The organism is Collimonas rhizosphaerae, assembly GCF_038896935.1.
In the GTDB taxonomy this organism is placed as follows: domain Bacteria; phylum Pseudomonadota; class Gammaproteobacteria; order Burkholderiales; family Burkholderiaceae_D; genus Collimonas; species Collimonas rhizosphaerae.
In genome coordinates this window covers 57,672-114,373 of sequence record NZ_JBANDC010000015.1, presented here as the reverse complement: position 1 = coordinate 114,373, position 56,702 = coordinate 57,672, and the positions used below count along the sequence as shown (strand labels likewise).

The following is a 56,702-nucleotide window of genomic DNA, read 5'->3' as shown; positions in this document are numbered from 1 at the left end:
CTGGCGCTGGAATTCCATGTGCAGTTCGAGAAAACCGCCGGTGGCGGCAAGGCGGCCGGCGGCAAGCCGAAAGCAGCAAAGGGTGCAAAGAAGGCCAGGAAATAACGCTGGCGGCCGGCTCGCGCAAGGCCGCGAGCCGGCTGGCGGTCAAGGCCGGTAGCCGTCGTTCAGGGTTTTGAGGAAGGCGATCACGTCCTTGATTTCGTTATCCGTCAGCGCCGGCTTGTCGCCCGGCTTGCGGTCAAACGGCGCTTCGACGTTGACGTTGCCATGGTATCCCTCAGGCAGGTCGTCATACTTGCGCACCTTGCCGTCTTTTCCGCGCGGATACCATTTCTCTGGCTGGGTGTCGCGCTGCACGTAGAATTTCATCACCTGCTCCAGGCTGCTGAAGGCGCCGTTGTGGAAAAACACCTGGCGCGTGGCGACATTGCGCAAGGACGGCGTTTTGAACATGCCGCAATACTCGGTCTTGTCCTTGAGGTCGGTGCGGTCCGGGCCGCACAAACCCATGTCGTAATATTTCGGATCGGCGTTGGCCGGGATGTTCTTGTTGCGCGGCACGCCGATGGCGATCAGGCCGTAGTCGGTAAATTGCGGGAAGGCGCCGCTGGCCGTGATTGCGCTGATGTGGCAGGAGGCGCAGTTGCCTTTCGACGCATCGTTGAACAGGCGCAGGCCGTTCAGCTCCTGCTTGCTGAGCTGGACCTGCTGGCGCAGGAAGGCGTCGTACTTGCTGTTGTAGGGATAGAATTCGGTCGGGCTTTCCTGGAATACTTCCAGCGCCATCAGCGCCCATTTGAAGGCTTGCTCCTGGTTGTCGAAAATATCCTCGCCGAAGGTGGCGCGGAACTGCGCCGCGTAGCTGGCTTTTTTCAGTTTTTCCACCACTTCGGCCGCATTCGCATTGCCCATTTCGTGCGCCGACAGCAGCGGGATCCGCGCCTGGTCGTGGGTCGACGGCGCGCGGCCGTCCCAGTTGTGGCCGCCGGTGGGGCCGGCGTCGATGCTGTCGTCGCCATCGTCGTCGAAGAAATGTTCGGTGAAGGCCGGCACGTTCTGTATGTAGCGCAGCGAAGGCACGGCGCGCGTGCCCAGCGTTTTCATTTCCTTGCCGCCCAGCTGCACCGCCAGGTTGTTGGGCGGGCCGAATGCATGGTCGGGGCTGTGGCAGGTAGCGCAAGACATCTTGCCGGACGCCGACAGCGAAGGATCGGAAAACATGGTGCGGCCGAGCGCGGTCATGGCGGCTACCGAGGGCTGCTTTTTCAGCGTCGGCGCATAGGTCGCGCCGACGTAGGCCGGTGCAGCGGGCTTGGCTGTTTCGGCGTCCGCGTGCTGCTGGCCGCAGCCGTTCAGGAGAAGCACGGCGACGCCGCTCAGGAATGCAATGACCGCTGGTTTCATAGGAATGTTTGACAAGCCTTGGGGACGAGCGGAGCGCCGCGTCGAATGGGAGGCAAGCCTAGCAGCGTTGTGTGACAGAACGATGACACATCCACATCCTGAAAATAAATGGCGGCCGCTGCGGCATTTCACACAGCTGAAATATTCGGGGCATACGATTGCGCTTTTTATCGCCCGGGGAGGGTTTATGAAGCGGACCATGCAATGGCTGCCGGTAACGGTGGCAACGGTGACACTATCGGCGGGCCTGAGCGCCTGCGGCGGCGGCAGCTCGATCGGCGAGGCCACTGGTTCAGTGACCAGCGGCCAGGTCACCGGCAGCTATTATGAAAACGCCAAAGTCTGCTTCGAAGACAAGGTAAAGAAAGCGACGTGCGACGCCGCGTCGCCGGTAGCCAGGACTGCTCCCGACGGTTCATTTTCCCTCAAGGGCCAGGGCGCGGTAGTGGCCACCGTCGATACCGACGCCATCCGCCACGAAGCGCTGGGCGACAAAGGCAGCGCCGTCACGCAGAAACTGGTGTTCCGTGCGCCGCTCGGCCGCAGCGCTTTCATCAGCGCCATCTCGACCGAACTGACAGCCGCCATGGATGCCAACGGCGGCGATTTCGCCGACGCCAGCAAGAAGCTGGCCGCCAAGATCGGCACTGCCGAAGCCAACCTGCTGGCCGACATCAACAAGCTGGGCGGCAATGACCTGGCCAAGCTGAAAGCGGAAGCAGCGGCCGTCAACGCTGCCATCGCGGCGGCCATCGCCCAAGGCGGCACGGTTGACCTGGGCCAGGCCCTGGCCGGCGCGCTGGCGATGAACAACATCCAGAACGTGGTGGTGATCTTTGCCGAGAACCGCGGCTTCGACAACCTGTACGGCCTGTTCCCCGGCGCCAACGGCATTCCCGGCGTCAATCCGACCTCGACTTCCAGTTATGTACCGCAAAAGGATTTCGACGGCAGCACCCTGCCGGTCCTGCCGCCGACCTGGGGCGGCATGACCCTGGCCGGCCAGAGCACCGTCATCACCCAGGCGCAATCGGCCAACCTGCCGAACAAGCCGTTCCAGATCGATGACGCCAACAGCCCGATCTATATGTCGTCGTCCGTGATCACGCGCGACCTGGTGCATCGTTTCTTCAATAACCAGATGCAGATCAACGGCGGCAAGAATGACAAGTTCGCCGCGTACTCCGATGCCGGCGGCCTCAGCATGGGCTATTACGACGGCAGCAAGATGAAGCTGTGGAATATCGCCAAGCAATACACGCTGGCCGACAATTTCTTCATGGGCGCTTTCGGCGGCTCCTTCCTGACCCACCAATACCTGATCTGCGCCTGCGCCCCGACTTACCCGAACGCCGACGCCGCCACGTCACCTGCCAAGGGCAACATCTCGGCCGTCACGCTCGACGCCAGCGGCAACCTGGTCGGCCTGACTCCGGGCACCGGCAATCCGACTTCAGTATTGAACGGCGCCCCGGTCTACCTGAAGGACAGCACTATCACGCCGAAAGACGCTTCCGGCATGTTCTACGCGGTCAACACCATGCAGCCGCCGTACCAGCCTAGCGGCAACAACGCCGCCGCCGTGGCAGTGTACGCCGACCCAAGCAAGGCTACTACCCTGCCGGTCCAGACCCAGGCCAACATCGGCGACGAGCTGACCAGCAAGGGCGTCGACTGGGCCTGGTATGCAGGCGCCTGGAACGCCGCATTGGCAGATGCGCCGAACGCCACCCGCAGCGTGATCTACGGCGGCAAGGTCCAGTTCCAGCCGCACCACCAGCCGTTCAACTACTATAGCCGCTTCGATCCGGCTACCGCCGCCGGCGCTGCCGAACGCGCCGCCCACCTGAAGGATTTCGACGCTTCGTTCCTGCAGGACGCCGCAGCCGGCAAACTGCCTGCGGTCGCGTTCTATAAACCGCAAGGTAATTTGAACCAGCATGCCGGTTACGCCAACGTGGCTGACGGCGACGCCCATGTCGCCGACGTCATCACCAAGCTGCAGGCCAGCCCGCAGTGGAAGAACATGCTGATCGTGGTGACTTACGATGAAAACGGCGGCTTCTGGGATCACGTGGCGCCGCCAAAGGGCGACCGCTGGGGTCCGGGCACACGCCTGCCGACTCTCCTGGTGTCGCCGTATGCGAAGAAAGGTTTCGTCGACCACACCCAGTACGACACCGCTTCCATCCTGCGCTTCATCACCAATCGTTATGCGTTGCCGGTGCTGCCTGGCCTCACCGCCCGCGACAAGGCGCTGGTGGCGAGCGGCGCCAAGCCGATGGGCGACCTGACCGGCGCATTGACGCCGGTGCCGCAAGAGTAATCCGCGCAAGCTCGGCGGGGAAAAAGATAAAGCCGGCTGCCTTGGAAAAGGCAGCCGGCTTTTTTTCATCACTGCCAGGAACCCATGGGCGCCAGCGCCGGCGACAGTTCCGCTTCGCTCCAGCGCAGCGGCAGCGAGGCTTCGACCCGTATCGCCTGCTCCACGCGGAAGCGCAGCAAACGTTCGGCGCCCTTGAATGCCGCCACTTCGGGGCCATCCCAGACCAGCTCGGCGCTGGCCGCCAGGTAGAGCACGTCGCCGCTGGCGAAATCGATGAACAGCAAGCCGGCGCGCGGATGCTCGACCAGGTTGCCGATGGTGTTGAAGAAAGAATTGCCGACGAAATCGGGCACCGTCAGCGTCTTTTCATCGTCGATGCGGACGAAGCCGGGTTTGCCGCCGCGATGCGACACGTCAACCCCGTACTGGCGGTTGCTTGCATCGGCAGGTTTGCCCATGAAGGCCGTGGCGATGAAAAAAGTGTCCGCGCCGGCGACCAGGTCTTGCATCGCGGCGTCCAGCCGGGTTGCCCTGTGCACTACGGGCGCCGCGGCGTCGTCGCCTTCGACCAGGGTGGGACGGCGCGCCTGGATATATTTCGGGCAGTTGCCGAAGCTCTGGTCTACCTTCAGCGTCCATCCTGCCGCGCCGATTTTCTCGACCTTGCCGTTCATGCGGTTGCGGCGGCGGGTATGCGGTTCGATGCCGAGCAAGCCGATGGCTGCGTTGTCGGCCAGCGTCTGCCGCAGCGGATCGGCTGCCAGCACATGCGGATGTATCTCCAGGTGCTCGGCGTCCGGCGAAGTCACGAAACCGGGCGCGCCGGTGACGATCGACGCCCACGGCTGCTGTTCGCGGTCGATGCTGCCGACGATCATGAACGGCAGCTGCTGGAAAAACTCGCGGTGCTGGTCGGGCATGAAGCTGCGCAGCAGCTGGCCGCGGCTCGCCATCTTTTCAAGCATGCCGGCGCGCTGCTGCGCCGTGCGTTCGCCGCGATGGAAAGGCGTGCTGTCCGGACCGGTTGCGGCGATTTCAGGATGGGACATTCTTGGCTCCTTGGCAGGGCGCTCCAATCGATTGATGACCGGGGCGCGGTTTCAGGCCGCCAGCGCCGGTGGCGTGGCTTGCATGGCGACAAAACCGGGCAAGGCTTCAACCCGTCCCAGCCATGCCCGGATCTGCGGGTAGTCGTCCAGCGCCACGCCGCCCTCCGGCGCATGCGCGATGTAGCTGTACGCCGCCACATCGGCAATCGTCACCTGGGCGCCGGCCAGGAACGGGCGGCTGGCCAGGTGCGGCTCCAGCAGGGTGAACAGTCGTGTGGCGGTGGCGCAGGCCGCGCCAAGGTCGAGCGGCATGCCGAACAAGGTCGCCAGGCGGGCGCTGGCCGGGCCGCGGAAAATCTCGCCCGCGGCCAGCGACAGGAAGCGCTGCACGGTTGCCGCTCCCAAAGGATCGCGCGGCAGCCAGCCGGCGTCGCCGTATTTGCTTGCCAGGTAGACCAGGATCGCGTTCGAGTCAGCCAGCGTGACTTCGCCGTCTTCAATCACCGGCACCTGGCCAAACGGATTTTTCGCCAGGAACTCAGGCTTTTTCTGTTCGCCGGCGCCGAGGTTGACGTCGATCATTTCAAACGGCAGGTCCAGCAGGGACAGAAACAGCTGGACGCGATGGGCATGGCCGGACAAGGGGGCGCGGTAAAGACGGATCGGTTGGGCTGGGCGGACGGTTGGCATGGATTATCTCCTGGAAGGCTGGAATAAAAGCACCGCAAGCGATGCCTGGCGAAAACTGCATGATCATGTACCGAACAATCGGTACAATACAAAAGCAAAACCAGGCTGTCAAGTTAAAGCGGGAAATCAAAAATGCCTTACTTGGCCGGCTGAGGGCCAAGCAGGATGGCGGGGAAATTTTCTATCATGCGCAAAAAGGGGCCGTTGCTGTCCAGGGCGCGAGACACGATCAGCGATCCCTGAATCGCCACCACGGCATTCTCCGCGCGTACGGCGGCTTCCACCTTATCCACGCCAGCTTCTTCGGCTACCCCGGCCAGCAAGGCCATCAGGGCCCGCATGCGCCCGCCCAGGTGCTGCTGGAACAGCGACCCGGCTTCGCCGATGGTGAATACGTCCATCAGGCAGGGCGCCATGCCATTGGCGTAATACTCGGTCAGCTTGCCGGCGAAGCGCTGCAGGCGGATGGCGGATGCCTCGCGGCTGTCCAGGGTGGACAGCACATGCTGGGTAAACCAGGCGCCGACCGCTGCCATGGCTGCGCTCGCCATGTCTTCCTTGCCGTTTGGAAAATAATGGTAAAGGCTCGACCGTCCCAGGCCGGTGGCCTCAGACAGGCGCGACAGGCTGCTGCCTTCATAACCATAGCGGCGGAAAGCAGCCAGGATGCGATCGACGACCTGGTCGCGGGAGAGAGTAGCTGCTGGCATGATATTTAGACCTGGTGAGTGTACCGAATGTTCGTTGTTATCAATGTAGTGGTGAAATACCAAAACAGCAAGGGTATCCATGCAAAATCCGCGCATGCCGGTTCCAGGCAGCTAACGGCTGCAGAATAATGGTTGCCTAGCTAACCATATCGTTCTAGAATAAAGCCATGTTTGACCACTGCCTTTATTTCAACACTACCGCCCTGGCGCGCATCGTCGAGCGTGAGTGGAATGCGGCCTACCAGCCATTCGACCTGACTGCGCCGCAGGGTTTTGTCCTGCGCGCAGTGCTGCGGCACCCTGGCCTGCTTAACAGCGAACTGGCCGATATCTTCGGCATAGCCAGGCCGACGGCGACGCGCTTGCTGGACGCGCTGCTAGCGAAGCAGCTCATCGAGCGCCGTCCGTCCGCCGCCGACGGCCGCGAATGGAATATCTTCCCGACCGCCGCGGCGCTGGCGCTGGATGGCCCGATCAACGCCGTCAGTGCGGAGGTGGCCCAGCGTTTGCGCGGACAGGTAGGTGGCGACCGCTTCGACGATTCGATCAGCGCCTTGCGCGGGGTCAGGGAAAGCATCGGCTGATTGCCGGTTCGTACACAAGACAGAAGGCAGGCGCGCATGCCTGCCTAAATTTTTATCCAATTGGTTGTTTAGCTAACTTCTTTTGCGAGGGAATCGCCATGCCATCCATGACAGGGGATATGCAAAAAAACGCAGGGGGCCGCATCGCGCTGATGGTGTTTGCCGTTGCCGCCGCGGCGTTCGGCGTCATCTTGTATTTCGGCGCCGACCTAAGCTTGCTGGACAGCCAGGACGCTTGCCTGGCAGCGCATGCGGCGGACCATGGCATCACCGCGCAGCAGCTACGCAGCGACGCCAGCCGCCAGCCGGAACTGGTGGCGGCGCTTTCATCCTGTTCCGGCATGGCGCCTTGAATTGCTGCAGGCCGGCTTATTCGGCCAGCTGCGACACGGCACGGGAAGCCGGTGCCTGGCGGTTCAGGTATTGGGTTTGATGATACCCATCATGACCGCTCTGCTGATAGCGTGGCGGGTACTATAGACGCCCAGTTTCATCGCCACATTCTTCATGTGGAAATACACGGTGCGCTGCGATATGCCCAGGATCAGTCCGATTTCGCTGCTGGTCTTGCCGTCGGCGCTCCAGCGCAGGCATTCCAGTTCGCGCGCCGATAAAATCGGTTCCTGGTTCGGAGCAACCTTGCGCCACAAGCGCTCCGCCGCTTCCTGCAGGTATACGCCAAGCAGCAGGGCGTCGGCCTGGGCTGCGACAGGCAGCGCGGCCGGGCGCGCCGCGTTGCTGTAGAAATCGAGGCGGCTCACCGCGTGCTTGCTGTGCAGCGCCAGGCTCATGCCTTGCGTGACGCCCCTGGCTTTCAACAATGGATAAACCTGTCCGCCATGCAGCAGGCACAACTGGTCGACTTGCCAGTTCAGCGGCAGGCAAGAGCGCGCGAGATGCTGCCGGACCGGATCGGTCTTGTCGTCGGCCGGCTGGCTGAACTGCTGCAGCAACGGGTTTGGCAGGCTGCCGAACAGCTGCACCTGCGATGTGCCGTTGACGCTGGCAATCTCCATCTGCAACATGAAATCGCAAACGCCGAGCTGCGCCAGCAGGCGCTGCATGCATGTGCGCAGCTGCTCCCAGTCAGGGGCTTGCACCACCTGCAGCAGGTCGGGCGCGGATAATCGAGGAGCGGTTTCGCTTTGCAGCATGTGATTTTCAGGATCCTATGATTTTATGTCGGCGGACTGGTCGCGTAAAAAATCCGCCAATGAATAAAAAGGTTCACGTAAATAATGGCTGGGGAAATCAAACAGCGCCCAGTAGTAGTCCTGGGCACCGAAACAAATTTGTGCCGGCAAGCAATATGATAGCCAATCGTGGCGCAACGCGTCGGTATACATGCCGCCGCTGTCGGAAAAGAACGGCACCAGCCGCAATTCGCGCAAACCGGTCAGCAATTCCAGCGGCGCACCATAGTCCTGCGCCACCTCCAGCTGCGACATCAGGCTGGCCTCGGTTTCCACCACCATCAGGGTCGCCTTGCCGTGCATGTCGAAGAACAGGATGCCGGTCGGGTTGGGAAACAGGTAATACTCGACGAAGCCATGCCGCTTGCACAGCTGCTCGACCAGCGTTTCCAGGGCCGGGTCGGACAGGAAGGTGAAGGAATGGCGCGACAGCAGGTCTTTCAGCGTCAGCGACTGGGCGTGGAAAAATTCCTTTTGCAGGCTGCGGATCTCCAGTTCCAGGCGGTCCAGCGCGTCGTGGTCGCTCTTCTTGATGAAACGGTCGATCAGGCCGCGGTTGAAGGCGTCGATGGCGATCTTTTCGTCGGCCTGGCCGGTAAACAGGATCTTTTTGCAAGGCAGGTCTTGCACCGCCTGGCAAAACGCCAGGCCATTCATTTGCGGCATGGCGTAGTCGATCACCAGCACCGACGGCAGCAGGAAACGCCGGCGGTTCATCGATTGCCGGTAAATCTGCTCGATATCGACCGCCACCGTGCGCCGCTCGAACGAGAATGCCTGTTCGTCGTAGTTGACCCGGATCGACTGGCTCTTGCTGGGCGAATGGCGGTAAGCGTCGCGCAGCCAGTCGAGGGCGGCCTGGGTATCGTGGAACACTTTGCGCGCCATGTGCGGCGGCAGCTGGAAAGCCAGGCTGTCCAGGAAGCTCTGGCTATCATCGATGAGGATAGTCAGGGTCGGATGTTGATAAACAGGTAACGAAATATTCATGTCGGGCAATGCAGGCCAAGGAAAGAGGCAAAGCGCCTGATATGGAAAGACAGTTAATTTAACAGAGAGCGGACATCTGCTGCTTTTTGTTGCACCATGGGTGGAAAATCCAATACAAAAATGGTGTAGCCCAGCGGCCGCGAAACCACGCGTATGCGGGCTCCCCAGGCTTCCAGCACATCTTTGCAGAACGCCAGCCCGATGCCGGTGCCGCTGGATTCGGGATAAGCGTAAAAGCGTTCGAAAATCTGCGATGCGCGCCCGGCTTCAATGCCGCAGCCGGTATCGATGAACAACAGCCGTGGCCGGGCGCGGGCGCCGTCCACCACGATCCGGACGCGGCCCTTGCCGACGCGCTGGATCGAGGTCAGCGCATTGCGCAGCAAATTGATCAGGACCATCGAGCACAGCTCGACCTGTCCCAGCAAACGAAAATCGGAGCGCACCGTGACGGCCACCAGATCGCGCTGTTCCTGGTTGACGAACGGATAGCGTTGCATCATCAGTTCGACCACGGCCGCCATCGACACGATGTCCTTCGGGATCAGGTTTTCCCTGCCGGTCGAGGCGCTCAGCAGGAACAGGTCAATCACGTTGTTCATGTGCCGCACTTCGAGTTCGATCCGGGCCAGCGCTTTTTCCATCGGCAGCTGGCTTGGCGTCGCCTGCACGGCGTTTTCCTGCAGCAGGCGGCTCAGGCCGCGTGCATTGGCGTTGATGCTGCGCAAAGGCGTGCGCAGTTCGTGCGACACCGTCGCCAGCGCGGTCGCCATGCCCGCCAGTTTCTCCTGCGCCAGCACCTTTCTGCCGACCTTGGCGAGCGACACCGTAAAGACAGCGAACAGCTGAATCGGCACTTGTTCCAGCATCTGGACGCTGAGCGGCATGAGACTGCCGTGGATCGTTGCATAAACGGCATAAGCCAGTGCGCTTCCTATGACATAGGACAGGAAGGCTAAGGTGGTGTCGAAATGGAACAGAATGATTAGCGCTATCAGCAGTGACTGGCCCCAGATCGAGGAGCCATCGTTCATCAGAAACATGAAAGTGAAGAAAAATGGCGCTACATAAGTCAATCCGATAAAAAAATAGACGGTCAGCCATTTTTTTGGAATCAGGTGCCGGAGGAAGATAGCGGGCAGGCAAATCACTACACCCACAATCCGCAAGGCGAGATTTTCATAAGGTTGCGGAAACCAGTACGCCCACACGACGTAGTACAGCGGCATGCCGACGATGGCGACCCATGCCAGCACCATGAAACGTTCGATGGAGTTGTTGTATTGCCCATAAAAGTGGGACCACCATGTACTTGTGGCGTTGCGCCAGGCCGGCCAGCGCTGGCTTATCCGGCTCCGAATGCTTGTGTGCTCAATCATGGGAGGTGAAATATTAGCCTATTATAAATTGCTGCGCTGCACTTAGTTGATGGGCCGGCTGATTACCGCGCTTTCACAACCATTTGCTCAGCTCGGCTCCAGATTCCAGGCAGGCGAGCGCTGGCTACTCTGTCTGGCATGTCAACAGAGTAGTGTCTTGGGAGAAAATTATGCCACTAACTACAAGCTACCATGCTGATTTAACTTCGGCAGCGGAGCAACGGCTGCCTGCGTTCGTATCAGCTCGGATGGACGAGCATTATATTGATCGCATCGAAAGACTGCTGGGCGGCGAACACCTGCATAAATGGTGCGCGCCCGGTCCGGATGCAATTTACCTGTCCAGCAACGACTACCTATGCATCGCGGCGGAGCCGGCCCTGATTGAAGCCCAGGTATCGCGCCTGAAGCAGGGCGACGTTAATTTGTTGATGTCACAGGTGTTTTTACAGGAGGGCAGTCCTCAGCACCGTCTCGAGCAACGGCTGGCTCGCTTCATGGAATCGGAAGATGGCCTTGTCACGCAATCCGGCTGGAGTGGCAATGTCGGATTGATGCAAAGCATTGCCGGCCCAAGCGTGCCGGTGTATCTGGATATGCAAGCCCATGCATCGCTGTGGGAAGGCGTGCATTCCGGGCAGGCGCGTCCGGTGCCGTTTCTGCACAACGAGATCGAGCATTTACGGCGCCAGGTGCTTAAGCATGGCGCGGGGGTGATTGTGGTCGACGCCGTCTACAGCACCTCGGGCAGCGTCTGTCCTTTGCCGGAAGTGCTGGCCATTGCCGAAGACAGCGGCAGCATTCTGGTGGTGGATGAGTCGCACTCGCTCGGCACGCATGGACCGGGAGGCGCCGGTCTGGTAGTGCAAATGGGCTTGTCCGAACGCGTGCATTTCCGTACTGCGTCGTTGGCCAAGGCGTTTGGCGGGCGGGCCGGATTCATTACCTGTTCCAGCAAGTTCAAAGGCTATTTCCTGTCGGCTTCACGCCCCGCCATTTTCAGTTCCTGCTTGCTGGGACATGAACTTGCCTGGTTCGATGCAGCGCTCGATTTCATTCGCAGCGCCGACGATCGCCGTCTTGTCTTGCACCGCAATGCGCGCCGCATACGCGATGGCTTGAGCGACCTGGGCTACAACGTCAGCGACGGCACCGAACAAATCATCGCGCTGGAAGCCGGCACAGAGCCGATGACACTGGTGTTGCGCAAAGCGCTGGAAGAGGAAGGCATTTTCGGCGCGGTTTTTTGCGCCCCGGCGACACCCAAGAACCGTTCTCTGGTCAGGCTGACGCTCAACTCCGGCCTGACCGAAGTGGAAATCCAGCAGATCTTGCAAGCCTGTGCGGCGATTCGTGAAAAAGTCCGGCTGGCTGACTGGTCATCCAGCCGGCGCATGGCCGCCTCCGTCCGCCGGCCCCGTTGACGGATATTCCGAAGACTATGGCCTATGGTCTTCGGGATGTCTCAGCCATGTTTCAACACCAGGCGCCGCGCCGTGTTTCGGCTCCGGCTGCGCCTTGCCGGAACAGTCGGGCCGCCCCAGGCTGAGGTTGCGGAAAAAGGCCGCGTATTTCACGCCATTCGATTTGCCGGCCTGCGTCATTTTTGCGCCCGCACCAGCAAATTGATTTTTGCCGCGGCGGCCAGCAGCATGGGCAGGCAGTGTTCCAGCAGGTGCGCCGGCGTCGGGTTGTTTACCTGGCCGCTGAGGTTGATGGCGGCGACCACCCGGCCGTTGCGGTCGAACACCGGCGCGGCCAGCGACACCAGCCCCGGCTCCAGTTCTTCGTTGACCATGCACCAGCCCTGGATCCGCACCTGCCGGATGATTTCCAGCAGGCGCTGCGGGTCGACTATCGTTTGCGGCGTATGCGCCGGCAGCGCAGCGGCAGCCAGGCGCTGGCTCAGGACCTCATCCGGCAAACCGGCCAGCAGCACGCGTCCCAGCGAAGTCGAGTAGGCCGGCAGCCGGCTGCCCACGCCCAGGTTGATCGACATGATCTTGTGCGCCGGGACCCGCAGCACGTACACAATCTCGTCGCCGTCCAGCACGGCGGCGGAGCACGACTGGCGCAGGCTTTGCACCAGGTCTTCCATCACCGGCTGGGCCTGGGTCCATACCGGCAGCGACGACAGGTAGGCAAAGCCCAGTTCGAGTACCTTGGGCGTCAGCCGGAACAGGCGGCCATCCATCTCGACATACCCCAGGTGCAGCAAGGTCAGCAAGATGCGGCGCGCGCCGGCGCGGGTCAGCCCGGCGGCAGCCGCGACTTCGGTCAGCGTCTGCGCCGGCGACCGGGCGCCGAAGCTGCGCAGCACGGCGAGTCCGCGCGCGAACGATTGCACGTAGCTGTCGCCTGGCTTTGGATCATGGGCGCCGCCATCTTCGCTGCTTGCAATCGCAGCCGGAGTGGAGAGTAGGGATGGTTTCGACATGGCGTTTGCTTTCAATCAGTTGCCGCTCAAGGGCGGCAGGTACAGACATCGCTGTGCAAAGCAGGGCCTGGGCAAACGCCCAGGCGCAACAAATCAGCAGTTGACATCGGCCTGCCTGCTGACTATCCTTTTCAAATAAGTTCTTTATACGAATATTTGTTCATTATAAGAACTTTAGTATATTTTTCAACCGAAATGTTCGTAAAGACCATGATTAATAAAATTATTCCTTCTGTCGAACTGGCGCTCGCGAATATTCATGACGGCGCCACGGTCATGATCGGCGGTTTCGGCGGCGCCGGACAGCCGGCAGAGCTGATCGACGCCTTGATCGCCCAAGGCGTGCGCGACCTGGTGATCGTCAACAACAACGCCGGCAACGGCGAAACCGGCCTGGCGGCGCTGCTGAAGGCGCGGCGGGTGCGCAAGATCATCTGCTCCTTCCCGCGCCAGGCCGATTCGCAGGTCTTCGACGGCCTGTACCGGGCCGGCGAACTGGAGCTGGAACTGGTCCCGCAGGGCAACCTGGCGGAACGGATCCGCGCTGCCGGCGCCGGCATCGGCGCTTTCTTCACGCCCACCGGTTACGGCACGGAGCTGGCCAAAGGCAAGGAAACCCGCGAAATCAACGGCAAGATGTATGTGCTGGAACATCCGATCCATGCCGATTTCGCCTTGGTCAAGGCCGAGCGCGGCGACCGCTGGGGCAACCTGGCTTATCGCAAGACCGCGCGCAATTTCGGTCCCGTCATGGCCAGCGCCGCCAAGGTGACGATCGCCTCGGTGCATGAAATCGTGGAACTGGGCAGCCTCGATCCCGAAAGCGTGGTCACACCCGGGCTGTACGTCCAGCGGGTGGTGCAGGTGCCGCGCAGCGCTACCGGCCCGGCGGGTTTCAAAGCAGCATAAAAGGACAGGACATGACAAATAAATGGAACAGAGAACAAATGGCGGCGCGGGTGGCGCAGGACATACCTGACGGCGCCGTGGTGAACCTGGGCATCGGCCTGCCGACGCTGGTGGCCAACCACTTGCCGAGCGACCGCGAAGTCATCTTGCACAGCGAGAACGGCGTGATCGGCATGGGCCCGGCGCCGGCCGCCGGCGAGGAAGACTACGACCTGATCAACGCCGGCAAGCAGGCAGTGACGCTGCTGCCGGGCGGCTGTTATTTCCACCATGCCGACAGCTTCGCCATGATGCGCGGCGGCCACCTGGATGTCTGCGTGCTGGGCGCGTTCCAGGTGTCGGCCAGCGGCGACCTGGCCAACTGGCATACCGGCGCCGCGGATGCGATCCCGGCCGTGGGCGGCGCCATGGACCTGGCGATAGGCGCCAAAAAAACCTATGTGATGATGGAGCACCTGACCAAATCGGGCGCAAGCAAGCTGGTCGCGGCCTGCACTTATCCGCTCACCGGCATCGGCTGCGTCAGCCGGATCTACACCGACCTGGCGGTGATCGACCTCGACCCGGACGGCGCCAGGGTCATCGCCATGGTCGACGGCCTGCAGTTAGAGGAGCTGCAGAAGCTGACCGCGGTGCCGCTCGTCATGGCTTGCTGATTAACTGATCCTGGAGAACCCCATGTCCCACGCTTTCATTTGCGATGCCCAGCGCACGCCCTTCGGCCGTTATGGCGGCGCATTGGCCAGCGTCCGCGCCGACGACCTCGGCGCAATGCCTATCCGCGCCCTGATGGCGCGCAATCCGCAGGTCGACTGGCAGGCGGTGGCCGACGTCATCTACGGCTGCGCCAACCAGGCCGGCGAAGACAACCGCAACGTGGCGCGCATGTCGGCCTTGCTGGCCGGCTTGCCGCTGGAAGTGCCGGGGGCGACGCTGAACCGCTTGTGCGGATCGGGCCTGGATGCGCTGGGTACGGCGGCGCGCGCCATCAAGAGCGGCGAGGCGGGCCTGATGATCGCCGGCGGCGTCGAGAGCATGAGCCGGGCGCCGTTCGTGATGGCGAAGGCCGAAAGCGCATTTTCGCGCAGCGCCAGGATCGAAGACACCACCATCGGCTGGCGCTTCGTCAACGCCCTGATGAAACAGCAGTACGGCGTCGACTCGATGCCGGAGACCGCTGAAAATGTCGCCGCCGAATACGGCATCAGCCGCGCCGACCAGGACAAGATGGCGCTCGCCAGCCAGGCCAAAACAGTGGCGGCGCAAAACGCCGGTTATTTCGACAGCGAAATCACGCCGGTTGCGGTCCCGCAAAAAAAGGGCGAAGCCGTCATCGTCGATAAAGATGAGCATCCGCGCGCCACCAGCCTGGAAGCGCTGGCCAAGCTGAAAGCCGTGGTCAGGCCGGACGGCACTGTGACGGCGGGCAATGCCTCCGGCGTCAACGACGGCGCCTGCGCACTGCTGCTGGCCGACGAAGCCAATGCCGCCAGGCATGGCCTCACGCCCAGGGCCAGGATAGTCGCCATGGCGACCGCCGGCGTCCCGCCGCGCATCATGGGCATGGGCCCGGCGCCGGCGACGCGCAAGGTGTTGGCGATGACTGGCCTGGCGCTGGCGCAGTTCGACGTGATCGAGCTCAATGAAGCGTTCGCGGCCCAGGGACTGGCGGTGCTGCGCCAGCTCGGTTTGGCGGACGACGATCCGCGCGTCAATCCGAATGGCGGTGCAATTGCACTTGGTCATCCTCTTGGGGCTTCCGGCGCGCGTCTGGCGGCTACCGCAGTCAACCAGCTGCAGCGCATCCAGGGCCGTTACGCGCTATGCACGATGTGCATCGGCGTCGGCCAGGGCATTGCGGTGGTGCTGGAACGGGTCTGACCGCGGACGGAACGAAAAACGCTTGCGGCGCGTGGTATAAAACAAGGATCTGCCTTAAATATACTGACTGCCCATGAGCTATCTTTGCGATGCCTCCCGCACGACACTGATCGTCGTCGACCTGCAGGAAAAACTGATGCCGGTGATCGGCGACGCCGCGCAGGTCTTGCAACGCGCAGTGCTGCTGGCGCAGGCCGCCAGGCTGCTGGAGATTCCCGTGATCGGCACGGCGCAGCAGCCCTTGCGGCTGGGGCCCACCGTTGCGCCTGTCCATGCGTTGCTGGACCGAACCGTAGAAAAAACCAGCTTCGATGCCTGCATCCAGCCGAATTTCATGGCGGCGCTGAGCAATGGTCGCGACGAGCTGGTGGTGCTGGGCTGCGAGGCGCATGTCTGCGTGCTGCAGACGGTGCTGGGTTTGCTGCACCGGCAGCGCCGGGTAAAACTGGTGAGCGACGCGATCGGTTCGCGCCGCGCCAGCGACAAGCAGGCGGCCATCGAGCGCGCCCGCGCCGCCGGCGCCGACATCGTCAGCAGCGAAATGCTGATGTTCGAATGGATGGGCAACAGCGACCATCCGAAATTCCGCGAAATACTCAAGCTGATCAAGTAAGCCGGCGGGTTGTCGCCCGGCGCGATGTGCTGTCCAGGAAAAACAAGGGCGTTTGCCGTCCCTGGATTAAGCCATTCCTTATGTATTTTTCAATCGAAATGATCAAAAATGTATCGGGCAATTTGATAAACATCATCAAGGCACGATATGGACGATTTGGACGATATGGATCTTCGAGAAAAGCATTGGCAAAAACTGAAACCGTTGTTATTGGGAGGTGACGCCGATCCCGGCGCCACCGGCCGCGACAACCGCTTGTTCCTGCGAGCCATTTTCTGGGTGGTGGATAACGGTTCCAAGTGGTCGGCGCTGCCGCCGGAATTCGGCCGCTGGCAGACCGCTTACGTGCGTTTCATGCGCTGGAACCAGGCAGGTATCTGGCGGCGTCTGGCAGACGAGCTGGCCGATGACCGGGACCTGCACGGCATGCTGAGCAGGGTTGTGGCGTTTGGCGATACTTATACCCGGCGCGCAACGCAGAGGCTGAAAAATAAAAGCAGCCGGGAAGCATACCTCTCGATGCTGGGAAAAACGACCGAGCCCAGGCTGCATGCTTCAAGCGAGGAAATCATGTTGGAGAATATCGGCTCCAGCTGGATCTGGCTGCTGACCCGTAAATAAGCCGGAGCCGCCTGTGCAGGAGCTGGGGGGGGGCGGCGCGGCGGATCAGCGGTTGCGCGAGAACTTGGCAGTCAGCTGGTTCAGTTTTTCCGCATGCTGGCGCGCTGCCTTTTCGGCGGCTTCCTGTGCCGCTTCGGCGGCGCGCTGGGCCTTGCGCTGTTCAGCGTTTTTCTTGAAACGTTCGCGCAGCGTCTCGGTTGCATGGGAGCGATGGACTTCGGTCACTTCGTCCGTGCTGTTGCCTTCGAGGTCGAACCTGTGCGTCGCCTTTTCCATGCCCTTGAGATAACGCAGCGAATTGGTATGCATGCCGAGCGCTATGCGCAAAGTCTTGCGGTTGAGTTCCGGCGACAGCGCGATGAGCTGCTTGTCGATACCGATCGCAAGCGGCTGGTAATCGCGGAATACCGCGAATTTTTCCTGGAATTCCTTGAGCAGGACGCGCGCGGTTTGGACAGGGTTCGGAGTGGTGACGACAGCAGGTGTATTCATTGACAACAAAAGCAGTGTGTTTTTAGATCGGTCAGGATATCACGGAGAAGCCGCCAAACTCTTGCCGCCGCTATGTTTTGCGGCCTGGAGCGCGATTTTTTCCGTGGCTTGTTGTTCTGCGGAGAACCGCGAAGTTGCGAATCTACATCACAACCAGTCTACTGTGCATTGATCCCGCGACATACTGTCAATATTGCGAGGCGTCACTCTAACGCGGCCAGCGCCAGCAATCTTTGCGCGCAGGTCTTGACGGCGTCGCGCAGTTCCGGCGGATGGCGGATCTCGAATGCGAACGGCAGCCGGGCCAGTTGCCGGGCAAACCAGTCGAGGTCGTCCGACTGGTTGTGGACCAGCACGCCGTCTCCCGCCTGTTCGAAGATGCCGATGGCATCGGACAAATGATCGCGCGCCGACTTGAGATCGGTCTTCAGCAATACCTCTATCGCAAACGCGCGCGGCATGGTGGCTACCGAAAACGCCAGGTGCGCCAGGGCGTCGAAATCGGCGGGACGGATAAAACGCTGTTCCAGCAACTGCACCTGCCCGATGCGATCCAGCCGGAATGAGCGCAGGTCCTTGCGCAGGTGGCACATGCCGGCCACATACCAGCGGCCGCCGCGATACACCAGGCCATAGGCGTCGAAATCGCGCTCGCTGTCGCCGCCTATGGCGCTGCGGTAGTGCAGGTGCACCCGCTGCCTGTTTTGCGCCGCCGTGCTCAGCGCAACCAGGGCGGCGTTGTCGGCCGGCGAGACAGCTTGCGACAGGTCGAGCCTAACCGTTTCATCGACGGCGCTGACCCGGCGCTTCAGGTTGGCCGGCATGATCCGCTCCAGCTTGGCCTGGGCGCTCGCCACGGCCGGCGCCGCCTCGGCCAGGCCCAGGCTGCGCGCCGCCAGCAAGCCGATCGACAAGGCCAGCGCTTCGTCGTCGGTGAACATCATGGGCGGCAGCTTGAAGCCGGCGACCAGCGCATAACCGCCGTGGCGTCCGCGGTCGGTGGTGATCGGGATGCCCATTTCCTCCAGGGTCACGATATAGCGGCGCAGCGTGCGGCCGTCGACCTCCAGGCGCGCAGCCATCTCGGCCCCGCTCATCCGGCCATGGGTTTGCAGCAGTTCCAGCACTGCCAGCACGCGTGTGGTTGGGTGGTACATGCTTTACAGGATATTTTATATATAGGGCTAATTATGTCCTATATAGACATTATCTTCGATTCCAGCAACAAAAAATCCAAGCCAACCAAATGCTGGAGGACCGCCATGTATCGATTCATCGCCGGAGTTTTTCTGCTGTCGGCAATGCTCGGCGCGCCGCCTGCGCTAGGTTGCCCGATTCCTTCAACCAGCCAGCGGCCAGCCATGCAAAACATCAGCCATCCCAGCGATTTCCAGGTGATCGAATTCCGCCGCTACCAGGTCAAGAGCGGCGGCCGGTCCAGCTTCATCGCCTATTTCGAAAGTTTTTTCCCGGAAGCCTTCCAGCAACTCGGCGCGCTGGCGCTTGGCCAGTTTTCCGAACGCGCAAACCAGGATGGCTTTACCTGGCTGCGCGGCTTCAAGAGCATGGATGAGCGCGCCATCGTCAACAGCGCGTTCTACTACGGACCGGTATGGAAAGAGCATCGGACCAGGCTGAACGATCTGATCGTCGACAGCGACAACGTGCTGCTGCTGCGGCCGCTGCGCCGGGACAGCGGCGTCAGCGTGCTGCCGGCGGTTGACCCGGTGCGCGAAACAAGCGGCGCACAGGGCGTGGTGGTGGCGCAAATCTTTGCGCTCAAGGCGAATGATGTCGAGCTGTTTGCGCGCCAGGCCGCGTCGGCCTTCGATGCTTACCAGGCGGCCGGCATGCGCCAGGCCGGGCTGCTGGTGACGCTCGACGCGAAAAACAATTTCCCGCAGCTGCCGGTCAGGACCGACGGCCTCTACCTGGTATGGCTGGGGATCGCCAGGGACGACCGGCAGCTGGAAATCGATTTTTATCCGCTGGCCGACCGCGCTGCCAGGCAGCTGGCGGGCGACGGTTTGCTCAGGTCGGCGCCGGAGCTGGTGATCCTTGATCCGACCAGGCGCTCGCGCCTGCGCTGGCTGGCGGAATAAGCGCGCCGCCGCGGATCCTTCGTGCAATTTTTTTACCTTCAGGAGACCTCAACATGAACCAATCCGTCAATCTCTGGCTGTACTTCATGATCGTATTCGGCGTCATCATCCTGCCGGGGCTGGATATGGCTTTCGTGCTGGCCAGCGCCCTGGTCGGCGGCCGCCGTTCGGGCCTGGCGGCGGTGGCCGGGATTGTCGCCGGCGGCATTTGCCACATGACCATGGGCGCCCTCGGCCTGGCGGTGGTGCTCAAGCTATGGCCTAGCCTGTTCAACCTGGTGCTGCTGGCCGGCGCCGCATACATCGCCTGGATCGGCTGGTCGCTGTTGCGCAGCAAGAGCGGCTTCCACTTTGCGTCGGCGTCGCCGCAGCAGGCGGCCAAGGCGCCCGCGACCACTTTTTACCAAGGCATGCTGACCAGCCTGCTCAATCCGAAAGCCTATGTCTTCATGCTGGCGATATTTCCGCAGTTCCTGAAAATCGACGCCGGACCGATCTGGAGCCAGGCGCTGGTGCTGTGGATCATCACCGCGCTTACCCAGGCCGGCGTGTACGGTTTCATTGCCATCCTGTCCAGCCGCACCCGCAACTGGTTCGACGCCAATCCGCGCGGCAGCCTGGTCGCGGCGCAGGCGGTCGGCGCATTGCTGATTGCCGCCGGGATATTTACCGGGATCGAGGGATGGCAGGCGATATAGCCGGCGCACGGCCGCTGCACCGAAATAGAGTGCAGTGCACCATCTTCAGGCAAAAACCCCTGCGCTGCGCGCTGCAACGGCGCGGCGGGCAAAAGTCCTCTCCCCTGGAAAATAAAAAACTCCTTTTAAATCAATAGATTAAGTTGGTGGCACGGCGTTTGCTCTGGATCAGGCCATAGGATCAACGAAGATCCGACCTTTTCTAACGCAGGTCCAATGACGGATCTGTTGGACAACGGCGTCCTCTTGGCCCGACCACTCTATGGTTGGGACGAGAGGACGCCTTTTTGTTTTTAAAGAGACAAAAAATGGCAAACAAAGCGACCAGCATCCAACTCTTCAGCCTGCGCACGCCTCAGATGCGCGCCTTTCACCTGACCTGGATGGCATTCTTCGTCTGTTTCTTCGCATGGTTCGCCTGCGCGCCGCTGATGCCGCTGATCAAGGGACAGCTCGGACTGAGCATGGCGCAAATCGCCAATATCAATATCGCCGCAGTAGCAGTGACGATACTGGTGCGCTTGCTGGTCGGTCCGCTGTGCGACCGCTACGGCCCGCGCAAGACTTACACCGGGTTGCTGCTGATAGGCGCGCTGCCGGTGTTCGGCGTGGCCATGGTGCAGAGTTATGAGAGTTTCCTGTTCTTCCGCCTGTGCATCGGCGCGGTCGGCGCCAGTTTTGTCATCACGCAATATCACACCTCGGTCATGTTTGCCTCCAACGTGGTCGGCACCGCCAACGCCGCCTCGGCCGGCTGGGGCAATGCCGGCGGCGGCGCGGCGCAAGCCTTGATGCCGTTGCTGGTGGCGGCGTTGCTGATGCTGGGTGTCAGCGAAACCATGGGCTGGCGCCTGGCGTTGCTGGTGCCGGGCGCGTTCATGCTGATCATGGCGGCGCTGTACTGGCGCTATACGCAGGATTGCCCGCAGGGCAATTACGCAGATCTGCGCGCCCGCGGCGTGGCGATAGAGGGTGGGAAAAAGGGCGGCTGGGCCAGCTTTCGCGCCGCCAGCGCCAACTACCGGGTGTGGCTGCTGTTCGTTACCTACGGCGCTTGTTTCGGCGTCGAGATTTTCATTCACAACATCGCCGCCATTTATTACGTCGACCACTTCGGCTTGTCGCTGAAGGGAGCGGGCATGGCCGCCGCCAGCTTTGGTTTGCTGGCCCTGTTTGCCCGCGCGCTGGGCGGCTGGCTGTCCGACCGCGCAGCGTTGCGCGGCAACCTGGACAGCCGCGCCGTCTTGCTGTTCGTGCTGATGTTGGGGGAGGGCTTGGGTTTGCTGTGGTTTGCCCACGCCGGCAGCGTGGCGCTGGCGGTGGTGGCGATGCTGACGTTTGGCCTGTTCACCCACATGGCCTGCGGCGCGACTTATGCGCTGGTGCCGTTCATCGACCGCAAGGCGCTGGGCGGCGTGGCCGGCATCATCGGCGCCGGCGGCAATGTCGGCGCGGTGGCCGCCGGTTTCCTGATGAAGGGGCTGGGCGATACCCAGCAAACGCTGACCATGCTCGGCGCGCTGGTGACGATTTCGGCGCTGTGCGCCATCGCCGTGCGCTTCAGCCCGGAACACAAGGCGCAGGAACAGGAATTGCACGATCTCGCACTAGCCACCCGAAATGCATAAAGGAAGCACCATGAAAATCATCGTCATCGGTCACGGCATGGTCGGCCACAAATTCCTGGAATGCCTGGTCGACGCCGGCGCGCCGGATATCGAGGTCACGGTATTGTGCGAAGAGCCGCGTCCTGCATACGACCGGGTCCACCTGTCGGCGTTCTTTTCCGGCAAATCGGCGCAAGACCTATCGCTGGTGGCGCCCGGATTTTTCGAGCGCACCAGGATCGACTTGAAGCTGAACGCCAAGGCGCAGCAGATCGACAGCGCCGCCAAGACCGTCACGTTCAACCTGGACGGCGTCAGCCACACGCTGCCTTACGACAAGCTGGTGATCGCTACCGGCTCCTATCCGTTTGTGCCGACCCTGGCCGGCAACCAGCGCAAGGATTGTTTTGTCTATCGCACCATCGAAGACCTGGAAGCGATGCTGGAATGCGGCAAGCGCTCGCGCAGCGGCGTCGTGATCGGCGGCGGCCTGCTGGGGCTGGAATGCGCCAAGGCCTTGCGCGACATGCAGCTGGAAACCCATGTGGTCGAATTCGCGCCGCGCCTGATGGCGGTGCAGGTGGATGAAAGCGGCGGCCGCATCCTGCGCCAGAAAATCGAAGAGCTGGGCGTCACTGCGCATACCCAGAAGAACACGCTGGAAATCGTCGACGGCAAAAGCGGCACGCACCGCATGAATTTCGACGACGGCACCCATCTCGACACCGACATGATCGTGTTTTCGGCCGGCATCCGGCCGCGCGACGAACTGGCGCGCGACAGCGGACTGAAGGTCGGCGAGCGCGGCGGCATCGTGATCGACAACAGCTGCCGCAGCTCCGATCCGGACATCTACGCCATCGGCGAATGCGCGCTGTGGAACGGCCGCATATTCGGCCTGGTGGCGCCGGGCTACGACATGGCGCGCATCGCTGCCAAGCACATGCTGGCGGCAGGCGGCAGCACCGCGGTGCCTGAATTCAACGGCGCCGACATGAGCACCAAGCTCAAGCTGATGGGCGTCGATGTCGCCAGCATCGGCGATCCGCACGGCAAGGAAGCGGGCAGCCGTTCTTATCAATTCACCGACGAACGCAAGCAGATCTACAAGAAGATCGTGGTGTCGGAATGCGGCAAATACCTGCTGGGCGGCGTCATGGTGGGCGACGCCAGCGAATACGGCACGCTGCTGCAGATGATGCTCAACCGCATCGAGTTGCCGGCCTCGCCGGAATTCCTGATCCTGCCGCAGGCCGACGGCCAGGCCAGGGTGGGGCTCGGGGTCGATGCCTTGCCGGACACGGCGCAGATCTGCTCCTGCAACAATGTATCGAAAGGCGACCTGTGCGCAGCCGTGGGCGGCGGCGCCACCAGCATCGGCGCGCTGAAGAGCTGCACCAAGGCCGGCACATCCTGCGGCGGCTGCGTGGCGCTGGTGACGCAGATCATGAAGGCCGAGATGAAGAAACAGGGCATGGCGGTCAACAACCATGTCTGCGAACATTTTCCGTATTCGCGCCAGGAGCTGTTCCACCTGATAAAGGTAGGCCAGATCAAGACCTTCGGCGCCTTGCTGGAACAGCACGGTAAAGGCCTGGGCTGCGATATCTGCAAGCCGGTCGCGGCCAGCATCCTGGCTTCCTGCTGGAACGACTTCGTGCTGAAAAAAGAACACGCCAACCTGCAGGATTCCAACGATTATTTCCTCGGCAATATCCAGAAAGACGGCACTTATTCGGTGGTGCCGCGCATGGCCGGCGGCGAGGTCACGCCTGACGGTTTGATCGCGGTCGGCCAGGTCGCCAAGAAATACGGCTTGTACACCAAGATCACCGGCGGCCAGCGGGTCGACCTGTTCGGCGCCCGTGTCGAACAGCTGCCGCTGATCTGGGAAGAGTTGATCGCGGCCGGTTTCGAATCCGGCCACGCCTACGGCAAATCGCTGCGCACCGTCAAATCCTGCGTCGGCTCGACCTGGTGCCGCTACGGCGTGGATGACAGCGTCGGCCTGGCGATTGCGCTGGAGAACCGCTACAAGGGTTTGCGCGCGCCGCACAAGATCAAGTTCGGCGTCTCCGGCTGCACCCGCGAATGCGCCGAGGCGCAGGGCAAGGATGTCGGCATCATCGCCACCGAAAAAGGCTGGAACCTGTATGTGTGCGGCAACGGCGGCATGAAGCCGCGCCATGCGGAGCTGCTGGCCTCGGACCTGGACCGGGCGACCTTGATCCAGACCATAGACCGCTTCCTGATGTTCTACATCCGCACCGCCGACCGCCTGCAGCGCACCAGCGTCTGGCGCGACAACCTGGAAGGCGGGCTCGACTACCTGAAGCAGGTGGTGGTGCAGGACAAGCTGAACATCGCAGCCGAACTGGAAGCCGACATGCAGCACGTGGTCGACACCTACGAATGCGAATGGAAAAAAGCCGTGACCGACGCCGAAACGCGCAAGCGCTTCCAGCATTTCGTCAACAGCGACCAGGCCGACAGCAATGTGGTGTTCGTGGAAGAGCGCGGCCAGATCCGCCCGGCCACGGTGACCGAGCGCAAGCGCATCAGCATTCCGGTCGTCGTCGAAACCGTTTAAAGGAAACCAGATGCACAATGACCGCCAAAGCAAGCAATGGACCGCCGTCTGCCGGCTGGACCAGATCGTGCCGAATACCGGCGTCTGCGCGCTGGTCAACGGCGAGCAGATTGCCGTGTTCCATGTCCTCGACGGCGAGCAGCGCGTGTTCGCCATCGGCAACTACGATCCCAACGCCGAAGCGGCGGTGCTGTCGCGCGGCCTGGTCGGCAGCCTGGGAGAACGCATCGTGGTCGCTTCGCCCATCTACAAGCATCATTTCGACCTGCAAACCGGCGAATGCCTGGAAGCGCCGGAACACTCGGTGAGCGCCTATCCGGCCCGCATCGGCGACGGCCAGGTCTGGATCGCGGCATGACAGCCGGCGCGCCATCGGTAAGCAAGAAACCGGCGCTGGCGGTGATCGGCAACGGCATGGCCGGCATGCGCACGGTCGAAGAGCTGCTCAAGCTGGCGCCGGACCTGTACGACATCACCGTGTTCGGCGCCGAGCCGCACGGCAATTACAACCGCATCCTGCTGTCGCCGCTGCTGGCGGGCGACAAGAGCATGGATGACATCATGCTCAACACGCCAGAGTGGTACCGGCAGCACGGCATCACGCTGCATGCCGGCGATCCGGTGACGGGCATAGACCGCCAGCGCCGCATCGTCCGTTCGCGCGCAGGCGTCGAACTGCGTTACGACCGCTTGCTGCTGGCGACCGGCTCCAAGCCTTTCATCATCCCGGTGCCGGGACACCAGTTGCCGGGCGTGATCGCTTTCCGCGATATCCAGGATGTCGAAACCATGCTGGCGGCGGCGCGCGATCACCGGCACGCGGTGGTGATCGGCGGCGGCCTGCTCGGGCTGGAAGCGGCCAACGGCCTGCTGCGGCAAGGCATGGATGTGACGGTGGTGCATGTCATGGACAGCCTGATGGAAAGGCAGCTGGACAAGTCGGCGGCGATCCTGCTGAAGAAAGCGCTGGAACAGAAGGGCCTGCGTTTTTTACTGAACGCTCAGACCGCTGAAATCGTCGGCGCCGGACAGGTTACCGCCGTACGCTTCAAGGACGGCACGGAAATCCCGGCCGACCTGGTGGTGATGACCGTCGGCGTCCGCCCCAATATCGAACTGGCGCAGCAGGCCGGGCTGCATTGCGAACGCGCAATCGTGGTCGACGATACTTTGCAGACCTACGATCCGCGCATCTATGCGGTAGGCGAATGCGTGCAGCACCGCATGGCCACTTTCGGGCTGGTGGCGCCGATCTGGGACCAGGCGCGCGTGTGCGGCGCCCACCTCGCCGGCGCCGGCCACCGGCGCTATGTGCAGCAAGCCACCGCCACCAAGCTCAAGGTCACCGGCGTCGACCTGTATTCCGCCGGCGACTTCATCGGCGGCGAAGGCAGCGAAGACCTGGTGCTGCGCGATCCGCGCCGCGGCGTCTACAAGCGGCTGGTGATCAACGGTCCGCATATCGTCGGCGCGGTGCTGTACGGCGACGTCAAGGACGGTCCCTGGTATTTCGAGATGATCCAGCGCCGCACCGATATTTCGGCGCTGCGCAGCCAGTTGCTGTTCGGCCAGGCGCTGTGCGCCCAGGCTGCCTGAACGGAGCGCCGATGAACCAGGTCCCGACTTTTCCCCTGCTTGCCGCCGGCCAGCTGGCCGCCAGGCAGCACGGCACGCTGACCACCTGCCCATACTGCGGCGTCGGCTGCGGCGTGCGCGCCACCGTGGGCGGCGATGGCCAGGTCGACATCGCCGGCGATGAAAGCCATGCCTCGAATGCGGGCCGGCTGTGCGTCAAAGGTTCGGCGCTGGGCGAGACGGTCGACCTGGAAGGGCGTTTGCTGCATCCGCAGATGCTGGTCGAGAACGATGGCCGGCAGTCCATGCAGCGCGTATCCTGGGATGCAGCGCTGGACAAGGTCGCGCACGGGTTCCGTTCGATCGTGGAGCAGCACGGGCCGGACGCTGTCGCTCTGTATGTCTCCGGCCAGTTGCTGACGGAAGACTATTACATCGCCAACAAGCTGATGAAGGGCTACATCGGCAGCGCCAATATCGATACCAATTCGCGCTTGTGCATGTCGTCCGCGGTAGCCGGCCACAAGCGCGCGTTCGGCGCCGACCTGGTGCCGGTCTGTTATGAGGACCTGGAGCTGGCTGACCTGGTGGTGCTGGTCGGCTCCAACACTGCCTGGTGCCATCCGATCCTGTTCCAGCGTATCGCCAGGATCAAGGAAACGCGGCCGCAGATGAAGCTGGTGGTGATCGATCCGCGCCGCACCGCGACGTGCGAGCTGGCCGACCTGCACCTGCCGCTCAAGGCCGGCAGCGATGTCTGGCTGTTCAACGGCCTGCTCAGTTTCCTGGCGCGCCACGATGCCGCCGACGCCGGTTTCGTCGAAGCGCACACCAACGGCCTGGCCGCCGCGCTGGAAGCGGCCGAAGCCGATTGCGCCGACCTCGCCGCGGTGGCAAAAAGCTGCAAGCTCGATCCGCAAGACTTGCTGACTTTCTACGAATGGTTCGCGGCGAATGAAAAAGTGGTCACCGCCTTTTCGCAAGGCGTCAACCAATCGTCGTCCGGCACCGACAAGGTCAACAGCATCATCAATTGCCATTTGCTGACCGGACGCATCGGCAAGGAAGGCATGGGACCGTTCTCGATCACCGGCCAGCCGAACGCCATGGGCGGCCGCGAAGTCGGCGGCCTGGCGAACATGCTGGCGGCGCACATGGAGCTTGACAATCCCCGGCATCGGCAGACCGTGCAGGATTTCTGGCAGGCGCCGCGCATGGCGGAGCGGCCGGGGCTGAAGGCAGTCGACCTGTTCCAGGCAATCGAGGCCGGCCGCGTCAAGGCGGTGTGGATCATCGCCACCAACCCGGTGGTCAGCCTGCCGGATGCCGACCAGGTGCAGCGTGCGCTCGCCAAGTGCGAGCTGGTGGTGGTGTCCGACATCATCGAAAAAACCGACACCAATGCCTTTGCCCATGTCTTGCTGCCGGCCATGGGCTGGGGCGAGAAGGATGGCACGGTCACCAGTTCGGAACGCCGCATCTCGCGCCAGCGCGCTTTCCTGCCGGCGCCGGGCGAGGCGCGCGCCGATTGGCAGATCCTGTGCCAGGTGGCGCAGCGCATGGGCTACGCAGGTTTCGATTTCAGCGCGGCGCACCAGGTGTTCGACGAGCACGCGCGCCTCAGCGCTTTCCGCAACGGCGACGCTTTCGGCCTGCGCCGGATGTTCAACCTGGCCGGCCTGAGCGGCCTCGGCCAGGCTGCCTTCGATGCTTTGCAGCCGGTGCAATGGCCGATCGTCACTACAGCCTCCGGCGAAAAACAGGGTACGGCGCGGCTGTTCGCCGACGGCCGGTTTGCCCATGCCGACGGCAAGGCGCGCTTTGTCGCCACCGTGCCAAGGGCGCCGCGCCACGCCACCGACAGCGAATATCCGCTGAGCCTGAATACCGGCCGCGTGCGCGACCAGTGGCACACCATGACACGCACCGGCAAGTCGCCCAAGCTGGCCGACCACGTGCCGGAATCTTTTGTCGACATGCATCCGCAGGACGCTTTGCTGTATGGCGTGCGCGAAGGCATGCTGGCGCGCGTGGCCAGCCGCTGGGGGTCGATGGTGGCGCGGGTGCAGCATGGCGGCGGCATCGCGCGCGGCAGCATTTTTGTGCCCATCCACTGGAACGGGCAATCGGCTTCGGATGCGCGGGTGGGCGCGCTGGTCAATCCGGTGGTCGATCCGGTTTCGGGTGAACCGGAATTCAAGCACACGCCGGTGCTGGTCGAAGAATTTCGCGTGGCCTGGTACGGTTTTGTGCTGAGCCGCAGGCTGCCGATGCTCGACGACGTCACCCACTGGACAAGGATCCAGGGCCGGCGCTTCAACCGTTACGAGCTGGCCGGCCGCAGCCCGATCGCCGATCACGGCGCCTGGGCCGCCGGCTTGCTGGATGTCGACGTTGCCGACGCCGACTGGCTGGAATACCAGGATGCCAGCGCCGGCATCTATCGCGCCGTGCACGTGGTGGACGACCGCATCGACGCCTGCGTGTTCCTGTCGCCGCGGCCCGACCTGCCGTCGCGCGCCTGGCTGGCCAGCCTGTTCGCCAAGGACCGGCTGGAAGACGCCGACAGGGTCGGCCTGCTGCTGGGCCAGCCGATAGCGAAGGGCGCCGATACCGGCCCTACCGTATGCTCGTGTTTTGGCGTCGGCCGCAACACCATCTGCACGGCGGTTCGCGCAGAGGGGATGAACACTGTAGCGCAGGTGACCGCTTGCCTGAAGGCGGGCAGCAATTGCGGATCCTGCGTCCCCGAGATCAAGAAACTGCTGACCGAAATCCTGGCGGAAGAAACCGCATAAACGGATCGGCCTGCTCGACTGCGTTACCATCATCTCTGCCTTGACCAGAGATGATGGAGCCGAGACATGTCTTTTTATTTAGCTGTAATGCCGCAGCGCCGTGTGCGCCTGGCGCTCGTGGCGCTAGCCGCCAGCCTCGCTTTTGCCGCGCCGTCGCGCGCCGATGCGCCAGCCGGCCGCCATGCCGCCGTCACCGCATATCCGGCGCCGCCGTCCGAGCTGTATCCGCAACTGTTTGCCGCGGTGCAGCTGGGCCATGTTTTCAGCGACGGCAAGACCTTTGCCGACGCCTTGCCGAAAGGTCGGCCAGCTGTCATCGAGGCGGAATACAAGCGTGCAAGGAACCAGCCTGGTTTTACCTTGGCGGATTTTGTCCGCCAGCATTTTGACCTGCCGAAAGACAATGCGGACGCCTACACCAGCGACCGCAGCCAGTCGCTGCAGCAGCATATAGCCGGCCTGTGGCCGCACCTGACCCAGCAGCCGGCGCCGGCCGGCGCGGCCTCTTCGCTGCTGCCTTTGCCGCAGCCTTATGTGGTGCCGGGCGGACGCTTCCGCGAAGTGTATTACTGGGATTCCTACTTCACCATGCTGGGCCTGCTGCAGAACGGCAAGCCGCAGCTGATGCGAGCGATGGTCGACAATTTTTCCAGCCTGATCGACCGCTACGGCCACATCCCGAACGGCAACCGCAGTTATTACCTGAGCCGCTCGCAGCCGCCGTTCTACTACAAGATGGTCGGCCTGCTGTCGAGCGGCGACGAAGCCGGCGCCTATGCGCGCTACCTGCCGCAGCTGCGGCGCGAGTACGGCTTCTGGATGGATGGCGAACACGATCTCAAGCCTGGCGCGGCATACCGGCGGGTAGTGGCGCTGGCCGACGGCAGCCTGCTGAACCGCTACTACGATGACCGCGCAGCGCCGCGCGACGAATCGTATGCCGAGGACGTCAAGCTGGCCCGGCAAAGCGGCCGCCAGGCTGCCGAGGTTTACCGCGATGTGCGCGCCGGCGCCGAAAGCGGCTGGGATTTCAGCAGCCGCTGGTTCGCCGACGGCAAGACGCTTGCCGCCATCGAGACTACCGCCATCCTGCCGGTCGACCTCAACAGTTTGCTGTATGGCCTGGAAAACGCGATCCGCCTTGGCTGCGAACGGGTCCGAGACCTTGCTTGCAGCAGCGATTTCAGGCAGCGCGCCGAACGCCGGCGCAGCGCGGTGCAAAAGTACCTGTGGGATGAATCGGCCGGCTACTACGTCGACTACCAGTGGGTCAAACGGCAGCCGACCGCGCGCCCCGGCGCCGCCACGCTCTATCCCCTGTTCACCGGCATCGCCGAGCCGGCGCAAGCCGCGCGTGTAGCGCGCTGGACCGGCAAGGAGCTGCTCAAGCCGTATGGCATTGTCGCCACGCCGGTCGACAGCGGCCAGCAGTGGGATGCCCCCAACGGCTGGGCGCCGCTGCAATGGATTGCGGTGGACGGCTTGAACCGTTACGGCATGCACGCCCTGGCGCGCGATATCGCTGCGCGCTGGATGGGCAAGGTGCAGCAGGTTTATGCCGGCAGCGGCAAGCTGGTGGAAAAATACGACGTGACCGCCAGCGGCGCCGCGGCCGGCGGCGGCGAATACGCTTTGCAGGATGGCTTCGGCTGGACCAACGGCGTGGCGATGCAGCTGATGGCGCTGTATCCCGAGTTGCAGCGTCCGTGACCGGGAGCCTGCTGCCGGCAGCTCCTAATGCGCCGGCGCAGGCTTGCCCTTGCGCTCGGCCAGCAGCCAGATGGCCAGGCCGGCCGCGCTTAATCCGGCGCCTGTCATCGACACGCCGAACCAGCCGGCGTAGCCGTACATCGAGGTCGACAGCACCGAACCGCAGGCGCCGCCGATGAAGTAGCAAGTCATGTAGCCGGCGGTCAGGCGGTTCCTCGATTCGGGATGCAGGTGATTGATCACGCTCAGGTTGGTGACGTGGATAGCCTGCACCATCAGGTCCAGCAGCAGGATGCCGACGATCAGGCCGGTCAGCGAGCTCTTGGCGAACACCAGCGGCAGCCACGACAGCAACAGCAGCGCCAGGCCGATGGAAGTCGAACGGCCGGCATGGCCGCGGTCCGCCAGCCGCCCGGCGTGCGAGGCAGCCATGGCGCCGGAGGCGCCGACCAGGCCGAACAGGCCGATGGTGCCGTCGGAATAATGGAAAGGCTCAGCCGCCAGCAAAAAGGAAATCGAGGTCCACAGCACGCTGAACACGGCGAAGATGATCGCACCCAGCAGGGCGCGGATGCGCAGCACCGGCTCCGCTACGAACAAGGTCAGGATCGACGCCAGCAAACGCGGATAGCTCAAGCTTTGCGATTGATGGTGGCGCGGCAGGGCGCGTCCCAGCGCGATCGCCGTCACGATCATCAGCGCCGCGCCGAACCAGTACACGGTCTGCCAGCCGCCCAGCGCCGACAGGTAGCCGGCCACGGTGCGCGCCAGCAGGATGCCCAGCAGCAGGCCGGTCATCACATGGCCGACCACCTTGCCGCGTTCCTGCGGCGCCGCCAGGGTCGCGGCAAACGGCACCAGCACCTGCGACACCACGGAAAACAATCCGGTCAGCGCGGTCCCAAGCAGGACGAACGCCATGCTCTGCGCGGTGGCGGTGATCAGCAGCCCGCAGGCGGACAGCAGGGTCATGATGACGATCAGTTTCTTCCGTTCCAGGATGTCGGCCAGCGGCACCAGCAGCATCAGGCCCAGCGCATAACCGAGCTGGGCCACGGTCACGATCAGGCCGGCGCTGCCGTTGGAAATGCCGAAGCGGGCGGCAATGGTATGCAGCAGCGGCTGCGCGTAATAGTTGCTGGCCACCGCGACGCCGGTAGCGACCGACATCATGATCACCAGGCCGGGGCTGAGTGTGCCGGGTTGTGCTTGTTCCATCTTGCAATGCCTTTGAAAATGCCAGGCGACACTTTATCCCTTATCGCTGTGCTGCGCTTTGCCACCCCGTAAACCGGCCGCCAGCGGGCCGGCGGAATATTGCGTAGAGTATTGGCTTGTCCGCAGCCAGCGCCTGCCGCAGCCTTCCATCCATCGACCCAGGAGCCTTACCATGAGCCAAGCCAGCGAAGCCCGTCCGCCGTTCCCGCCCTTCACCCGCGAGACCGCGATACAGAAGGTGAGGATGGCGGAGGACGGCTGGAACAGCCGCGATCCGCAGCGTGTGTCGCTGGCGTATACCGTCGACACTATCTGGCGCAACCGCCATGAATTCCCGCAGGGACGGGAGCAGGTCGTGCAATTCCTGACCCGCAAATGGGAGCGCGAGCTGGATTACCGCCTGATCAAGGAGTTGTGGGCTTTCGACGGCAACCGGATCGCCGTGCGTTTCGCCTACGAGTCCCACGATGCGGCCGGCAACTGGTTCCGCTCCTACGGCAACGAGAATTGGGAGTTCGATGAACATGGCCTGATGCACCGGCGTTATGCCAGCATCAACGACCTGCCGATCAAGGAATCGGAGCGCAAATACCACTGGCCGCTGGGGCGCCGTCCCGACGATCATCCGGGACTGAGCGAGCTCGGCCTGTAAGCCGTAACGGCGGCGCTTAGTGGCTTAGTGCGAGCGCCGGTATTCGTTGTAGATCAGCGAAAAAACCACCGGCACCCGGTTGGCGTTGCCGAAATTGACCGGATCGTCGGTGCGCGGATAGGCGACCGGGTAGGCGCGCAGCATATTGATCTGCGCCAGCTCGACATCTTCCAGTTGCGCCAGCGCTGCAATGGCTTCGTTTTCGATCTGATGCATCAATGACCAGGTCAGCAGCGCGTCGGCATTGCGATGGCGCGTCACGATGGCTGCGATAGCGGCTTTCAATCTGGCAGTCATGGCGTCAAGCTCCGGTCTTCTGACAACGATCATCACATCTCTCCACGCAAATTATACTGTATGTATGTACAGTATAATTCAAGCGGCGGAAATACCCAATCGATACCCGGCCGCTGCCGGCCAACTATCGCAGCGTCGCGTTGAGAATCAGCGCGGCGCTATACAATAGCGTTCTCTTCGTTAGCCAGGATGCTAGTTGCCATGACCGCCATCAACCCGCTGTTGCAAGACTGGAATACCCCATACGGACTGCCGCCTTTCGACCTGGTAAAGGCGGAACATTTCGTCCCCGCGTTTGCAGCCGCGCTGCCCGCGCACCTGGCCGAGATCGACGCCATTGCCGCCGAATCCGCGGCGCCGACGTTCGCCAATACGCTGGCCGCCTTCGACGCTTCGGGCCGCCTGAACAGCCGCATCAGCCTGCTGTTCGAAAACCTGACCGCGAGCGAAACTTCGCCTGCCCTGCAAGCGGTGGAAGTCGAACTGGCGCCGCGCCTGGCCGCGCACAGGAATGCGATCTACCTGCATGCCGGCCTGTTCGCGCGCATCGCCGCACTGTACGCGCGCCGCGCCGAACTTGACCTGGATCCTGAACAGCTGCGCCTGCTGGAGCGCGTGCACCTGGATTTCGTGCGCGCCGGCGCCAACCTGCCGCCGGCGTCGCGGGCGCGCTACAGCGCATTGACTGAACGGCTGGCCGCCTTGAGCACCGCGTTCACGCAAAACGTGCTGGCCGACGAATCCGGTTTTTCGCTGGCGCTGGAAGACGAAGCCGCGCTGGCCGGCCTGCCTGAATTCTTGCGCGCTTCGGCCCAGGAGGCGGCGCAGCAGCGCGGCTTGCCGGCCGGCAGCCATGTGATCACGCTGTCGCCCTCGCTGGCCGAACCGTTCCTGACATTCTCGGACCGGCGCGACCTGCGCGAAGCGGTCTGGCGCGGCCGGGTCGCGCGCGGCGCCCATGACGGCGTCCACGACAACCGGCCGGTGGCCGCCGAAATCATGGCGCTGCGCCAGGAACAGGCGCAGCTGCACGGTTATCCGACCTATGCCGACTACCAGCTGGTCGACCGCATGGCCGGCAAGCCGGAAGCCGTGTCAGCCTTGCTCGGCAAGGTATGGGAGCCAGCCAAGAAGAAAGCCGAGGACGACCGCGCGGCGCTGACCGAGATGGCGCGCAGCCTGGGCCAGCCGACGCCGATCGCGGCCTGGGACTGGCGTTACCTGGCCGAGAAAGTGCGGCAGGCGCGCTACGATCTCGACGACGCCGAACTGAAGCCGTACTTCGCGCTGGAAAACATGATCGGCGCCATGTTCGACTGCGCCCAGCGCCTGTTCGGCCTCAGCTTTGTCGAGCAGCACGGGGTCGCGCTGCATCACGCCGACGCCCGCCTGTGGGAAGTGCGCAACCGCGACAATGCGCTGATCGGCTTGTTCATCGGCGACAACTATGCGCGCGCCAGCAAGCGCAGCGGCGCCTGGATGCACATCTTCCGCAGCCAGTCCGGCCACAACGGCGGCACGCTGCCGGTGGTCATCAACAACAATAATTTCGCCAAGGCGGATGTCACGCTGCTGAGTTTCGACGACGTCCGCACCTTGTTCCACGAATTCGGCCATGGCTTGCACGGCTTGCTGTCGCAAGTGAAATACGAGCGCTTGGCCGGCACCCAGGTGCTGCAGGATTACGTCGAATTGCCGTCGCAGATTTTCGAGAACTGGGCTGAGGAAGAAGTGGTGCTGCAGCGCCATGCCCGCCATTACCAGAGCGGCGCGGCGATGCCTCCGGCCTTGCTGGAAAAGCTGAAGCGCGCGCGCCAGTTCGACCAGGCCTGGTCCACCATCATGTACGCCGGCCCGGCCCTGATCGACATGGCGCTGCACTCGCTGCCGAACGGCAGCAAGGTCGACATCGCTGCCTTCGAAGCCCAGCAGTGCGCGCTGCTGGGAGTGCCGCAGGATATCGGCCAGCGCCATTACCTGTCGCACTTCCAGCATCTGTTCAGCGGCCCGGATTACGCGGCGGGTTATTACGTGTACATGTGGGCCGAAGTGCTGGATGCCGACGCCTACGACGCCTTCATCGAAGCCGGCGATCCGTTCGAGCAGAAAATCGCCGAGCGCCTGCGGCGCTACATCTACAGCTCCGGCAACAAGCAGGATCCGGCGCTGGCGTTCCGCGCCTTCCGCAGCCGCGATCCGAAGGTGGAGCCGATGCTGGCGAAACGCGGTTTGATTGCATAGGCAGCGCTGCCCTGGTCGCCGTCCGGCGACCAGGGCGTATATTTCATTTTTTCCCGGCAAACGGCGATACCAGGACGGCAGCGCCCGCGGCCGTGGCGTTGCCTGAAGCATCGTTGAGAACCTTGGCAAGGCGCACGCCGGCCTGGCTCGGCTGGACGCGTGGCCGGCTGTATGAATTTGGCTCATGCAAACTTGAGAGTTTGTCGCTTGACGCCGCCGGTGCGAATCGAGACACTCGGCAAGAAGCGCTGCCTCGCCCCTGGCAGCCGCATTTCCTGATGCCGACCATGACCCAACGCCAGAAACTCGTCCTGCCGGGCGGCCACCACAAGCTGTTATTGCATTCCTGCTGCGCGCCCTGCTCGGGCGAAGTGATGGAAGCCCTGCTCGCCAGCGAGATCGATTTCTCGATCTATTTCTACAATCCGAATATCCACCCGCAACGCGAATACGCGTTGCGCAAGGATGAAAACATCCGCTTCGCCGAGCAGCACGGCATACCGTTCATCGATGCCGACTACGACCTCGACAACTGGTTCGCTCGCGCCCAGGGCATGGAAGACGAACCGGAGCGCGGCAAGCGCTGCACCATGTGTTTCGACATGCGCTTTGAGCGCAGCGCGCTGTACGCCTACGAACACGGCTTCCCGGTGATCAGCAGCTCGCTCGGGATTTCGCGCTGGAAGGACATGGCGCAGATCAACGGTTGCGGCGCGCGCGCGGCGGCGCATTATCCCGGCATCACCTATTGGGACTACAACTGGCGCAAGCAGGGCGGATCGGCGCGCATGATCGAAATCTCCAAGCGCGAGAATTTCTACCAGCAGGAATATTGCGGCTGCGTCTACTCGCTGCGCGACACCAACCGCTGGCGCAAGGAACAGGGGCGTGAGCGGATCAAGATCTGCGAGAAGTTTTACGGCCAAGAGGAAAAACAATGAACGCCAACGCAAGGAAGGTCGTCGCACCGTGGCTGGCAGCAACGGCGGATCAGGAAAACCAGCCTGGTTCCATGACCCCGGCTGACCGCCTGGCCAGCATGGAAAAACTGCTGGCTGCGTTCATGCAGACGCTGGACCGGAACGAAGACGCCGGCACGCCGCACCTGATGGGCCAGCATCGCGGCTGCCCATGCTGCAGCGAACGCGGAGAATGAACCCGGGATGCCGGTTCAGGACCCGCTGAACCAGTTGTAGCCCTGGTCTTCCCAATAACCGCCCGGGTTGTCATTGGTGACGAAGATGGCGGCGATATGCTTGGGATTCTTGAAACCCAGCTTGGTCGGCACCCGCAGTTTCAGCGGATAGCCGTATTCCGTCGGCAGCGGCTCCTGGCCGAAATCCAGCGCCAGGATGGTCTGCGGATGCAAGGCGGTGGCCATGTCGATGCTGGAGTAATAGCGGTCGGCGCATTTGAAGCCGACATACTTCGCCGTCGTATCGGCGCCGATGTGGGCGAGGAAGGTGCGGAACGGCACGCCGCTCCACTGGCCGATGGCGCTCCAGCCTTCGATGCAGATATGGCGCGTGATCTGCGACGCTTGCGGCAGGGCGCGCAGCTGCGCCAGGTTCCAGCTGCGCTTGTCGCGCACCAGGCCGGAAACTTCCAGCTTGTAGGTATCGCCATCGATTTCCGGCGCCGAATCGGCGTCGTAGAATGCGTTGAACGGGAACGGCTTGGTGATCATGCTGGCCGGATAAGTCGGCGCCAGGTGGCTGGGGCGGAACAGCATGGCTTGCACCCGGTCGTTCCAGCGCGACATCGCCCACAATACCTTGTCGACCTGGTCGCCATCCTGCAGGTTGCAGCCGGACAGCAGCGACAGCGCCCCCAGCGACAGGCCCGAACGCAGGAACAGGCGGCGCTGCAGCTGCACCAGCTCGGGCTGCAGTTCGCTATTCTTCGGCAGGTTCTTTTTCTTGTCGCTCATGCCTGCTGCTCCTGTTTCGAGGTCTTGTCATGTGCGTGGCGCGGCGCCCGCCCGGTCAGCATCGGCAGCAGGGTGCTCGGCACGATCAGCACCAGCGCCAGGTGCACCATGACGAACGCCACGATGCCGGCCATCGCGATAAAGTGCACGCGGCGCGCGGTATCGTAGCCGCCGAGCAGGCTGGCCAGGCCGTCCAGCTGCACCGGCTTCCAGATCGACAGGCCGGACGCCACCACCAGCACGCCGAGCAGCAGCACGACGATGTACATCAGGCGCTGCACGGCGTTGTAGATGCCAGGCTGGTGCGCCAGCCTGAAAGCCAGCGCATCCTTGGCATCGCGCAGCAGGTCGCGCGGCCGCAGCGGCAGGAAATGGCGGCGGAAATGGCCGGCCAGGAAACCGTAGCCGACATAGATCAAGCCGTTCGCCACCAGCAGCCACATCGCCGCCAGGTGCCAGGCAATCGCGCCGCCGAGCCAGCCGCCGAGCGTGGCCCAGCGCGGGAAATCGAAGCCGAACAGCGGCGAGGCGTTGTAGATTGCCCAGCCGCTCATCACCATGCAGACGATGGCGAAGGCGTTGATCCAGTGGACCACGCGCACCAGCAACGGATGGATGATGCGCGCGCGGGCGCGAGGTTGGTCAGCAGTCGCCATGGAAATACCTTGTCAAGAATCGCCGCGGACAGCCAGTGTGGTATTTCGCACATACCGGCCGTCCGCAAACGGCATTACATCGGCGGCACTACGCCATCGACGCCAACCGTGGCGCGGCCGACAACATCGCTGCCGTCGGCAGCCTTGCTGACAAAAAACACGCCGTGCGCGCCAGCCACCAGCAGGCTGCGGTCACCCTTGTTGAGGCTGACGATAGGGACGTCAGGCGGCACCACGATCTTCTTTTCGCCATCCGGGTACTTGACCGTGATGGTGCGGCCGCTGGTCACCACCACATCGCCGACGGTGCCGTTGGTCATGCTGCTCTTCTTGCCCAGGTCCCAGGCGTAATGGCCTTCGCCGACCTTCATCCCGGCCGGGAATACATGCACTTCCAGCGCTTTCAGGCTGCCGTCGGGCAGCGGCACGGCGGCGCTGCCGATGAAGCTGTCGGATTTGATATCGGTGATCGCCGCATGGCTGACCGAGAACAGCATCAGGTCCGGCGCCAGTTTCAAGGTCTGTTTCTTGCCGGCCTTGGTGCTGACTTCGAGGCTGTCGGGATTGACCTTGTCGATGGTGGCGCGCACCCGCACCACCGGCGCAGCGGTTTGGGCGGCGGCGATGCCGCCGTAGGCCAGGAAAGCGGATGCCGCCAATACAGGAACAAGCCGGCGCAGAAGTTGTGTGGTTTTCATGAAAACGGTCTCGGTGGTTGCTGGGAATCCCAGTCTAGGACCGCTGCAGTGTCTTATCGGTGACATATGAATGACAATATTGTCATTATTCGCGGCGGGCGAATTGATAGAATGGAGCGTGTTTCCATCACAGGTTAAAACCCAGGCCCAGCATGTCCATCCTCGTCATCGAAGACGATCCCAAGACCGGCGCTTACCTCAAGAAAGGCTTGCGCGAATCCGGCTATGCGGTCGACCTGGTCCGCAACGGCAGCGACGGCCTGCACATGGCGCTGGAAAACAGCTACGAGCTGGTGGTGCTGGACGTCATGCTGCCCGGCACCGACGGCTGGAAAATCATGGGCGCCTTGCGCGCCAAGCGCGATTTGCCGGTGATCTTCCTGACCGCGCGCGACCACGTCAACGACCGCATCCGCGGCCTTGAACTGGGCGCCGACGATTACCTGGTCAAGCCGTTTTCGTTTACCGAACTGCTGCTGCGCATCCGCACCCTGTTGCGGCGCGGCGTGGTGCGCGAGTCGCATGAGCTGGATTTTTTCCAGGTCGCCGACCTCCAGCTCGACCTGCTGCGGCGCAAGGTCACGCGCCAGGGCATCGACATCGTGCTGACCAACAAGGAATTCCTGCTGCTGCACTTGCTGGTCAAGCGCAAGGGCGAGCCGCTGTCGCGCACCGTCATCGCGTCAGAGGTATGGGACATGAATTTCGACAGCGACACCAATGTGGTCGATGTCGCCATCAAGCGCCTGCGCGCCAAGATCGACAATCCCTTCGAGCATAAACTGATACACACGGTACGCAGCATCGGCTACATGTTTGCGGAAGATCCATGAACGCCTGGCGCAGGCAGTCGCTGACGGCGCGCGTGACTTTCCTGTTCGCGCTGATCGCCTACGCGATCGTCAGCATCCTCGGCATGTACCTGTATTCGTCGACCCGGCAGGCGCTGGAAACCCGCGCCGACTATTCCCTGATCGGCAAGGTCGAGCATTTCCGCCACCTGCTGCATGACCTGTACAACGTCAAGCAGATGGAAGACCGGCCGACCCTGTTTGAAACCATGCTGGGCAGCGAACAGGATGTGCTGATGTTCGCTTATCCGGGCCAGGCGCCGTTCGTACGCGTCAATCCCGACAACATGACGCCGCCGCCAATGACGCCGCAAAGCCTGGGCCAGCCGCTGACGCTGGCGCAGCTGCACGCGGGCGTGCGCGCCGACGGCGTGCGGGTGCGCTGGGTATCGGCGCTGGCCGACGTCGGCGGCGACGGCACCGTGGTCATGATTACCGGCGCCCATGTGATGACCCAGGAGTCGCATATCCTGGCGCGCTATTACTGGCAAGTGATGGCAGCGGCGGCGGTGTCGGTGCTGCTGGCGGCGCTGCTGGGGTTCCTGGTGCTCAAGCGCGGTTTCCTGCCGCTGACGGCGATGGCCGGCCGCGCCGCCGAAGTCAGCCCGACCAATATCGCGATACGCCTGCGGGAAGAAGACGCGCCGCAGGAACTGCGGCGGCTGGCGGCGTCATTCAATGCAATGCTGGACCGGCTGGCCGACGGCTACGAACATCTGTCGCAGTTTTCCGCCGACCTGGCGCACGAGATACGCACGCCGATCGGGGCATTGATGGGGCAGACCCAGGTCACCCTCGGACAGGCGCGCAGCGCCGCCGAATACCAGCAGGTGCTGGAATCGAACCTCGAGGAGCTGGAGCGCCTGAGCCGGATCGTTGAAAACATCCTGTTCCTGGCGCATGCCGACCACGCCGGGCTGGCGGTGGAAAAAACGCCGCTGGTGCTGGCCGACGAGCTGCACAAGATTGCCGATTATTTTGAAGGCGTGGCCGAAGAGCGCGGCATCCGGCTCGAGGTCGACGCCAGCGGCAAGGTGCAGGCCAGCCCGGTGATGTGGCGGCGCGCGGTCAGCAACCTGGTGGTGAATGCGGTGCGTTATGCGGTGCCCGGCAGTACGGTGCGGCTCAGCAGCCGGCCGCAGGCGAAGGGAGTGCATGTCGAGGTGGAGAACCAGGGCGATCCGATTCCGCCGGAGCAGCTGGAACGGCTGTTCGACCGTTTTTACCGCGGCGACAAGTCGCGCAGCGAATATACCGAATCGAACGGCCTGGGCCTGGCCATCGTGCGCGCCATCATGCTGGTGCATGGCGGCAGCGCGGATGTCGCCTGTTCGGGCGAAGGGCTGATCCGTTTCAGCCTGTATTTCCCGGATAACATGGCGACAGCCTGACCGCGCAGGCTGCGCCGGCACGGGTTTACCGTATGCGCGCCATTTCCAGCGCCATGCTCAGCTTGCCGAAACGTGCGGTAATTTCTTCAAAGGCTTTCTGCTTTTGCGCCGTGCTCAGTTTGCTGTCGTACATGTTGTTGCGCAGCAGGCCGAACATGGTGAGGTCGGCGATCGGCTTGAGCTGGGCGTCGGTGGAATGCTGGAAGCCGGACAGGTCGAGGATGTTCTGCAGGACGTCGGGCTGGCTGGCCGGATTTTTCGGCTTGCCGTAGGTGACGAAGAACTCTTCGATCCTGGCCTTGGACGCGGCCGGCAGGTCCTTGCGGTACAGCAGCGGATCATTGGGAATCAGGGGCGACGACCAGATCACCCGCAGCTTGCTGAACTGCTCCGGCGATTCTTTTTTCAAACGGTCCAGTTCCTCGGTATTGTTGGTGGCGACGTCGACCTGGCCGGCGATCACCGCCTGCAGGTTCTTCTTGTGGTTGCCGACCGTAATGGTCTTGAACAGCCGTTCCGGCTCCACCTTGTTCTTGGCGAAGGCGTAATAAGCCGGCACCAGGTAACCCGAGGTCGAGCTCTTGTCGCCGTCGTAGAAGGTGTAGACGCCCTTGTTGGCCACGATGTCGTCGAACGATTTGAGCGGGCTCTTGGCCGGCGTGATCAGTACCGAGTTATAGCCGTGCGAACCGTCTTTCTTGACCATCTGCGCAAAGATGGTCGACTGGTTGTCTTCCACCGCTTCCAGCGCGATCTTGCTGCTCAGCCAGGCGACCTGGATGGTGTTGGATTTGAGGCCGGCCAGGATATCGCTGTAGTTGGTGGACACCACCGCGCGGACTTCCATTTTTGTATATTTCGCGAAATCGTCAAGCACCGGCTGCCAGCGTTTCTGGGTATCTTCCGCGGTGGTGGTGGCGATCAGGCCGATGGTGATTTTCCTCGGCGCGTCGTCATCCTTGGCGAATGCGCAGGACGCGAGCATGGAACACAATACAAGTACGGTTTTCAGTAATCTCTTCATAAATGCCTATCTGGTTATTGCGGGTGTTGATGGAAAACGGGTGCATCGGCCGCGCCAAGGCAGCGGCCGGGTGGTTCGATATGGGGAATGACTGCAGGAGCCGGCTGCCTGCCTGCTGGCAGCCGGCGTGCAACAGGCTCAGCCGAGCAGCGTTTCGCCGGTCTTGCCGTACTTGATGCTGGCTTCCGACGGCATCCAGTTGCCGGTCTGCTCGTTGCGGCCTTGCAGCAGGAAACGCGGCGACTTGGCCGGGATCTGCTCGGCGGCCAGCTTCGAGAGGTCGCCGATCTTGCCTTTCTTCATGCGGTTGACGATCACGCCCAGCTGGGTGTCGGCGAAATCGCGCAGCATGTCGTAGTCGCCATCGCTGTCGCCGGCGACGAAGACCGGGCCGTAACCCTTGGCCGCGACCAGTTCTTTCTTGATGACTTCGGTTTTTCCCGGGCCCCAGTTGAGCGGCCAGCCGGCTTTATAGCGGTTGACGAAGACGCCGTTGGCGGTTTCCAGGCGCAGCCCGAGCACGTGCTCGCGCTTGACGTTGTAGCCGTATTTCGGCGTTGTCGCAAACACTGCCACCACGTCTTCCAGCGAGGCTGAGCTGACGTAGACGTCGATCCCGCTTTGCTCGAATGCATTCATCAAGGTTGCGATCTCGGTGCACAGGCGGATCCCGTGGAAGTGCGTCACGCTGACGACGCCTGCCTGGCCGGGCTGCGCCGCCGGGCTGGTGTACTTGGTCTTGACCAGCCCCAGGCCCAGGTTGTGGTCGTTGGAAGCTTCAGCCAGCTGCTGCACTTCGGCCACCGACATGTTGGTGAAGAAATAGATCACCCACGGATAACCGACGTTCACACCGTAAGTCTCGTTGACGGCTTCGTACAAGTAATACAGCTTGGCGCGGAAATCCTGGAACTGGGCGGTTTCGCGGATTTCTTCCAGCTTCTTGCCGCCCTTCAGTTTTTCATAATTGTCGTACAGGTACTGGTAGTCGTCATCGATATCGCTGCAGATGGCTTCCAGTTCGACGGCCTTGCCGGCAGCGTTCTTGAAGTCGGCGGCGAACGGCCCGGCCGGCACGTTCTGGCGGATGATGGCGCCCATTTCCTGCGGGCTCAGCTTGAACGACAGGGTGTTGATCTGGTACATGAGCAATGCCTCTTCGGTATCGTTCATGATGCTGGTGTTGTCCCAGTCGAATACCGCGTAAGGCCGGCGCTTGGGATTGTAGCCGGCGCTGCTGTTGCCGTTGCGCGCCAGCAGCGCTTGCAGCTGCCGATGGTTGCGCGCGCCCCACTTGGCGCGGTCCAGGGCCAGGCCCGCGGCCTTGCTGTCCTTGGCCAGCAGTTCCGACGGCAGCGCCGTCGCCGCCAGCCCTGCCGCCAGGCCGCCGGTCAGCAGTGCGCGGCGTTTTTGCAGCATGCTGTTGTCTTCTGTTTTCTTAACGCTTTTCATGGATACTCCCTGTGCCGGTTGAAATATTGTCCCTGTTCCATACGTTTTTTTATCTGCCGTTTGAGCAGCCGAATACACTAGCATGTTTCTAATCGGAAACGTATAGAAAAGATAAAAGAAAAGCTCTATCCGCTGCTCGCAAGAGACATGCCTGCACTCACCGGAATTGCCGTTTTCAGCTATGCTGGCAGTTCCGCCGGACAACAGGGGTTGCCAAGGCCGGCCATTGATCCAGAGACGAGGCGCTGCTGATGAAAACGTCAAGAAGTCGAGCTGTGCATCAAGTTGTAACCCAAGCTGTAATGCATTCCCCGGAATACGCCGGCTTGCATGGCCCGGTGCGGCGCCGCCATGTCTTTTGACGACACCGTGGCCGACGTGCTGGTCGTCGGCGCCGGGCCGGCCGGCTCGCATCTGGCTTACCTGCTGGCAGGGCAGGGCTTGCAGGTGACCCTCATCGACAAGCAGGCTTTCCCGCGCGCCAAGGTATGCGGCGGCGGCCTGTCGCGCAAGACCATGGACCTGCTTGGTTTCGACCTGGGACCGGTGATGCACCGGGCGATAGGCGGCGCCATCCTCAATTACCGCAACCGCGACGCCATCCTCAAGGAAGTGCAGCCGATGGCGGCTTGCACCGTGGTGCGCAGCGAATTCGACCAGTTGCTGCTTGACCGGGCTTGCGCCAGAGGCGTGCGGTTCCTGGCCGAAACCGGGTTTGTCGATGCCACCGAGACGGCCGACGCCGTCAGCGTCGCCACCAGCCGCGGCGTCTTGCGCTGCCGCCTGCTGCTGGCCGCCGACGGCGCCGCCAGCGCGGTGCGCAACAAGCTGTTCGGCAAGGACCTGGTGGCTTACGTGCCGGCCATGGAAGCCATGCTGTGGCCGGCGCCAGGCATGCTGGAGCGTTTCGGCGACCGCGCCCTGTTCGATTTCGACGGCATGCCGCGCGGCTACGGCTGGATTTTCCCCAAGCGCGATCATTTTAATGTCGGTGTGTACTCACCTTTCGGCGGTGCTGCATTGCGCCAGCACCTGGACCGTTTCATCGCGGCCTACGCCAGCTTGCGGCAGCCGTCGCGGCTTGAATGCCAGGGTTACGTCATCCCGCTGCAAAACCGCCGCCAGCTATACCAGCGCGGCCGGGTCTGGCTGCTGGGAGATGCGGCCGGCCTGGCCGAAGCCTTGTTCGGCGAAGGCATTTATTTTGCGCTGAAGAGCGCCACCATCGCCGCCAAGGCGATTGCCGCCGACGGCTTGCGCGCCGAGTCGGCGCTATACAGCCGCCTGCTGCGGCGCGAACTGCTGCCCGAACTGCGCGCCGCCGCCTGGATGGCGCGCCTGATCTACCGCTTTCCGAAACTGGCTTTTTCACATCTCGTGCTCAACCAGCAGATCAACCACGACTTTGCGGGCCTGATCAGCGGCCAGGTGGGTTACCGCGATTGCCTGCTGAAGACCGCGCTCGGTTTTCCGCGCTGGCTGCTGCCGAGCAAGGCGCCGGACAGCGCCGCCGACAATGTCTGTTAAGCAAATTGAGCTGGCTGTTGCATCGATGTTTCAAGCATTTCCCAAAAACCGCTTTTATGGATAATCCAATGGTCGCGAATTTCAGGCAATTCACTTTAAAAAAATCCAAGGCGCTGGTCGTCGACCGGCTGCCGGCGCTGCTGGCCGTGCCGCTGCTGCTGGGGGCCGCCCTGGCCTGCGGCCATGCCCTGGCTGCCGCCAAAGACAAAGGGGCGGACAAGCACGTCGATACCGATTCCATCATCAGCACCATCAGCGCTTCGGAACGTACGCGGCCGTTCCCGGTCGGCGAAAAGCTGGCTTATTTTGTCAATATCAAGGATGGCGACCAGGTCCGTTCGCCGTTCCGGGTCGCTTTTGCGGTGACCGGCATGGGCGTTGCCCCGGTCGCTGCCGGCGATATCCACGACACCGGCCATCATCACATCCTGATCGACATGCCGATGCCGGCCGACATCAAGGCGCCGATCCCGTTCGACAAGCAGAATGAATACCAGCACCAGCATTACAAGCATTTCGGCAACGGCGAAACCGAAACCCTGCTCGACCTGCCGGCCGGCAAACATACGCTGCGCCTGCTGTTCGCTGACCATAACCACGTGCCTTACTATATTTCCAGCAAGGAGATTTCAGTAGTGGTGCTGGACAAGCCGCATTAGGCGCTAGAAACCTGGCAAGCGCAGGGTTTCGGGATCGCCTGCTTCGGCGCGTTCATGGCCGAGCAGCCAGGCCTTGCGCTCCAGCCCGCCGGCAAAACCTGTCAGCTTGCCGTCGGCGCCTACCACGCGGTGGCAGGGCACGATGATGGCGATCGGGTTGGTGGCGTTGGCGCTGCCTACCGCACGGGCGGCGCCGTTGTGCTCGCCCAGCTGCAGGGCGAGTTTGCCGTAGGTGGTCATCCGGGCCGGGGGAATCTGGCGCAGCGCCGCCCATACGCGGTGCTGGAAATCGGTGCCGTTGGTGGCGACCTCGATATCTTTCAGCGCATCCAGCTCGCCTGCGAAATACCGCTGCAGCGCCGGTTCCGCGCAGGATGGTTCAGTGGCGGGCTGCAAGTCGTAGTGGCCGTAGTGGGTCGCCAGCAGGCTGCGCATGCGCGGTTCATAATCTTCAAAATCCAGCGCGCGCACGCGGTCCTGGCTATCGGTAACCAGCAGGATGACGCCGATGGGCGAAGCGATCCGGTGCAGGAATAATTTCATGGTGATAATCTCGTCAGATAACAGGGTGTAGTTTATCGGCAGCCGCCGTTCCGTGCATCCCGCTGCTTGCTTTTAAATTCGGTAAATATCAGTGTAATGGCGAAGCCGTCTTTGTTTTTCGTGTTTCGCTGCCTATAGTGGTGAAACAGCCATATCGCTGCATGGCAACTGATGGGCTGTTACTGTCCGCTAGCGTAGGAATCCGCCTCAACCTCTTGGGAGAAATCGCAATGATCAGTCTTCAGGTGAATGGCCTTACGGTGGAAGTCGATGTTGCCGAGGATACCCCCTTGCTGTGGGTGCTGCGCGAAAACCTCAAGCTGACCGGCAGCAAGTTCGGCTGCGGCATCGCTGCCTGCGGCGCCTGCACCGTGCATGTCGGCGGCAATGCGGTGCGTTCTTGTTCCTATCCTGTTTCCGCGGTCGGCCAGCAGCCGGTGACCACCATAGAAGCGGTCGCCGCCGATCCGGTCGGCAAGGCGGTGCAGGTGGCCTGGATCAAGCACGATGTGCCGCAATGCGGCTACTGCCAGAGCGGACAGGTGATGACCGCGGTCGATTTCCTCAAGAAGAAGCGCCATCCGAGCGAGGCTGACGTGGTGGCCGCCATGGGCGGCAACCTGTGCCGCTGCGGCGCCTACCAGCGCATCAAGGCGGCGGTGCTGGACGCTTCCAAATCCTTGGCGTAAGGAGTCCATCATGTCCCCAGAATCCCTCGTGGCGAATCCGCTGCCGCTGAAACAATCGCGCCGCAAATTCCTGAAAGCATCAGCCGCCGGCGGCGCCGGCCTGGTGCTCGGTTTCTTTATTCCGGGCTTGGGCCGTATCGCCGAGGCCCAGGTGCCAGCGCCCAAGGTTTACCAGCCGAACGCTTTCTTGCGGGTCGGCGCCGACAATAGCGTGGTGGTGCAGGTATCCAAGGTTGACATCGGCCAGGGCACCTTGACCGCGCTGCCGATGCTGCTGGCGGAGGAGCTCGATTGCGACTGGGCCAATGTGCGGGCCGAACTGGCGAAGGGCGAAGACGTGTACCGCGACCCGGCGTTCGGCATGCAGATGGTGGGCGGCTCTACCAGCGTCGCCCATAGTTTCCAGCAATACCGCGAAGTCGGCGCCCGTGCGCGCAGCATGCTGGTGGCGGCGGCCGCCAGCGAGTGGAAGGTCGATCCGGCCAGCTGCAAGACCGCCAAGGGCGTCATCACCGGCCCGCGCGGCCAGCGCCTGAGCTACGGTTCGGTGGCCAACGCGGCGATGCAGCTGCCGGTGCCGGACAAGGTGCAGCTGAAGGACCCAAAGCAGTTCACCATCATCGGCAAGGCGACGCCGCGGCTGGATACGGCCGCCAAATCCAGCGGCCAGCAGAAATTCGGCATCGATGTCGACCTGCCTGGCATGAAAGTGGCGATGCTGGCCAGGGCCGTGCCGTGGGGCGCCAAGATCGGCAAGCTCGACGACAGCGCCGCCAAGGCGATTCCCGGGGTGCGCAAGATCTTCACGATTCCCGGCATCCGCGGCGGCCAGAGCGTGGTGGTGGTGGCGGACGGCTACTGGATCGCCAAGAAGGCGCGCGATGCGCTGAAGATCGAGTGGGACGTGACCGGCGTCGAGCAGCCCAGTTCGGAACAGCTGTTCGCCAGCTACCGGGAAGCGGTGATGAAACCCGGCACGCCGGCAGCCAAGGCCGATGTGTCGGCGCTGGCGGGCTCGCCCAAGATCATCGATGCTATCTTCGAGTTTCCCTATCTGGCGCACACGCCGATGGAGCCGCTCAACATGACGCTGCATTTCACCGGCGACGCCTGTACGGTGTGGGCCGGTTCGCAGTTCCAGTCGATGGACCGGCAGGCGATCGCCAAGGTGCTGGGCCTGGCGGTGGCCAAGGTCGAATTCAATACGATGATGTCGGGCGGCGCGTTTGGCCGGCGCGCCTTGCCGGAATCGGAGAATGCGGTGGAGGCGGCGTATGTGGCCAAGGTCATGCGCGGCACGCCGGTCAAGATCATGTATGCGCGCGAGGACGATATCAGGAGCGGCTATTTCCGGCCGATGCATGTGCACCGGGTCCGCGTCGGCTACGACGCGCATGGCAAGATCGCGGCCTGGGAGCACGTGATCGCCGGCCAGTCGATCCTGCTCGGCAGCCCGTTTGAATCGTTCCTGGTCAAGGACGGCGTCGACGGCACCATGACCGAGGGCGTGCTGGAATCGCACTATGCGATCCCGAACCTGGCGCTGTCGGTGCACAACATGAAGGTCAATGTGCCGGTGCTGTGGTACCGCTCGGTGGGCCATAGCCACAACGCGTTCGTGATGGAAACGCTGGTCGACGAGATCGCCCGTTCGGTCGGCCGCGATCCGGTCGAGTACCGGGCCAGCCTGTTCGACAAGTCGGCCAAGCGCAGCAAGCAGGCGCTGGAGCTGGCGGTGGCCCGCTCCGGCTACGGCAAGCGCAAGCTGCCGGCCGGCCAGGCCTGGGGCGTCGCCGTGCACCACGGCTTCAATACTTCGATTGCGTATGTGGTGGAAGTGTCGCTGAAAGACGGCAAGCCGCAAGTGCATCGGGTGACCGCCGGCGTGCATTGCAACATGGCGATCAATCCGCGCACCATCGAAGCGCAGGTCCAGGGCGGCGTGGTGTTCGGCATCTCGACCACCTTGCCTGGCAATGAAATCACCTTGAAGAACGGCGTGGTGCAGCAATCCAATTTTTCCGATTACACGCCGGCCTACATGGGCAGCTGCCCGCAGGTCGATGTCTACGTGGTGCCCAGCGCCGACGCGCCGACCGGAGTCGGCGAGCCGCCGGTGCCGCCGATTGCGCCGGCCATCGCCAACGCCGTTGCTGCCTTGACCGGGAAGCGTTTGCGCAAGCTGCCGTTTACGGTCATCACGACCTGACTGGCATGTAAAAATGGCGCCGGAAGGCGCCATGATGAGACAGATGGGCAGGCAGGTTGCGCCTGCCCCGCATGTCAGGATTTTCTCTTAATGCTTGAAGCGTGCTTCAGCCAGCTTGTCCGCCACCACGCTGGTAGGCAGGCTTTCGGCGTCGGCGCGTTTGAAGATTTCGGCCAGGGTCACGCCGATTTCGCGCACGTGGGCTTCGACGTCGGCTTCCGGCTTGTCGTAGTACTCGTAGCACACCTTGATGATGCCGCCGGCGTTGATCACGAAATCCGGTACGTACAATATTTCCTTGCGGCGCAGCAGCTCGCCCACTTCGGCCGTGGCCAGCTGGTTGTTGGCGGCGCCGGCGACGATCTTGGCTTTCAGGCGCGACAGCGTGGCCGGGTTGAGGGTGGCGCCCAGTGCGCACGGTGCGTAGATGTCGGCCTGCACGTCATAGATGGCGTCGGTTGCGACGACTTCGGCGCCGAATTCAACGCGTGCGCGTTCCAGCGCCGCCTGGTCGATATCGGTGACGACCAGCTTGGCGCCGGCAGCATGCAGGCGGCGCGCGTAGTCGTAGCCGACGTTGCCCAGGCCTTGCACGGCAACCGTCAGGCCTTCCAGCGAATCGCGTCCCAGGTAGTGCTTGACCGCGGCTTGCGCGCCGACGAAACAGCCGAGCGCGGTGAACGGCGAAGGATCGCCGCTGGCGCCGAGGCCGGCGACGTATTTGGTCTTGGCGGCGATGTGCGCCATGTCGGCCGGGCTGGTGCCGACGTCTTCCGCCGTGATGTAGCGGCCGCCCAGGCGTTCCAGGGCTTCGCCCATGGCTTCGAACAGGGCAGGGGTCTTGGCGGCCTTCGGATTGCCGATGATCACGCTCTTGCCGCCGCCGATAGGCAGGCCGGCTACTGCATTCTTGTAGGTCATGCCGCGCGACAGGCGCAGCACATCGTTGACGGCGACAGCTTCGCTGGCGTAGTCCCACATGCGGCAACCGCCCATGGCCGGGCCAAGGTTGGTGTTGTGGACAGCGATGATGCCTCTGAGGCCGGATTTTTCTTCTGCGACGAAGACCACTTGCTCGTGGTTGTCGAAATTCAATTCATTAAAAATGAAGGTGCTCATGCTTTTGGCTCCGTGCGGATAACATTCGCCGTCCGGGTAGGGCGGGTGATGGTTTTCCGGTGTTCTAGGGTTAAGGACAGTAATTCGCATGTCTGCGGCGGGTTGTTGCCGGCAAACGGTATGGCCGTGATTGTGTCACGCAGGCGAGAGTGTAATTTATCGCTATGTGAAACTCAATCGGGTTCGGAGTTTTGTGCGGAAATTGTATTATTGTTAACTTTCCGGGTTGCCATGAATAACCAGGGCATGCCGGCGCGCCGCCGTCAATTATCCGGTTCGCCGCGCGCTGCCGCTTCACGCAGCTTGTCTTTCTTGCTCTTGCGTTTGCCTTTGACGCCGCCGTTGGAGTTGTCGGCGGGAGGTGCGGCGCCCGCGGCGTTTGCCGGAGCCGCCGTGGCGACAGGTTCAAAACCGGGAATCTGCTCGCGTTCGCATTTCAGTTGATGGCGTTTTTCTATGAGACGGAAATGGGCTTCCGTATCGGCGCTGACGAAGCTGATGGCGATGCCGCTCTTGCCGGCGCGGCCGGTGCGGCCGATGCGGTGCGTGTAGTCGACCGCCGAGCGCGGCAAATCGTAGTTCAGGACCACCGGCAGCTGCGCGATATCGATGCCGCGCGCGGCGACATCGGTGGCAACCAGCACCTGCAGCTTGCTGGCCTTGAAATCGGCCAGCACTTCGTCGCGCGCGCCCTGGCTGAATTCGCCGTGGAAGGCGCCGGCCTTGATGCCGGCGCGGTGCAGCTTGTCCGCAATATGTTCCGCTGCGTATTTGGTGGCGACGAACACCAGCACCCGGCCCCACTTGTTTTCTTTCAGCAGGTGCCGCAGCAATTGCGTGCGGCGGCCGGCGTCGACCATGATTGCGCGCTGTTCGATATCCGGCTGGTTCTGCTCCAGCGCCGGGATGGCGATGCGCACCGGCTGATGCAGCATCCTGGCGGCCAGCGCATGTACCGCGGGCGGGAACGTCGCCGAGAAAAACAGGTTCTGGCGCCGGCGCGGCAACAGCGCCAGGATGCGGCCGATCTCGTCGGCAAATCCCATGTCGAGCAAGCGGTCGGCTTCGTCCAGCACCAGCGACGACACCGCCGCGATGCTGAGGGCGTTGTGCTCGATCAGGTCGAGCAGGCGGCCGGGAGTCGCCACCACGATGTCGGCGCCGCCGCGCAGGTCCATCATTTGCGGATTGATCGAAACGCCGCCGAACAGCGCCGCGATCTTCAGCGCTTGCTGGCCGGCTGGCGCCAGCAACCGCATGGCTTCGGCGGTCTGCTGCGCCAGTTCGCGGGTGGGCACCAAAACCAGCACCCGCAGCCGGCGCGGCTTTTCGCCGGGACTGTCTTGCAACAGCTGCAGCAGCGGCAGCGCAAACGCCGCAGTCTTGCCGGAGCCGGTCTGCGCCGCCGCCAAAACATCGCCGCCGCCCAATATCGCCGGAATGGCGGCGACCTGGACCGGAGTCGGCGCAGCATACCCGTGCTCGGCAACGGCTAGCAAAATGGCAGGGGACAAGCCCAGGGAAGAAAATGACATGGCAACAGGCCGTAAAGCGTATAGGGACGCCATCTTACCATTTACCCCAAACCGACAATCCGCAGCATTTAATTAGGGTCAGAGTTGAATTGTTGACCGGTCAACAATTCAACTCTGACCCTAATTAATCCTGAAATAATTCGACTCTGACCCTAATTAATTGGTGGTGACGTGTGTATGTGCTGGTTTCAGGCTAGAGGGGCCAGTAGTAGCTGCAGATCTTCGCTGCTGAACTTGGTTGCGAGTGCGGCGTCGCTGCCTAGTACGCCTTCCGCCAGCGCCGCCTTGCGGGCTTGCAGGTCGATAATGCGTTCTTCTATGCTGCCTTCGACCACGATTTTATAGACAAACACGGTCTGTTCCTGGCCGATGCGGTGGGCGCGGGCGGTTGCTTGTTCTTGCACTGCGGGGTTCCACCATGGGTCGACGTGGATCACGGTGTCGGCGGCGGTGAGGTTGAGGCCGACGCCGCCGGCCTTGAGGCTGACCAGCAGCAAGGGTACGGTTTTGTTTTGGAATTCGGCCACCAGCGCGCCGCGTTTGGCCGGCGGCGTCTTGCCGGTGAGGGCCAGCCAGGGCAGCTGCATGGCATCGAGTTCGGCGGCGATCAGGTCCAGCATTTCAGTGAATTGGGAAAACACCAGGATGCGTCGGCCTTCGGCCACCAGGGCCGGCAGCATGTCGCGCAGTAGCTCCAGCTTGGCGCGCTCGATGCCGGGCGGGTGTTCCATGCCTTTCAGCAGGAATGGATCGCAGCACACCTGCCTGAGCTTGAGCAAGGCATCGAGGATCGTGATCTGGCCGCCGCTGAAGCCTTTACGCTTGAGCACGCGGCGCACCTGCTCATCCGCGGCCAGCCGGACGCTTTCGTACAGGTCGCGCTGCTGTCCCTGCAGCTGGACCAGCTTGAGCGTCTCGCTGCGCGGCGGCAGTTCGCTCGCCACTTCGTCCTTGCGCCGCCTGAGGATAAAAGGCCTGACCCGCTGCGCCAGCAGCTGCGCGCGCAGGGTCTGGCCGCCGATCTCGATCGGCTTGCGCCACAGGCGCGTGAAACTGCGCATGTCGCCGAGGAAACCGGGCATCAGGAAATCGAATTGGGTCCACAGTTCGCCCAGGTGGTTTTCCAGCGGCGTGCCGGTGATGCACAAGCGATGCCGCGCGCGCAGGCGCCGCACCGCGCCGGCGCTGCGGGCGGTGGCGTTCTTCACGGTCTGCGCTTCGTCCAGGATCAGCATGTGGAAGGGCTGGGCTTCCAGCGCCGCGCGGTCGCGCCACAGCAGCGGGTAGGTGGTGAGCACCAGGTCGTATCCGGCCATGTGCGAGAAATCCCGATGGCGCTCCGGTCCTTGCAGGGCGAGCACGCGCAAGCCGGGCGCCATGCGCCGGGCTTCGGCCTGCCAGTTGAACACCAGCGAAGTCGGCAGCACTGCCAGCGCCGGCAGGTCAAGGCGGCCCGCCTGCTTTTCGATCAGCAAGTGCGCCAGGGCCTGCGCGGTCTTGCCCAGGCCCATGTCGTCCGCCAGGATGCCGGCCAGGCGATGCTCGCGCAGATACTGCAGCCAGGCGACGCCGTGCAATTGATAGGGCCGCAAGGTAACGCCGAGTCCGGCCGGCGCCGCCACCGCTTGCGGCGTGCCGGCGCCTTGCAGCCGTTGCGCCAGCGCGCGCAGGCCGGCGTCGCCTTGCAGTTGCCAGGCGCCATGGACGCCGGCGCGCTGGCGCTGCGTATCCAGCAGGCTCAGGCGCATCGTTTCAAGCCGGTAGGCATCCCAGGAAGAGAGCTGCAGCGGCCCCTCCTTGCGCAAGGGATCGGTCAGCAATTCCAGCATGTTGCCGACGATCGCCTTGAGCGGCGCCGCCAGCGCTTCGATCCGTTTGCCGCCGGGCGCCCGCAGCATGATCAGGGCGTGGTCGTCGATCAAGGCGATCTGCCTGGTGTCCAGCCAGCGGGCGTCGCGTTGCAGCAGGTACGCCAGCAGCGGCACCAGGTCCACCAGTTCGCCGTCGATTTCGATGCCCAGGGTCAGCAGCCAGGAGCCTTCGCCGGCGGGCAGGCCGAGCGCAGTCACCGCCTGTTCGCGGCCGCGCATGCGCGCTGCGACCTGCTTGCCCAGCAGTTCACCGGTCGCCGGGTTGACGATCAGGCGCCAGGCATCCACCGGCACGCTCTCATGCGCAAAACCGGGGCGCACCACGATCGCCCAGCCTTTGGCCTGCAAGGCGGGCAACTGTTCGGCCCAGAAATCGCCGAAGAAATCTTCCTGCACCAAGGTCCAGAGCGAAGCCAGGGAGGACTCCGCTTCCTGTGCGGCGGCATCGGTGCGCCATTGCAAGGTATCGCTGGGCAGCGGATACAGGCCCAGCTCCCACACCAGGTCCAGCGCATCGGCTTCGGCGCCCAGGTCGCGCAGCAACAGGCGCTGGCCGTGTTCGTTTTCCACCGTTTGCGAGGATGCCGGGCGGCGGTTCAGCAAAGCGGTCGGCGCCGCAGTCTCCCATTGCAAGCCGTCATCGGTGACATAAGTCCAGCTGATCTGCGCCACCGTCACGTTGGGACCGCGCGGGCCGAACGGACCGGAAGGCCGCATGCCGAGCAGGCCGTCGCCGCGGCCCAGGGTCTGCAGCGTCAGGCGCGGCCGGAAACGGCCGACGGAGCTTGCCGCTGGATTCATCGCGGCGAAAAGTGCACAGCGATCTTGCCCAGTGCGCCATATTGGATAACCAGGTCCTGCGCCACGGGCAGGCCGAAACTGCCGGCATAGGAGCCGGTGATGACGGCTTGTCCGGCTTGCAGCCCCTGTCCCCGGCCGCGCAGGAATTCGGCCAGCCAGTACAGCGGCGCGCGCGGGTCGGCGGCCGGGTGGCGGCCGTCCAGCCGGATTGTTTCGCCGGCACCGGTGTCGATATCGATCGCCAGCACGGCCGCACTGCACGCGTGTTCGGCATCCACCTGCGGGCCGAGGTACAAGCCCTGGTTGAGCAATCCGTCCGCCAGGTTTTCAAGAAACCCCGCTTCATCTGGATCGCTGTAGCGGCTGTCTATCAGTTCGAGCGCGAGGCAGGTGCGCACGATGGCGGCATCGATCTCCGCTGCGGAATAAGGCAACGGGCGCGGCGGCAAATCGCGGCCGAGGATGAAAGCCAGTTCCGGCTCGACCCGTACCTGGCCGCCGCGCACCCATGCCGTGCACAGTCCGCCGTTAAAGACGGTGTCGCCATAGATCGGCGCCGCCACCGGCTGCCCTTCGACCGGCATGCCGCATTTCCAGGCAGTTATCGCGGCGCCAGCCTGGGCGCTGACCAGCGCCTGTATCGCCAGCGCTGCCTCGGCATCCTGCGGCCGCATCGGCTGCGGCAGGCGCGCTCCCTGGGCGCCGGTTTTGCGGCGCGTCGCCAGGATGGCGGCGGCGTCGGACAAGGCTTGCGGGGTTTGGGGCATGGCGGCTTTCAAATTGGCGGGTGCGGGCAGTTGCAGCAGTCTGCCCGATATTCTAGCCGCGAACGGCAATGGCCGAGAGCCAGCATATTGTGTTTCCGCCGGATTACAGGTAACTTAGCGGATTGCAACAGAGTTGCATGTTGAGGATTGCCCCTACCCCGGGCAAATCCAGGCGCACTGTCTATCCATACAAGGGATCTGTACTATATGTCTTTTCTTCCGCAACGCACCCATACCCTGGGCGCATTTTTCCTGGCTCTGATGACCTCTGCTTCCACACTCGCCGTATCCCCTCCGACACCGCCGGTCGCCGCCAGGCAAGCCTGGCAGGAAACCCGCCACGGAGAAACCGTCACCGACGACTATCACTGGCTGCGTGAAAAAACCAATCCCAAGGTGATCGCCTACCTGAAGGCAGAGAATGCCTACACCCAGGCCATGACCAAGGACCTGGCACCGCTCACGAAAAAACTCTACGGCGAAATCAAGGGCCGCATGAAGGAAACCGACTTGTCGGTGCCGACCCGGCGCGGCAATTATTACTATTACAGCCGCACCGAAGCCGGCCAGCAATACCCCATCATTTGCCGCCGCCTGGCCAAGGCCGATGCCGGTTTCGCCTATGACGCCGGGGCCGCGGAAGAAATCCTGCTGGATGAAAACCTGCTCGCCAAAGGCAAGAAATTTTTCGAGGTAGAGAGTTTTTCAGTCAGTCCCGACGACCGTTACCTGGCCTATTCCACCGACACCGTCGGCTATCGCCAGTACCAGCTGCATGTCAAGGATTTGAGCACAGGCAAGCTGCTTGGCGATACGGTGGAGCGCGTGACTACCCTGGCCTGGGCGGCGGATAGCCAGACCTTGTTCCTGGTGCAGGAAGACGCCACCACCAAGCGTTCCGACCTGCTGCTGCGCCTCAAGCTGGGCGGCAAGCCGGTAGAGGTATACCGTGAAGCGGTGGAGCAGTTCAACCTTGGCGTCGGCAACAGCGGTGACCGCAAATTCATCGAGCTCGAAGCGCAAAGCACCGACACCACCGAAGTCAGCCTGCTGCCGGCGGACCAGCCGCAGGGCAGTTTCCGTTCAGTGCTGGGACGTGAAACCGGCCATCGCTACCATGTCGATCACCGCGACGGCGAGCTGTTCATCATGACCAACAAGGACGCCAAGAATTTCCGCCTGGTGACGGCGCCGCTGGCGACTCCCGGGCCGGAGCACTGGACAGAACTGGTGGCGCACGATCCCGACGTGCTGCTGGAATCCTTCGAGCTGTTCCGCGATTTCCTGGTGGTCAGCGAAAAATCGGATGCGCAAGAACGTTCCCGCATCTACAATTTTACCGACCACAGCTGGAAGACCGTGCAGTTCGACGAAGCGGTGTACACCTCGCACGCCGGCGGCACGCCGGAATTCACTTCAAGCCAATATCGCCTGATGTACGAGTCGCCGGTGACGCCGTCGACGGTGTTCGACGTCGACATGGCAAGCGGCCAGCGCAAGCTGCTGAAGCAGCAGGAAGTGCCCGGCTACGATCCGGCCCTGTATGAAACCAAACGCCTGTGGGCCACCGCGCGCGACGGCGTCAAGGTGCCGCTCTGGACCGTCGCCAAAAAGGGCATCAAGCTGGACGGTTCGGCGCCATTGCTGCTGTACGCCTACGGCTCCTACGGCATCCCGGCCGAAGCCACCTTCTCCAACAGCCGCGTCAGCCTGCTCGATCGCGGCGTGGTGTTTGCCGAAGCGCATATCCGCGGCGGCAACGACATGGGCGAGCACTGGCACGACGACGGCATGCTGATGCACAAGAAAAACACCTTCTACGATTTCATCGACAGCGCCGAATACCTGGTCAAGCAGGGCTGGACCAGCCCGCAGCGCCTGGTCATCGAAGGCGGCAGCGCCGGCGGCCTGCTGATGGGCGCGGTCGCCAACCTGCGCCCCGACCTGTTCCACGCCGTGCATGCGGCAGTGCCGTTCGTCGACGTGATGAACAGCATGATGGACGCCAGCCTGCCGCTGACCACGGGCGAATACCTGGAGTGGGGCAATCCTAACGAAAAGCCTGCCTACGACTACATGCGCAGCTATTCACCCTACGACAATATCGAACGCAAGGCCTATCCGTCGATGCTGGTCACCACCGGCCTCAACGACAGCCAGGTGATGTACTGGGAGCCGGCGAAATATGTCGCCAAGCTGCGCGCGCTGAAA

51 protein-coding genes (2 of these 51 cut by a window edge) are annotated in these 56,702 nt (G+C 62.9%); 29 read left to right on the top strand and 22 right to left on the bottom strand.

The genetic code is table 11. The features are described from left to right. Positions 1–105 carry the final stretch of a bifunctional aspartate transaminase/aspartate 4-decarboxylase gene (locus tag V8G57_RS19535; RefSeq protein ID WP_342830764.1) on the top strand. Its footprint begins 1,542 nt before the window's first position, so 105 of the gene's 1,647 nt are visible here — the last part of the coding sequence; its start codon lies off the left edge, out of view; the stop codon is at positions 103–105. Positions 106–147: 42 nt separating this feature from the next. Here V8G57_RS19535 and V8G57_RS19530 read toward each other — a convergent pair whose 3' ends face one another. Further along, a complete protein-coding gene (locus tag V8G57_RS19530) occupies positions 148–1,407 on the bottom strand; it encodes a cytochrome-c peroxidase (protein WP_342830763.1) in 1,260 nt (419 codons plus the stop codon). Between the two features lie 187 nt (positions 1,408–1,594). Here V8G57_RS19530 and acpA point away from each other — a divergent pair, with 187 nt between their 5' ends. Continuing rightward, positions 1,595–3,733 carry an acid phosphatase gene (acpA, locus tag V8G57_RS19525; RefSeq protein WP_342830762.1) on the top strand — a complete coding sequence of 713 codons (2,139 nt, stop codon included), beginning with the start codon at positions 1,595–1,597 and terminating at the stop codon, positions 3,731–3,733. Between the two features lie 68 nt (positions 3,734–3,801). Here the strand turns inward: acpA and V8G57_RS19520 are convergent, their stop codons facing one another. From V8G57_RS19520 to V8G57_RS19510, 3 genes are all read right to left on the bottom strand, one after another. Further along, the gene (locus V8G57_RS19520; protein ID WP_342830761.1) at positions 3,802–4,782 is read right to left on the bottom strand and encodes a pyridoxamine 5'-phosphate oxidase family protein; all 981 of its coding nucleotides are present in this window, start codon (positions 4,780–4,782) and stop codon (positions 3,802–3,804) included. Positions 4,783–4,833: 51 nt separating this feature from the next. Next, complete coding sequence (locus V8G57_RS19515; protein ID WP_342830760.1) at positions 4,834–5,472, bottom strand: glutathione S-transferase family protein; 639 nt, start codon at positions 5,470–5,472, stop codon at positions 4,834–4,836. A gap of 137 nt (positions 5,473–5,609) precedes the next feature. Next, positions 5,610–6,182, bottom strand: coding sequence for a TetR/AcrR family transcriptional regulator (locus tag V8G57_RS19510; RefSeq protein ID WP_254785176.1), 573 nt, complete (start codon positions 6,180–6,182; stop codon positions 5,610–5,612). Positions 6,183–6,349: 167 nt separating this feature from the next. Between V8G57_RS19510 and V8G57_RS19505 the strand changes: the two genes are divergently transcribed. Further along, positions 6,350–6,766, top strand: coding sequence for a MarR family winged helix-turn-helix transcriptional regulator (locus tag V8G57_RS19505; protein WP_342830758.1), 417 nt, complete (start codon positions 6,350–6,352; stop codon positions 6,764–6,766). A gap of 119 nt (positions 6,767–6,885) precedes the next feature. Beyond that, positions 6,886–7,119 (top strand): hypothetical protein, encoded by a 234-nt coding sequence (locus tag V8G57_RS19500; RefSeq protein WP_342830757.1) that lies wholly within the window; start codon positions 6,886–6,888, stop codon positions 7,117–7,119. A gap of 63 nt (positions 7,120–7,182) precedes the next feature. Here the strand turns inward: V8G57_RS19500 and V8G57_RS19495 are convergent, their stop codons facing one another. From V8G57_RS19495 to V8G57_RS19485, 3 genes are read right to left on the bottom strand one after another with little or no spacing between them, the layout of a single operon-like run. Beyond that, a complete protein-coding gene (locus tag V8G57_RS19495) occupies positions 7,183–7,920 on the bottom strand; it encodes a LuxR family transcriptional regulator (protein WP_092400060.1) in 738 nt (245 codons plus the stop codon). 15 nt (positions 7,921–7,935) lie between these two features. Next, complete coding sequence (locus tag V8G57_RS19490; RefSeq protein WP_342830755.1) at positions 7,936–8,949, bottom strand: response regulator; 1,014 nt, start codon at positions 8,947–8,949, stop codon at positions 7,936–7,938. A gap of 53 nt (positions 8,950–9,002) precedes the next feature. Further along, entirely contained in the window at positions 9,003–10,208 is a 1,206-nt protein-coding gene (locus tag V8G57_RS19485; protein ID WP_342830754.1) for a sensor histidine kinase, read from the bottom strand. Between the two features lie 290 nt (positions 10,209–10,498). On the opposite strand from V8G57_RS19485, the gene cqsA reads away from it, so the two are divergent. Next, positions 10,499–11,752 (top strand): alpha-hydroxyketone-type quorum-sensing autoinducer synthase, encoded by a 1,254-nt coding sequence (gene cqsA / locus V8G57_RS19480; protein ID WP_342830753.1) that lies wholly within the window; start codon positions 10,499–10,501, stop codon positions 11,750–11,752. Between the two features lie 176 nt (positions 11,753–11,928). Here cqsA and V8G57_RS19475 read toward each other — a convergent pair whose 3' ends face one another. Continuing rightward, positions 11,929–12,765, bottom strand: a complete 837-nt coding sequence (locus tag V8G57_RS19475) for an IclR family transcriptional regulator domain-containing protein (RefSeq protein WP_092400052.1) — start codon at positions 12,763–12,765, stop codon at positions 11,929–11,931. Positions 12,766–12,975: 210 nt separating this feature from the next. Here V8G57_RS19475 and V8G57_RS19470 point away from each other — a divergent pair, with 210 nt between their 5' ends. The 5 genes from V8G57_RS19470 (at position 12,976) to V8G57_RS19450 (ending at position 16,789) form a co-directional block, all read left to right on the top strand. Beyond that, on the top strand, positions 12,976–13,674 hold the full coding sequence (locus V8G57_RS19470) for a 3-oxoacid CoA-transferase subunit A (protein ID WP_342830752.1): 699 nt from the start codon (positions 12,976–12,978) through the stop codon (positions 13,672–13,674). A gap of 11 nt (positions 13,675–13,685) precedes the next feature. After that, positions 13,686–14,330, top strand: a complete 645-nt coding sequence (locus tag V8G57_RS19465; protein WP_342830751.1) for a 3-oxoacid CoA-transferase subunit B — start codon at positions 13,686–13,688, stop codon at positions 14,328–14,330. A 22-nt stretch (positions 14,331–14,352) separates the two neighbouring features. Further along, positions 14,353–15,555, top strand: a complete 1,203-nt coding sequence (gene pcaF, locus V8G57_RS19460; RefSeq protein ID WP_342830750.1) for a 3-oxoadipyl-CoA thiolase — start codon at positions 14,353–14,355, stop codon at positions 15,553–15,555. A 73-nt stretch (positions 15,556–15,628) separates the two neighbouring features. After that, the gene (locus V8G57_RS19455) at positions 15,629–16,168 is read left to right on the top strand and encodes an isochorismatase family protein (RefSeq protein WP_342830748.1); all 540 of its coding nucleotides are present in this window, start codon (positions 15,629–15,631) and stop codon (positions 16,166–16,168) included. A gap of 165 nt (positions 16,169–16,333) precedes the next feature. Continuing rightward, complete coding sequence (locus tag V8G57_RS19450) at positions 16,334–16,789, top strand: transposase (RefSeq protein ID WP_342830747.1); 456 nt, start codon at positions 16,334–16,336, stop codon at positions 16,787–16,789. 45 nt (positions 16,790–16,834) lie between these two features. Here the strand turns inward: V8G57_RS19450 and V8G57_RS19445 are convergent, their stop codons facing one another. After that, positions 16,835–17,281, bottom strand: a complete 447-nt coding sequence (locus V8G57_RS19445) for a ProQ/FINO family protein (protein WP_342830746.1) — start codon at positions 17,279–17,281, stop codon at positions 16,835–16,837. Positions 17,282–17,484: 203 nt separating this feature from the next. Beyond that, complete coding sequence (locus V8G57_RS19440) at positions 17,485–18,438, bottom strand: helix-turn-helix transcriptional regulator (protein WP_092400040.1); 954 nt, start codon at positions 18,436–18,438, stop codon at positions 17,485–17,487. 105 nt (positions 18,439–18,543) lie between these two features. Between V8G57_RS19440 and V8G57_RS19435 the strand changes: the two genes are divergently transcribed. From V8G57_RS19435 to treF, 8 genes are all read left to right on the top strand, one after another. Then, positions 18,544–19,383, top strand: coding sequence for an NIPSNAP family protein (locus V8G57_RS19435; RefSeq protein WP_342830745.1), 840 nt, complete (start codon positions 18,544–18,546; stop codon positions 19,381–19,383). A gap of 53 nt (positions 19,384–19,436) precedes the next feature. Then, the gene (locus V8G57_RS19430) at positions 19,437–20,081 is read left to right on the top strand and encodes a LysE family translocator (protein WP_342830744.1); all 645 of its coding nucleotides are present in this window, start codon (positions 19,437–19,439) and stop codon (positions 20,079–20,081) included. 308 nt (positions 20,082–20,389) lie between these two features. Then, positions 20,390–21,709, top strand: a complete 1,320-nt coding sequence (locus tag V8G57_RS19425) for an MFS transporter (RefSeq protein WP_342830743.1) — start codon at positions 20,390–20,392, stop codon at positions 21,707–21,709. A 10-nt stretch (positions 21,710–21,719) separates the two neighbouring features. Further along, positions 21,720–24,278 (top strand): nitrite reductase large subunit NirB, encoded by a 2,559-nt coding sequence (gene nirB / locus V8G57_RS19420; RefSeq protein WP_342830742.1) that lies wholly within the window; start codon positions 21,720–21,722, stop codon positions 24,276–24,278. 10 nt (positions 24,279–24,288) lie between these two features. Beyond that, positions 24,289–24,636 (top strand): nitrite reductase small subunit NirD, encoded by a 348-nt coding sequence (gene nirD / locus V8G57_RS19415; RefSeq protein ID WP_092400030.1) that lies wholly within the window; start codon positions 24,289–24,291, stop codon positions 24,634–24,636. Continuing rightward, on the top strand, positions 24,633–25,874 hold the full coding sequence (locus V8G57_RS19410; RefSeq protein ID WP_092400028.1) for an NAD(P)/FAD-dependent oxidoreductase: 1,242 nt from the start codon (positions 24,633–24,635) through the stop codon (positions 25,872–25,874). The genes nirD and V8G57_RS19410 overlap by 4 nt, the downstream gene beginning before the upstream one ends. Positions 25,875–25,885: 11 nt before the next feature. Next, positions 25,886–28,651 carry a molybdopterin-dependent oxidoreductase gene (locus tag V8G57_RS19405; RefSeq protein WP_342830741.1) on the top strand — a complete coding sequence of 922 codons (2,766 nt, stop codon included), beginning with the start codon at positions 25,886–25,888 and terminating at the stop codon, positions 28,649–28,651. 66 nt (positions 28,652–28,717) lie between these two features. Further along, positions 28,718–30,361, top strand: a complete 1,644-nt coding sequence (treF, locus tag V8G57_RS19400) for an alpha,alpha-trehalase TreF (protein WP_342830740.1) — start codon at positions 28,718–28,720, stop codon at positions 30,359–30,361. Positions 30,362–30,385: 24 nt separating this feature from the next. On the opposite strand, the gene V8G57_RS19395 is transcribed toward treF, so the two are convergent. Next, positions 30,386–31,579 (bottom strand): MFS transporter, encoded by a 1,194-nt coding sequence (locus tag V8G57_RS19395; RefSeq protein ID WP_342830739.1) that lies wholly within the window; start codon positions 31,577–31,579, stop codon positions 30,386–30,388. Positions 31,580–31,751: 172 nt separating this feature from the next. On the opposite strand from V8G57_RS19395, the gene V8G57_RS19390 reads away from it, so the two are divergent. Continuing rightward, positions 31,752–32,231 (top strand): nuclear transport factor 2 family protein, encoded by a 480-nt coding sequence (locus V8G57_RS19390; protein ID WP_092400022.1) that lies wholly within the window; start codon positions 31,752–31,754, stop codon positions 32,229–32,231. Positions 32,232–32,255: 24 nt separating this feature from the next. On the opposite strand, the gene V8G57_RS19385 is transcribed toward V8G57_RS19390, so the two are convergent. Beyond that, complete coding sequence (locus tag V8G57_RS19385) at positions 32,256–32,528, bottom strand: DUF2471 family protein (RefSeq protein ID WP_092400020.1); 273 nt, start codon at positions 32,526–32,528, stop codon at positions 32,256–32,258. Between the two features lie 201 nt (positions 32,529–32,729). On the opposite strand from V8G57_RS19385, the gene V8G57_RS19380 reads away from it, so the two are divergent. The 3 genes from V8G57_RS19380 (at position 32,730) to V8G57_RS19370 (ending at position 35,925) form a co-directional block, all read left to right on the top strand. Continuing rightward, positions 32,730–34,769 carry a M3 family metallopeptidase gene (locus V8G57_RS19380; RefSeq protein WP_342830738.1) on the top strand — a complete coding sequence of 680 codons (2,040 nt, stop codon included), beginning with the start codon at positions 32,730–32,732 and terminating at the stop codon, positions 34,767–34,769. 278 nt (positions 34,770–35,047) lie between these two features. Then, on the top strand, positions 35,048–35,710 hold the full coding sequence (locus V8G57_RS19375; protein WP_217647620.1) for an epoxyqueuosine reductase QueH: 663 nt from the start codon (positions 35,048–35,050) through the stop codon (positions 35,708–35,710). Beyond that, entirely contained in the window at positions 35,707–35,925 is a 219-nt protein-coding gene (locus tag V8G57_RS19370) for a hypothetical protein (protein WP_342830737.1), read from the top strand. The genes V8G57_RS19375 and V8G57_RS19370 overlap by 4 nt, the downstream gene beginning before the upstream one ends. A gap of 15 nt (positions 35,926–35,940) precedes the next feature. Here V8G57_RS19370 and V8G57_RS19365 read toward each other — a convergent pair whose 3' ends face one another. The 3 genes from V8G57_RS19365 to V8G57_RS19355 all read right to left on the bottom strand — a co-directional run bounded on the left by V8G57_RS19365 (position 35,941) and on the right by V8G57_RS19355 (position 38,053). Beyond that, positions 35,941–36,699: a molybdopterin-dependent oxidoreductase gene (locus V8G57_RS19365; protein ID WP_092400014.1), complete on the bottom strand. Its 759-nt coding sequence runs from the start codon at positions 36,697–36,699 to the stop codon at positions 35,941–35,943. Beyond that, on the bottom strand, positions 36,696–37,355 hold the full coding sequence (locus V8G57_RS19360) for a cytochrome b/b6 domain-containing protein (RefSeq protein ID WP_342830736.1): 660 nt from the start codon (positions 37,353–37,355) through the stop codon (positions 36,696–36,698). Before V8G57_RS19360 ends, V8G57_RS19365 begins: the two co-directional genes overlap by 4 nt. Positions 37,356–37,429: 74 nt before the next feature. Further along, positions 37,430–38,053, bottom strand: a complete 624-nt coding sequence (locus V8G57_RS19355; protein ID WP_092400010.1) for a hypothetical protein — start codon at positions 38,051–38,053, stop codon at positions 37,430–37,432. A gap of 152 nt (positions 38,054–38,205) precedes the next feature. Between V8G57_RS19355 and V8G57_RS19350 the strand changes: the two genes are divergently transcribed. Both V8G57_RS19350 and V8G57_RS19345 read left to right on the top strand, forming a co-directional pair. Beyond that, positions 38,206–38,886 carry a heavy metal response regulator transcription factor gene (locus V8G57_RS19350; protein WP_092400008.1) on the top strand — a complete coding sequence of 227 codons (681 nt, stop codon included), beginning with the start codon at positions 38,206–38,208 and terminating at the stop codon, positions 38,884–38,886. Beyond that, positions 38,883–40,295 (top strand): heavy metal sensor histidine kinase, encoded by a 1,413-nt coding sequence (locus V8G57_RS19345; protein WP_342830735.1) that lies wholly within the window; start codon positions 38,883–38,885, stop codon positions 40,293–40,295. The genes V8G57_RS19350 and V8G57_RS19345 overlap by 4 nt, the downstream gene beginning before the upstream one ends. Before the next feature lie 25 nt (positions 40,296–40,320). Here V8G57_RS19345 and phnD read toward each other — a convergent pair whose 3' ends face one another. Both phnD and V8G57_RS19335 read right to left on the bottom strand, forming a co-directional pair. Continuing rightward, on the bottom strand, positions 40,321–41,319 hold the full coding sequence (gene phnD, locus V8G57_RS19340; RefSeq protein ID WP_092400004.1) for a phosphate/phosphite/phosphonate ABC transporter substrate-binding protein: 999 nt from the start codon (positions 41,317–41,319) through the stop codon (positions 40,321–40,323). Between the two features lie 138 nt (positions 41,320–41,457). Further along, positions 41,458–42,771 carry a haloacid dehalogenase-like hydrolase gene (locus V8G57_RS19335; protein ID WP_425458308.1) on the bottom strand — a complete coding sequence of 438 codons (1,314 nt, stop codon included), beginning with the start codon at positions 42,769–42,771 and terminating at the stop codon, positions 41,458–41,460. 351 nt (positions 42,772–43,122) lie between these two features. Between V8G57_RS19335 and V8G57_RS19330 the strand changes: the two genes are divergently transcribed. Further along, entirely contained in the window at positions 43,123–44,298 is a 1,176-nt protein-coding gene (locus V8G57_RS19330; RefSeq protein ID WP_342830734.1) for a geranylgeranyl reductase family protein, read from the top strand. A 68-nt stretch (positions 44,299–44,366) separates the two neighbouring features. Next, entirely contained in the window at positions 44,367–44,957 is a 591-nt protein-coding gene (locus tag V8G57_RS19325) for a DUF4399 domain-containing protein (protein WP_342830733.1), read from the top strand. A gap of 3 nt (positions 44,958–44,960) precedes the next feature. On the opposite strand, the gene V8G57_RS19320 is transcribed toward V8G57_RS19325, so the two are convergent. Then, complete coding sequence (locus V8G57_RS19320; RefSeq protein WP_092400000.1) at positions 44,961–45,500, bottom strand: methylated-DNA--[protein]-cysteine S-methyltransferase; 540 nt, start codon at positions 45,498–45,500, stop codon at positions 44,961–44,963. 230 nt (positions 45,501–45,730) lie between these two features. Between V8G57_RS19320 and V8G57_RS19315 the strand changes: the two genes are divergently transcribed. Continuing rightward, positions 45,731–46,189, top strand: a complete 459-nt coding sequence (locus V8G57_RS19315; protein ID WP_342830732.1) for a (2Fe-2S)-binding protein — start codon at positions 45,731–45,733, stop codon at positions 46,187–46,189. A gap of 10 nt (positions 46,190–46,199) precedes the next feature. Next, a complete protein-coding gene (locus V8G57_RS19310) occupies positions 46,200–48,398 on the top strand; it encodes a xanthine dehydrogenase family protein molybdopterin-binding subunit (protein ID WP_342830731.1) in 2,199 nt (732 codons plus the stop codon). 87 nt (positions 48,399–48,485) lie between these two features. On the opposite strand, the gene V8G57_RS19305 is transcribed toward V8G57_RS19310, so the two are convergent. From V8G57_RS19305 to V8G57_RS19290, 4 genes are all read right to left on the bottom strand, one after another. Next, on the bottom strand, positions 48,486–49,517 hold the full coding sequence (locus V8G57_RS19305; RefSeq protein WP_342830729.1) for a Glu/Leu/Phe/Val family dehydrogenase: 1,032 nt from the start codon (positions 49,515–49,517) through the stop codon (positions 48,486–48,488). Positions 49,518–49,780: 263 nt separating this feature from the next. After that, the gene (locus V8G57_RS19300; protein WP_342830728.1) at positions 49,781–51,052 is read right to left on the bottom strand and encodes a DEAD/DEAH box helicase; all 1,272 of its coding nucleotides are present in this window, start codon (positions 51,050–51,052) and stop codon (positions 49,781–49,783) included. A 188-nt stretch (positions 51,053–51,240) separates the two neighbouring features. Further along, on the bottom strand, positions 51,241–53,724 hold the full coding sequence (locus V8G57_RS19295) for a DEAD/DEAH box helicase (RefSeq protein ID WP_342830727.1): 2,484 nt from the start codon (positions 53,722–53,724) through the stop codon (positions 51,241–51,243). Further along, on the bottom strand, positions 53,721–54,491 hold the full coding sequence (locus tag V8G57_RS19290) for a hypothetical protein (RefSeq protein WP_342830726.1): 771 nt from the start codon (positions 54,489–54,491) through the stop codon (positions 53,721–53,723). Before V8G57_RS19290 ends, V8G57_RS19295 begins: the two co-directional genes overlap by 4 nt. Positions 54,492–54,698: 207 nt before the next feature. Between V8G57_RS19290 and V8G57_RS19285 the strand changes: the two genes are divergently transcribed. Next, positions 54,699–56,702, top strand: the 5' portion of a protein-coding gene (locus tag V8G57_RS19285) for a S9 family peptidase (RefSeq protein ID WP_342830725.1). 147 nt of this gene lie beyond the right edge of the window; only the first 2,004 of its 2,151 coding nucleotides appear in the window; it begins with the start codon at positions 54,699–54,701; its stop codon lies off the right edge, out of view.

Coding starts and splice junctions, on each gene's coding strand:
- V8G57_RS19390 (WP_092400022.1), top strand. CDS start 31,752: ATGAGCCAAGCCAGCGAAGCCCGTCCGCCGTTCCCGCCCTTCACCCGC.
- V8G57_RS19405 (WP_342830741.1), top strand. CDS start 25,886: ATGAACCAGGTCCCGACTTTTCCCCTGCTTGCCGCCGGCCAGCTGGCC.
- V8G57_RS19305 (WP_342830729.1), bottom strand. CDS start 49,517: ATGAGCACCTTCATTTTTAATGAATTGAATTTCGACAACCACGAGCAA.
- V8G57_RS19505 (WP_342830758.1), top strand. CDS start 6,350: ATGTTTGACCACTGCCTTTATTTCAACACTACCGCCCTGGCGCGCATC.
- V8G57_RS19375 (WP_217647620.1), top strand. CDS start 35,048: ATGCCGACCATGACCCAACGCCAGAAACTCGTCCTGCCGGGCGGCCAC.
- V8G57_RS19360 (WP_342830736.1), bottom strand. CDS start 37,355: ATGGCGACTGCTGACCAACCTCGCGCCCGCGCGCGCATCATCCATCCG.
- V8G57_RS19530 (WP_342830763.1), bottom strand. CDS start 1,407: ATGAAACCAGCGGTCATTGCATTCCTGAGCGGCGTCGCCGTGCTTCTC.
- V8G57_RS19290 (WP_342830726.1), bottom strand. CDS start 54,491: ATGCCCCAAACCCCGCAAGCCTTGTCCGACGCCGCCGCCATCCTGGCG.
- V8G57_RS19515 (WP_342830760.1), bottom strand. CDS start 5,472: ATGCCAACCGTCCGCCCAGCCCAACCGATCCGTCTTTACCGCGCCCCC.
- V8G57_RS19430 (WP_342830744.1), top strand. CDS start 19,437: ATGAACCAATCCGTCAATCTCTGGCTGTACTTCATGATCGTATTCGGC.
- V8G57_RS19365 (WP_092400014.1), bottom strand. CDS start 36,699: ATGAGCGACAAGAAAAAGAACCTGCCGAAGAATAGCGAACTGCAGCCC.
- V8G57_RS19470 (WP_342830752.1), top strand. CDS start 12,976: ATGATTAATAAAATTATTCCTTCTGTCGAACTGGCGCTCGCGAATATT.
- V8G57_RS19435 (WP_342830745.1), top strand. CDS start 18,544: ATGTATCGATTCATCGCCGGAGTTTTTCTGCTGTCGGCAATGCTCGGC.
- treF (WP_342830740.1), top strand. CDS start 28,718: ATGTCTTTTTATTTAGCTGTAATGCCGCAGCGCCGTGTGCGCCTGGCG.
- V8G57_RS19510 (WP_254785176.1), bottom strand. CDS start 6,182: ATGCCAGCAGCTACTCTCTCCCGCGACCAGGTCGTCGATCGCATCCTG.
- nirB (WP_342830742.1), top strand. CDS start 21,720: ATGAAAATCATCGTCATCGGTCACGGCATGGTCGGCCACAAATTCCTG.
- V8G57_RS19310 (WP_342830731.1), top strand. CDS start 46,200: ATGTCCCCAGAATCCCTCGTGGCGAATCCGCTGCCGCTGAAACAATCG.
- V8G57_RS19350 (WP_092400008.1), top strand. CDS start 38,206: ATGTCCATCCTCGTCATCGAAGACGATCCCAAGACCGGCGCTTACCTC.
- V8G57_RS19445 (WP_342830746.1), bottom strand. CDS start 17,281: ATGAATACACCTGCTGTCGTCACCACTCCGAACCCTGTCCAAACCGCG.
- V8G57_RS19450 (WP_342830747.1), top strand. CDS start 16,334: ATGGATCTTCGAGAAAAGCATTGGCAAAAACTGAAACCGTTGTTATTG.
- V8G57_RS19485 (WP_342830754.1), bottom strand. CDS start 10,208: ATGGTGCTGGCATGGGTCGCCATCGTCGGCATGCCGCTGTACTACGTC.
- cqsA (WP_342830753.1), top strand. CDS start 10,499: ATGCCACTAACTACAAGCTACCATGCTGATTTAACTTCGGCAGCGGAG.
- V8G57_RS19395 (WP_342830739.1), bottom strand. CDS start 31,579: ATGGAACAAGCACAACCCGGCACACTCAGCCCCGGCCTGGTGATCATG.
- V8G57_RS19335 (WP_425458308.1), bottom strand. CDS start 42,771: ATGAAAAGCGTTAAGAAAACAGAAGACAACAGCATGCTGCAAAAACGC.
- V8G57_RS19380 (WP_342830738.1), top strand. CDS start 32,730: ATGACCGCCATCAACCCGCTGTTGCAAGACTGGAATACCCCATACGGA.
- V8G57_RS19345 (WP_342830735.1), top strand. CDS start 38,883: ATGAACGCCTGGCGCAGGCAGTCGCTGACGGCGCGCGTGACTTTCCTG.
- V8G57_RS19300 (WP_342830728.1), bottom strand. CDS start 51,052: ATGTCATTTTCTTCCCTGGGCTTGTCCCCTGCCATTTTGCTAGCCGTT.
- V8G57_RS19295 (WP_342830727.1), bottom strand. CDS start 53,724: ATGAATCCAGCGGCAAGCTCCGTCGGCCGTTTCCGGCCGCGCCTGACG.
- V8G57_RS19330 (WP_342830734.1), top strand. CDS start 43,123: ATGTCTTTTGACGACACCGTGGCCGACGTGCTGGTCGTCGGCGCCGGG.
- V8G57_RS19465 (WP_342830751.1), top strand. CDS start 13,686: ATGACAAATAAATGGAACAGAGAACAAATGGCGGCGCGGGTGGCGCAG.
- V8G57_RS19320 (WP_092400000.1), bottom strand. CDS start 45,500: ATGAAATTATTCCTGCACCGGATCGCTTCGCCCATCGGCGTCATCCTG.
- V8G57_RS19520 (WP_342830761.1), bottom strand. CDS start 4,782: ATGTCCCATCCTGAAATCGCCGCAACCGGTCCGGACAGCACGCCTTTC.
- V8G57_RS19475 (WP_092400052.1), bottom strand. CDS start 12,765: ATGTCGAAACCATCCCTACTCTCCACTCCGGCTGCGATTGCAAGCAGC.
- V8G57_RS19490 (WP_342830755.1), bottom strand. CDS start 8,949: ATGAATATTTCGTTACCTGTTTATCAACATCCGACCCTGACTATCCTC.
- V8G57_RS19355 (WP_092400010.1), bottom strand. CDS start 38,053: ATGAAAACCACACAACTTCTGCGCCGGCTTGTTCCTGTATTGGCGGCA.
- V8G57_RS19325 (WP_342830733.1), top strand. CDS start 44,367: ATGGTCGCGAATTTCAGGCAATTCACTTTAAAAAAATCCAAGGCGCTG.
- V8G57_RS19500 (WP_342830757.1), top strand. CDS start 6,886: ATGCAAAAAAACGCAGGGGGCCGCATCGCGCTGATGGTGTTTGCCGTT.
- V8G57_RS19455 (WP_342830748.1), top strand. CDS start 15,629: ATGAGCTATCTTTGCGATGCCTCCCGCACGACACTGATCGTCGTCGAC.
- V8G57_RS19440 (WP_092400040.1), bottom strand. CDS start 18,438: ATGTACCACCCAACCACACGCGTGCTGGCAGTGCTGGAACTGCTGCAA.
- V8G57_RS19315 (WP_342830732.1), top strand. CDS start 45,731: ATGATCAGTCTTCAGGTGAATGGCCTTACGGTGGAAGTCGATGTTGCC.
- nirD (WP_092400030.1), top strand. CDS start 24,289: ATGCACAATGACCGCCAAAGCAAGCAATGGACCGCCGTCTGCCGGCTG.
- V8G57_RS19385 (WP_092400020.1), bottom strand. CDS start 32,528: ATGACTGCCAGATTGAAAGCCGCTATCGCAGCCATCGTGACGCGCCAT.
- pcaF (WP_342830750.1), top strand. CDS start 14,353: ATGTCCCACGCTTTCATTTGCGATGCCCAGCGCACGCCCTTCGGCCGT.
- acpA (WP_342830762.1), top strand. CDS start 1,595: ATGAAGCGGACCATGCAATGGCTGCCGGTAACGGTGGCAACGGTGACA.
- V8G57_RS19425 (WP_342830743.1), top strand. CDS start 20,390: ATGGCAAACAAAGCGACCAGCATCCAACTCTTCAGCCTGCGCACGCCT.
- V8G57_RS19410 (WP_092400028.1), top strand. CDS start 24,633: ATGACAGCCGGCGCGCCATCGGTAAGCAAGAAACCGGCGCTGGCGGTG.
- V8G57_RS19495 (WP_092400060.1), bottom strand. CDS start 7,920: ATGCTGCAAAGCGAAACCGCTCCTCGATTATCCGCGCCCGACCTGCTG.
- phnD (WP_092400004.1), bottom strand. CDS start 41,319: ATGAAGAGATTACTGAAAACCGTACTTGTATTGTGTTCCATGCTCGCG.
- V8G57_RS19370 (WP_342830737.1), top strand. CDS start 35,707: ATGAACGCCAACGCAAGGAAGGTCGTCGCACCGTGGCTGGCAGCAACG.